35 protein-coding genes and 1 tRNA gene (1 of these 36 cut by a window edge) are annotated in these 41,600 nt (G+C 37.0%); 17 read left to right on the top strand and 19 right to left on the bottom strand.

Annotated features, from left to right (window positions below; genetic code table 11):
• Nucleotides 1-1,376, bottom strand: a 1,376-nt coding sequence (locus BLS38_RS06955; protein ID WP_280137753.1) for an ESPR-type extended signal peptide-containing protein, incomplete at its 3' end; no start/stop codon positions are given.
• A 556-nt stretch (nt 1,377-1,932) separates the two neighbouring features.
• Nucleotides 1,933-3,348, bottom strand: a complete 1,416-nt coding sequence (gene sthA / locus BLS38_RS06950) for a Si-specific NAD(P)(+) transhydrogenase (protein ID WP_092748012.1) — start codon at nt 3,346-3,348, stop codon at nt 1,933-1,935.
• A 507-nt stretch (nt 3,349-3,855) separates the two neighbouring features.
• Here sthA and lipA point away from each other — a divergent pair.
• Complete coding sequence (gene lipA, locus BLS38_RS06945) at nt 3,856-4,869, top strand: lipoyl synthase (RefSeq protein WP_092748048.1); 1,014 nt, start codon at nt 3,856-3,858, stop codon at nt 4,867-4,869.
• A gap of 66 nt (nt 4,870-4,935) precedes the next feature.
• Here lipA and ahr read toward each other — a convergent pair whose 3' ends face one another.
• The 4 genes from ahr to BLS38_RS06925 all read right to left on the bottom strand — a co-directional run bounded on the left by ahr (nt 4,936) and on the right by BLS38_RS06925 (nt 7,853).
• Complete coding sequence (ahr, locus tag BLS38_RS06940) at nt 4,936-5,958, bottom strand: NADPH-dependent aldehyde reductase Ahr (RefSeq protein ID WP_092748010.1); 1,023 nt, start codon at nt 5,956-5,958, stop codon at nt 4,936-4,938.
• A 425-nt stretch (nt 5,959-6,383) separates the two neighbouring features.
• Complete coding sequence (locus tag BLS38_RS06935) at nt 6,384-7,148, bottom strand: SDR family oxidoreductase (protein ID WP_092748008.1); 765 nt, start codon at nt 7,146-7,148, stop codon at nt 6,384-6,386.
• Nucleotides 7,149-7,164: 16 nt separating this feature from the next.
• Nucleotides 7,165-7,539 (bottom strand): heme-binding protein, encoded by a 375-nt coding sequence (locus tag BLS38_RS06930; RefSeq protein ID WP_092748006.1) that lies wholly within the window; start codon nt 7,537-7,539, stop codon nt 7,165-7,167.
• Nucleotides 7,536-7,853 (bottom strand): ArsR/SmtB family transcription factor, encoded by a 318-nt coding sequence (locus BLS38_RS06925; RefSeq protein ID WP_092748004.1) that lies wholly within the window; start codon nt 7,851-7,853, stop codon nt 7,536-7,538. The genes BLS38_RS06930 and BLS38_RS06925 overlap by 4 nt, the downstream gene beginning before the upstream one ends.
• Before the next feature lie 233 nt (nt 7,854-8,086).
• Here BLS38_RS06925 and BLS38_RS06920 point away from each other — a divergent pair, with 233 nt between their 5' ends.
• The 3 genes from BLS38_RS06920 (at nt 8,087) to BLS38_RS06910 (ending at nt 11,534) form a co-directional block, all read left to right on the top strand.
• Nucleotides 8,087-8,689, top strand: coding sequence for a hypothetical protein (locus BLS38_RS06920; RefSeq protein WP_092748046.1), 603 nt, complete (start codon nt 8,087-8,089; stop codon nt 8,687-8,689).
• Nucleotides 8,690-8,832: 143 nt separating this feature from the next.
• Nucleotides 8,833-9,984: an acetyltransferase domain-containing protein gene (locus tag BLS38_RS06915; protein WP_092748002.1), complete on the top strand. Its 1,152-nt coding sequence runs from the start codon at nt 8,833-8,835 to the stop codon at nt 9,982-9,984.
• Between the two features lie 398 nt (nt 9,985-10,382).
• A complete protein-coding gene (locus BLS38_RS06910; RefSeq protein ID WP_092748044.1) occupies nt 10,383-11,534 on the top strand; it encodes an MFS transporter in 1,152 nt (383 codons plus the stop codon).
• 6 nt (nt 11,535-11,540) lie between these two features.
• On the opposite strand, the gene BLS38_RS06905 is transcribed toward BLS38_RS06910, so the two are convergent.
• The gene (locus tag BLS38_RS06905; protein ID WP_092748000.1) at nt 11,541-12,452 is read right to left on the bottom strand and encodes a LysR family transcriptional regulator; all 912 of its coding nucleotides are present in this window, start codon (nt 12,450-12,452) and stop codon (nt 11,541-11,543) included.
• A gap of 355 nt (nt 12,453-12,807) precedes the next feature.
• On the opposite strand from BLS38_RS06905, the gene BLS38_RS06900 reads away from it, so the two are divergent.
• The 4 genes from BLS38_RS06900 to BLS38_RS06885 all read left to right on the top strand — a co-directional run bounded on the left by BLS38_RS06900 (nt 12,808) and on the right by BLS38_RS06885 (nt 20,138).
• Nucleotides 12,808-13,524: a 16S rRNA (uracil(1498)-N(3))-methyltransferase gene (locus BLS38_RS06900; protein ID WP_092747998.1), complete on the top strand. Its 717-nt coding sequence runs from the start codon at nt 12,808-12,810 to the stop codon at nt 13,522-13,524.
• Nucleotides 13,525-13,586: 62 nt separating this feature from the next.
• Complete coding sequence (locus tag BLS38_RS06895; protein ID WP_092747996.1) at nt 13,587-16,409, top strand: bifunctional diguanylate cyclase/phosphodiesterase; 2,823 nt, start codon at nt 13,587-13,589, stop codon at nt 16,407-16,409.
• A 129-nt stretch (nt 16,410-16,538) separates the two neighbouring features.
• Nucleotides 16,539-18,809, top strand: a complete 2,271-nt coding sequence (locus BLS38_RS06890) for an NADP-dependent malic enzyme (protein ID WP_092747994.1) — start codon at nt 16,539-16,541, stop codon at nt 18,807-18,809.
• A gap of 87 nt (nt 18,810-18,896) precedes the next feature.
• A complete protein-coding gene (locus BLS38_RS06885) occupies nt 18,897-20,138 on the top strand; it encodes a multifunctional CCA addition/repair protein (protein ID WP_092747992.1) in 1,242 nt (413 codons plus the stop codon).
• A gap of 2 nt (nt 20,139-20,140) precedes the next feature.
• Here the strand turns inward: BLS38_RS06885 and epmA are convergent, their stop codons facing one another.
• Together epmA and BLS38_RS06875 are read right to left on the bottom strand one after the other, a co-directional pair.
• Nucleotides 20,141-21,118, bottom strand: a complete 978-nt coding sequence (gene epmA / locus BLS38_RS06880; RefSeq protein WP_092747990.1) for an EF-P lysine aminoacylase EpmA — start codon at nt 21,116-21,118, stop codon at nt 20,141-20,143.
• Complete coding sequence (locus BLS38_RS06875; protein WP_092747987.1) at nt 21,111-22,175, bottom strand: 4-phosphoerythronate dehydrogenase; 1,065 nt, start codon at nt 22,173-22,175, stop codon at nt 21,111-21,113. Before BLS38_RS06875 ends, epmA begins: the two co-directional genes overlap by 8 nt.
• A gap of 320 nt (nt 22,176-22,495) precedes the next feature.
• Here BLS38_RS06875 and BLS38_RS06870 point away from each other — a divergent pair, with 320 nt between their 5' ends.
• The gene (locus BLS38_RS06870) at nt 22,496-23,323 is read left to right on the top strand and encodes an SDR family oxidoreductase (RefSeq protein WP_092747985.1); all 828 of its coding nucleotides are present in this window, start codon (nt 22,496-22,498) and stop codon (nt 23,321-23,323) included.
• 58 nt (nt 23,324-23,381) lie between these two features.
• On the opposite strand, the gene BLS38_RS06865 is transcribed toward BLS38_RS06870, so the two are convergent.
• Entirely contained in the window at nt 23,382-24,344 is a 963-nt protein-coding gene (locus BLS38_RS06865) for a helix-turn-helix domain-containing protein (protein WP_092747983.1), read from the bottom strand.
• A gap of 189 nt (nt 24,345-24,533) precedes the next feature.
• Here BLS38_RS06865 and BLS38_RS06860 point away from each other — a divergent pair, with 189 nt between their 5' ends.
• The 3 genes from BLS38_RS06860 to BLS38_RS06850 are packed head-to-tail and all read left to right on the top strand — an operon-like array spanning nt 24,534 to nt 27,475.
• Nucleotides 24,534-25,541, top strand: coding sequence for a carbon-nitrogen hydrolase family protein (locus tag BLS38_RS06860; protein ID WP_092747981.1), 1,008 nt, complete (start codon nt 24,534-24,536; stop codon nt 25,539-25,541).
• A 5-nt stretch (nt 25,542-25,546) separates the two neighbouring features.
• Nucleotides 25,547-26,593 carry a phenylacetaldoxime dehydratase family protein gene (locus BLS38_RS06855; RefSeq protein WP_092747979.1) on the top strand — a complete coding sequence of 349 codons (1,047 nt, stop codon included), beginning with the start codon at nt 25,547-25,549 and terminating at the stop codon, nt 26,591-26,593.
• A 15-nt stretch (nt 26,594-26,608) separates the two neighbouring features.
• Nucleotides 26,609-27,475: a transporter gene (locus tag BLS38_RS06850; protein WP_092747977.1), complete on the top strand. Its 867-nt coding sequence runs from the start codon at nt 26,609-26,611 to the stop codon at nt 27,473-27,475.
• Between the two features lie 41 nt (nt 27,476-27,516).
• Here BLS38_RS06850 and BLS38_RS06845 read toward each other — a convergent pair.
• The 3 genes from BLS38_RS06845 to BLS38_RS06835 all read right to left on the bottom strand — a co-directional run bounded on the left by BLS38_RS06845 (nt 27,517) and on the right by BLS38_RS06835 (nt 30,066).
• A tRNA-Ser gene (locus tag BLS38_RS06845) sits at nt 27,517-27,606 on the bottom strand.
• Nucleotides 27,607-27,746: 140 nt separating this feature from the next.
• Nucleotides 27,747-29,030, bottom strand: a complete 1,284-nt coding sequence (gene tcuC, locus BLS38_RS06840) for an MFS transporter (RefSeq protein ID WP_092747975.1) — start codon at nt 29,028-29,030, stop codon at nt 27,747-27,749.
• Between the two features lie 130 nt (nt 29,031-29,160).
• The gene (locus BLS38_RS06835; RefSeq protein ID WP_092747973.1) at nt 29,161-30,066 is read right to left on the bottom strand and encodes a LysR family transcriptional regulator; all 906 of its coding nucleotides are present in this window, start codon (nt 30,064-30,066) and stop codon (nt 29,161-29,163) included.
• Between the two features lie 117 nt (nt 30,067-30,183).
• Here BLS38_RS06835 and BLS38_RS06830 point away from each other — a divergent pair, with 117 nt between their 5' ends.
• Nucleotides 30,184-31,227 (top strand): aromatic ring-hydroxylating oxygenase subunit alpha, encoded by a 1,044-nt coding sequence (locus BLS38_RS06830; protein WP_092747971.1) that lies wholly within the window; start codon nt 30,184-30,186, stop codon nt 31,225-31,227.
• 40 nt (nt 31,228-31,267) lie between these two features.
• On the opposite strand, the gene BLS38_RS06825 is transcribed toward BLS38_RS06830, so the two are convergent.
• Nucleotides 31,268-31,690: a DoxX family protein gene (locus BLS38_RS06825; RefSeq protein WP_092747969.1), complete on the bottom strand. Its 423-nt coding sequence runs from the start codon at nt 31,688-31,690 to the stop codon at nt 31,268-31,270.
• 311 nt (nt 31,691-32,001) lie between these two features.
• Here BLS38_RS06825 and BLS38_RS06820 point away from each other — a divergent pair, with 311 nt between their 5' ends.
• Together BLS38_RS06820 and BLS38_RS06815 are read left to right on the top strand one after the other, a co-directional pair.
• Nucleotides 32,002-32,973: a PDR/VanB family oxidoreductase gene (locus BLS38_RS06820; RefSeq protein ID WP_092747967.1), complete on the top strand. Its 972-nt coding sequence runs from the start codon at nt 32,002-32,004 to the stop codon at nt 32,971-32,973.
• 50 nt (nt 32,974-33,023) lie between these two features.
• Entirely contained in the window at nt 33,024-34,079 is a 1,056-nt protein-coding gene (locus BLS38_RS06815) for an aromatic ring-hydroxylating oxygenase subunit alpha (protein WP_092747965.1), read from the top strand.
• A gap of 59 nt (nt 34,080-34,138) precedes the next feature.
• Here BLS38_RS06815 and kdsA read toward each other — a convergent pair whose 3' ends face one another.
• Nucleotides 34,139-34,975, bottom strand: coding sequence for a 3-deoxy-8-phosphooctulonate synthase (kdsA, locus tag BLS38_RS06810; protein WP_092747963.1), 837 nt, complete (start codon nt 34,973-34,975; stop codon nt 34,139-34,141).
• A gap of 183 nt (nt 34,976-35,158) precedes the next feature.
• A complete protein-coding gene (locus tag BLS38_RS06805; RefSeq protein WP_092747962.1) occupies nt 35,159-35,668 on the bottom strand; it encodes a GNAT family N-acetyltransferase in 510 nt (169 codons plus the stop codon).
• 325 nt (nt 35,669-35,993) lie between these two features.
• Here BLS38_RS06805 and BLS38_RS06800 point away from each other — a divergent pair, with 325 nt between their 5' ends.
• Nucleotides 35,994-36,437, top strand: a complete 444-nt coding sequence (locus BLS38_RS06800; RefSeq protein ID WP_092747960.1) for a PDZ domain-containing protein — start codon at nt 35,994-35,996, stop codon at nt 36,435-36,437.
• 139 nt (nt 36,438-36,576) lie between these two features.
• Here BLS38_RS06800 and BLS38_RS06795 read toward each other — a convergent pair whose 3' ends face one another.
• The 3 genes from BLS38_RS06795 to betT all read right to left on the bottom strand — a co-directional run bounded on the left by BLS38_RS06795 (nt 36,577) and on the right by betT (nt 40,801).
• A complete protein-coding gene (locus BLS38_RS06795; protein ID WP_092747958.1) occupies nt 36,577-37,770 on the bottom strand; it encodes an aldose 1-epimerase family protein in 1,194 nt (397 codons plus the stop codon).
• A 313-nt stretch (nt 37,771-38,083) separates the two neighbouring features.
• On the bottom strand, nt 38,084-38,707 hold the full coding sequence (locus BLS38_RS06790; protein WP_092747956.1) for a MarC family protein: 624 nt from the start codon (nt 38,705-38,707) through the stop codon (nt 38,084-38,086).
• A gap of 12 nt (nt 38,708-38,719) precedes the next feature.
• On the bottom strand, nt 38,720-40,801 hold the full coding sequence (gene betT / locus BLS38_RS06785; RefSeq protein ID WP_092747954.1) for a choline BCCT transporter BetT: 2,082 nt from the start codon (nt 40,799-40,801) through the stop codon (nt 38,720-38,722).
• A 694-nt stretch (nt 40,802-41,495) separates the two neighbouring features.
• Between betT and betI the strand changes: the two genes are divergently transcribed.
• Nucleotides 41,496-41,600 carry the beginning of a transcriptional regulator BetI gene (betI, locus tag BLS38_RS06780; protein WP_092748042.1) on the top strand. Its footprint extends 534 nt past the window's final position, so the window shows 105 of its 639 coding nt (coding positions 1-105); the start codon lies at nt 41,496-41,498; its stop codon lies beyond the right edge, outside the window.

Below are 41,600 nucleotides of genomic sequence, written 5' to 3'. Positions count from 1 at the left end.
TCGGCTGTACCATTATTTGCCGAGAAGTTTAAACCTTTATCGGCTGTTGCTTGTGCATTATTAGCTGCAGTCTGTGCTGTTGCAGTCGACGATTTCACCGATGAAATTGCGCCATCTACCGTATTCGAACCCGTACCACCAATGTTCGAGGTACTTACAGTACCGTCTGTACCTACAGTAGCACTCCCACCCAACACAGTTTTTGTGCCATTTGCAACATTGGAGCTGTATGTTTGGGCATTTTTTAACTGTGCGATATTCACTGCATCTGTGTCTGCAGTACCTGCGGCAAGACCAGTAATTTGGCGAGTTGTTGTCGTTCCATTACCTACAGCAACTGCGCCAGTGTTAGATTGCCACGTTGTTGTGTTCGAAGTTGTTGTTGCATTGGTTAATGGATCATAACCTTGTACACCAGAAGCGACAGAAGCAACTGATCCACTACCAATTGCAACACCATCTGCTACAGTAGCGGAAGAATTTGTACCCAGCGCAGTCGAATTTGCACCTGTTGCCGCAGATTGGTAACCAAGAGCACTAGATGATGCCCCTGATGCTTTTGCACCTAATCCACTTTGATTCGTACTATTTCCCGCACCTACAGCAACAGAATTACTACCTGTTGCTAATGTATCATTACCTAGGGCGGTAGATGCTCTACCAGTAGCCTGAGCCCCTGAACCAAAAGCTGATGCAGCATCAATATTAGCTACAGTATTATTACCCACTGCCGTGGCATAAGACCCAGTTGCAGCAGCTCCAAGCCCTACGGCTATTGCTTTTTCTTTAGAAGCTATAGCAGAACTACCCAAGGCAGTCGAATTAAGGCCACTAGAAATAGAGTTAATACCTATCGCTATTGCATTTGTATTAGATGAACTAGAGTCTGCACCTATTGCCATAGAACCCAAACTTGATGCATTTGCACCTGCCCCCATGGCAACAGACTGTTGCCCTGTTGCTGTCGCTTCTACTCCAAACGCACTTGCCCATTTTGCAGCAACTGCATATACACCTGTAGCAGTACCACCATCACCTGTCACACTACTTTTGGTACCGAAAGCTGTTGCTCCTAAAGTATTATTTCCACTTGCATCACAACCAGCTACCGTAGAGAAAGTTCCACTCCCATCCGTTGCTTGTGCACTAGTGCCATTTAATACTTTTTTGTAAACTGTTCCCACAGAACCTGTAGAGCAGCTAGTGGAAGTATTTATTATGTTAGCTTGAGTAGCCAAACTAAATGTACAACCAATAATTGTAATGAATCCAGTTATAGCAACAGATTTAGATTTAGATTTAGATTTAGCTGTCTCAGATACAGCAATCCATGTACTTAATGTGGCATTCCAAACAACTTTATAGACTTTATTCATATACACAACCTTTTATAATATTTACTTAATTTTTATCAACCCAACTGACTTAACACGGTTTTTATTCGTTAATTATTTTCCTTTTTTATATAGTGTTGTTTTTTTCTCATACAAAAATGTAAAAGTAAACCACTAAAAGATACATAGATAGAGTACATAAAATTACATTTTTATAATTAGTTGTTTTTAATAGTATATGTACAAAAAAAATCACATATTATTTTTCAATAATAATTTAATTATAGATTATAAAAACCAATAACACTCTAAATTTTGTGAGTTATAAAAAAATTAAAATATAAAATTAAATTTATTCATATAGTTATTTTTAAAAAAGAATAAAAAAATAGTATTTCGATTAAAACATTTGATAAAAATAAAGTATTTTTTATTAAAAAAAACAATCCTATCCATTGTGTATAAACGATCAATAAAACAAACGAATAAATATATTTTTATGTTAATACAAACATATAATCACCAAAAAAATCAGGCTTATTCAAATACCACATAGAATAAGCCTTCATTTAAGTCTTTATATAATATAATGTTAAATCTAAAACAGTCGATTTAAACCATTAAGCGCAGCGACACGATAAGCTTCTGCCATGGTTGGATAATTAAATGTTGCCTCTACAAAATACCTTAATGAGTTATTTTGACTTTGCATAATCGCTTGCCCAATATGAATAATCTCAGAAGCGTTATTTCCAAAACAATGAATACCCAAAATTTCTAAAGTATCGCGGTGGAATAATAGTTTTAATTCGCCTACGGTATCACCCGTAATTTGAGCACGTGCTAGATGTCGGAATGAAGATTGTCCAACTTCATAGGGGATTTTTTCTTCAGTTAACTGTTGCTCAGTTTTCCCAAAACACGAAATTTCTGGAATAGTATAAATACCTGTAGGTATATCTGTTACAGGTTTAACATTTTCCTCACCACTCATATTTGAACCTGCACAGCGCCCTTGATCATAAGCAGCAGATGCTAAAGAAGGCCAACCTACCACATCGCCCGCCGCATAAATATGTGGTACTTCTGTTTGGTAACGCTCATTCACCATCACCTGACCACGACTGTTCGGTGTTAAACCAACATTATCAAGGCCTAAACCATCTGTATTTCCAGAACGGCCGTTACACCATAAAATTGCATCTGCTTTAATTTTTTTACCACTTTTTAAATGTAATACGACATGGTCATCATGGGTGTCTAAACCATCAATCTGTTCATCATGCCGAATTAAAACGCCTTGCTCTCGTAAGTGATACGATAAAGCATCTGATATTTCTGCATCTAAATAGCTCAACAACTTAGTTTGCGTATTAATTAAGTCAACTTTATGATTAAGCCCAATAAAAATAGATGCATACTCACAACCAATAACACCAGCACCATAAATAATAATTTTTCGAATGCTATAATCTAAATTCAAAATTGTGTCTGAATCAAAAACTCTTGGATGACTAAAATCTAAATTTTGTGGGCGATATGGGCGGCTTCCCGTAGCAATCACCAACTCATCAAACTGAATTTGTCTTTTAATTCCTTCGGGAGTAAATACTTCAATATGATGTTGGTCTTTAACATATGCTCGACCACAAAACACATCAATATGATTACGATCATAAAAGCGAGTATGTGTAGCAACTTGTGTTTGAATCACACGATGCGCATGCGTAAGCACCTGATTCATTGTAAACTTTTTCCAGTCACCTATTTTTTGTAACAACGGATCACGCTGACAACGAATAATACTAGACACTGTTTGTCGCAATGCCTTACTCGGAATTGTACCTACATGGGTACAATTACCGCCCAGCTGTTCTCGCAAATCGACCACAGCCACCGTTTTACCAGATTTACTCAGCTTCATGGCAGCACCTTCACCTGCTGGCCCTGCCCCAACTACAACGGCATCATACTTACTAAAGTGACCTATTATCACATCCTTTTTCCGAGGCATTTCGCATACTCCTTGTGCGTAAAAATTGTTTTTTTTCTATTGTCACTATGCCATGAATACCGTATTTAATACAGCCTGAAATCGCTGACTAAATGTTAAATGTATATAAAGTTTAATAAAATCTTATGAGCAGACATTAATACGATTAAAAATAATTTTTATGCACCAGTAGTCACTCTATTCACTGATCAGATTTTTACTTTATATTTTACCTCCTACTTAAATAAAGTAATCACACAAGTCTAGACCTTATGCCAATAAACATTATTTTTTATATAAAAATACACATAAATGATTAAAAAATTTCGCACAATAAGCTTTATTATTAGAGTTCATACAAACATCATATGCAAAGGCACTGCAAAAGCCTATCATTCAAGAAAGCATGCCAAACGACCATCATGACTTTACAACAATATGTTTTTCACACCTAAAAACATTATTTTTGGTTATACTAGTGAAGTAGAAGATCGCTTTTTAAATTGTCAAAACAGTGGAAAGTTGCCCATGACAAAGTATCAAAAACCAGAACAAGGCGTAAAACTGCGTGGTGCAGAAAAAGTTGCCAGAATTCCAGTCAAAGTGATTCCTACCGTTGATGTATTGCGTAAGCCTGATTGGATTCGTGTAAAGATGACTGCACCAGAAGAAGTGCAAAGAATCAAAACCACATTACGCGCACAGAAATTACATACTGTTTGTGAAGAAGCTGCTTGTCCTAATCTCACCGAATGTTTTGGTGGAGGTACAGCAACATTCATGATCATGGGTGATATTTGTACACGGCGTTGCCCATTTTGTGACGTAGCACACGGTAGACCCAATGCACTAGATGCAGACGAGCCCTTACACATGGCAGAAACTATTGCCAATTTAAAGCTCAAATATGCAGTCATTACCTCAGTAGACCGAGATGATTTACTTGATGGTGGTGCACAACACTTCGTTGATTGTATTAAAAAATCAAGAGAGCTAAGCCCAACTACGTTGCTTGAGATTTTAGTACCAGACTTCCGTGGTCGTATGGATGTTGCTTTACGTATTATGACAGAGTGCCCACCAGACGTGTTTAACCACAATATTGAAACCGTTCCACGCCTCTATAAGGCCATGCGTCCTGGTTCAGATTACCAGCACTCACTCACCTTATTAGAAAAATTTAAAGAATATTGCCCAGATATACCAACAAAGTGTGGGCTTATGGTGGGTATAGGTGAAACTGAAGAAGAAGTTATTTCTTTACTAAATGATTTACGTGCACATGGTGTAGATTATGTCACGATTGGACAGTACCTACAGCCGTCTAAAGAACATGCCGCTCTAGACCGGTTTGTAACGCCAGAAGAGTTTGAACGTTATGCAGAACATGGCCGAAAACTCGGCTTTAAAAATATATGGTCTGCACCTATGGTGCGTTCAAGCTACTTTGCAGATCGTCAGTATCGTGGCGAACCTGTACCACAAGTACGCCGTAAAACCCCGCCTGCACGAAAAATTGCGATACAAGCGGTAGAGGCCTAACAATAAAATGACTAAATGCAAAGTAATCAAGCCTTGCATTTAGTCTATTTTAAATATTTAGACTAACTAGAAATCTGCTTTTAAAACAACACGATATCTTGCTTTACCTGACTCTAAGTGCGCCAAAGCATCATTGACCTTAGACATTGGAAATAATTCAATCTGTGGCGCAATGTTTTTACGTGCTGCAAATTTAAGTAATTGACGTAAAGTTGCAGGAGACCCTGTGATTGAACCACGAATTGATTTCACACCAGTCACTAACAATGGTGCAGGCACTTGAATTGGTTCTAAAGGAATGCCTACCAAGTGTATTGTTCCTTTAGGTGCAAGCGCATTAATATAACTTGACCAATCTAAGGTCACATTTACTGTACTTAAAATTAAATCAAATTTACCTTGCTGTGCCTTAAGTGCTTCCGGATCACGGCTATTTACGACATGATCTGCACCCATTGCTTTTAATTCATCCGTTTTATCTAAACTTGATGAAAAAGCTGTAATTTCACAACCCCATGCTTTGAGTAGTTTTAGGGCCATATGACCTAAACCACCAATACCGACAACCCCAACATGATGTAATGCTGTAATATTATTTTGTAACATTGGCGTAAATACAGTCACACCACCACATAACAATGGCCCTGCACTTTCTGGTGATAAATCATCTGGTAAAGGAATAACCCATTGCCAATCTGCGCGTACTTTATTTGCAAAACCGCCCTCACGACCGACAATTGTTCCCTTTTGATCATGACATAAAACTTGCTCTCCACCAATACATGGGTCACATGCACCACAACTCTCTGCAGTCCAACCAATACCAACACGTTGTCCTAATTTCAGGCCTTTCGCATCACTGCCTAAACGGACCACTTTGCCAATCACTTCATGACCTGCAACCACAGGATAAGAAGATACACCCCAATCATTATTCAGAATAGATATGTCTGAATGACATAAACCACAATATTCTACTTCAACCTCAACCTGTGAATTTGCAAGCTCACCCGCATCAAAACTATAAGGAACGAGTGGCTCATGTGCCGCTTTGGCAGCGTAAGCTTGAATTGTATTTTGTTGCGACATACCATACTCCCTGCTCTATCATGAAAATAGATTTATTTATCTTTAATTTAGCATCGCTATTATAACTATAAGATCTTAAGGTCATTTATATCATTACAAATCATAGCATTTTAATTTTATGCACTTCCTACAAAGCATTAATGTAAACCTTTGTTATACTAATTTTATTTACAAGTTATATGACAATACAGATAAAACTACAGTCTTAAACGCTTATAATTTTATTTCTAACATTAAAAAAATAAATATAAAATAAAAACAATGAGATATGTCATTATATCAATTCATCTATATTTATTTGATTAAGTGATCAAACATAGATATTTGACTCTAATTTATATTACTTTAAAATAACAGAAAGCCACCTTGCTGTAACAAAGTGGCTTTTTATATTTTAGTAATTTTTTGTCACTAAAATATTAAAACTATGCTTTCCACAATTTAGCTTGATACTCTTGAACGAAGGGTATCAAGTCTTTAGGAAAGACGTTTCTAAATGAAGCATTGTCATTCTCAATCACATCAACCATCGCCTGTAAATCTTGTTCAGGTGGATATTGGTCCATTGGGAAACTTAAATCATCGTGATTCACTAAAGAATTTTCAGGGTCATACCACATTTTAGCAGCTTCGCTTAGTCTATCATTAAAGCCTGTTAAGTATGGACCTGGATTAATGGTAGATACTGTAATTCCATACGATTTAACTTCTTCTTTAATTGCCCCAACAGCTGCTTCTAGTGCATGCTTTGATGCACAGTACGCACCTGATTTAGACCCCGTAAGTAATCCAGCAATAGATGATATAAAGACTAAACGGCCTTGTTTTTTCTTAACTAAAGAACGAAGAATTTGATTTGTGATTTCAATGGTAGCAAAAAAGTTTACTTCGAATTGGTTATGTAATACACGACTTGGCATATCTACAATGGCACCGCCTTGCCCAACACCTGCATTATTAACCAAAATATCAATATCTAAATGAGATGCATAATTGCGATCATACTCATTGCAAATATCTAATTTAAATACATTCGCTTTTAAACCCAGTGCACTAAGCTCTTCTCTGAGCTGTGTAATTTGACTTGTTATTTCAACACCAGCATGAACAGCGTGCCCTCTTTTAGCAAGTTCTATTGTATAGAGTTTACCAAAACCTGTACCTGCACCAGTAACCAAAATATTTTTCATGTTTTCCTCTCTAAAATTAATTGAAGTACTGACTAATTTGATTCGCTAAAAGCGAGTCTTTACTTGGATCGTCAGATGACACACCAAGATAATAGGTTCCTTTTTCTAAAGAAATATATTTACCTCCCGGAATAAAACAGTATTCACCCATAATGAGCGGGGTTGGCGCCATACCCTGTAATACTGTATGGATATCATGGTTATCTTTTCGAAAATGATAACTCGTAAGCGCCTTTTTCTCACTCAACTCAGTGCTACAAGGTAATGTGTCACCTACTTTAATGAAAAACTCTTTGTGACCATAGGCATTCAATAAAGTAATACAAGCATTTACTTTTTGCTCGTGTATAACTTTATCAATCCCATCTACCAAGTTAACAAAATTTATCATCCGTCTTTATCCTCATAGGCTTTTTTTAATGCATAAATAATATCTTTGGTGGTTTCATGTTTGACATAATATCTAGATTTCTGCCCTTCTTTTTCTTTATATAAAATTTGGTCTTCACACATTTTTGTCAAATGTTGTGATGCAGCGGAAATACTCAAACCACATTTCTGTGCCATTTCACCATTGGTCACTCCTGGTGACTCCATCGCTGCACAAATCATCAGTAAACGATGAGGACTACTGATCGACTTCAGAAATTTAGTTGCTTCAACTGCACCATGAAATGTATTTTCTAGACTTTCGCCGTAGAACATCGTTTTCTCTCATCTGATTTTTATATTAGAAATATCTTACATTAGAAAAAACTAATTAAAAAGCAAAGTCTGCTTAAAAATAAAAAAAGTTACATTCTCACATTTTGTAACGGCTTAGTTTTTGTTTTATTAAACTTTGTATGGCTTAGAAAAATGTGATGTTATACCATTGCAGGCTGCCAAGACCGCTAAGTTATAGCTGTTCGTCATGTGTTAACGAGATTTTTAAGATGATTGACCACTCCCACCACCACGTAGAACACCATGTTAATGTACACAGTCACACGATTGCTCAGAAAAAACAGTCTATAAAAAAGTCATCAGCGCCTAAGCATGCAACCAACATACACTCAAGGCACAAAGAAAAGGTCAATACGAAAAATAAAGTAACAACGCCTAAACATAAGTCAACAATTGCTCATAAAAAAATCAAAACGACAAAATACACATACCACGCTGCGGCACAAAAACATAAAAAAGCCATTAACGTGAGTAAGTTTGCCCATACACTGACCCATAACGCATATAATCGCAGTACAGAAAAATGTGCTAAGCACGTACGCTTAGCATTAGAGTCTGCAGGTGCACGTGTTGAATCTCATCCTATTGCAGCTGCTGACTGGGGACAAACACTCGAGAAAATTGGCTACAAACGTATTTCACCCGCTTTTGATAAGCCTCAAGAAGGGGATATATATATTATTTCTCGTACAAAAACACACGGCTATGGTCACATTGCAGGCTATACTGGTAAAAGTTGGGTTTCTGATTTTAGACAAAATAGCTATGCTGTCTATGGTGGTAATGCATCATACAAATATTATCGACTCATTTAATTCCAAAATGAATATCGATGAGTAGATGATGATTAATATAAAATTAGACCAATAATTATCTACTCATCTATACATTATTTTAAATCTTATGATTATAATTATGTTACCTTATAACATACCAATATTTATTTTTTTATTTTCTCATGTCAGCCCAACTTTCACAGCGTCTTTTAGCGATTGATGCTCTACGTGGTCTTATCATTTTAATCATGATGCTCGACCACGTCAGAGATACTTTTTATGTTCACCACCAAGTTGCAGACCCCATGGTCATTGCAGACACATCACCTTCTTTATATTTTGGACGTGTTTTAGCCCATTTATGTGCACCAATGTTTGTATTTCTAACAGGTTTATCTGCCTACCTATACCAAGCAAAAAACAACAATCTGGCTATGACACGTACTTTTTTGTTTAAACGAGGCATATTTCTAATACTGCTTGAAATTACTGTGATTAATTTTGCATGGACAGGACAACTTATCCCTCAAGTCATGTACTTACAAGTCATTTGGGCTATTGGTATTAGCATGATTGCTTTAGCAGCTCTTATTGCTTTACCCAAAAATATACGCTGGGGTTTGGCATTACTCATTATTTTTGCACACAACCTACTTGATCCAATTTCTTTTAAAAACATACCAAGCATTCAACCCTTATGGAATATTTTGCATGAACGAGGCTGGATCATCATTCATGAGCAATTTAAACTGCGTACCTCTTACCCTGTACTGCCGTGGATTGGTGTAATTTTACTGGGTTATTGCTTTGGTGAAGCTTGGTTTGGCCAACATATAATGGCAAAACAACGCCAGCGAACCCTCACTCGAATCGGTATCACATTTATTGCTGTCTTTTTTGTATTACGAGGCATAAATATCTATGGCGATCATGCTTGGCTGATTATGCCAACTTCCCTTGAAACAGCCATGAGTTTTTTTAATCTGACTAAATACCCACCATCATTACTTTTTATCTTATTTAATGTTGGCATTGGACTACTATTACTTATTTTTTTAGAAAAAAAACAAAACCAGTCATGGGTTAAGCCATTGGTTGTTTTTGGTTCTGTACCTATGTTTTTCTATATATTACATCTATTTGTGCTTAAAATTTTATATAGTATTGCTGTGATGTATTATGGGCTAAACCAAGGCCAATATTTTGGTTTAAACAATGTATTAAGCTTATGGATCACTGCGGTTATTTTATCAGTTTTGCTTTACCCGATCGTTGCTCGCTTTGCAAAATTTAAACACAATAACAAACACATTCGAATTTTAAAGTATTTCTAAACCCTATGGGGTAGGTACTCTCTAGACCTGCCCCATTACTTATATAAACTTACGTTAGTTGGTCATTTTAAAGACCCAAATAGATAATAAAATCATCATTTAGAAAAATAAAAAGCATGTACCAGTAACAATGTTTAAAAAACCAAAGCACTAATTTATGAAATAAAATTTCAATAGTTTTAATAATTTTTTGTCTACACATCCCTTATTTTTTAGATCGAATTCAAATTGTTTTTTTAGAAAATTTACAATCAAGGGTGAATTCATCTCTACGATAAGAATCCTATATGGGTATTTCCGAATTTATCAAAGTCATAGATGATTACCTCTTTCAAATAACGCTTGATATATCCATTAAAAGAGATAGGAATTTATTATGTATAACTTTAGGTATGTTTATGAACAGTAAAAACTCATTACTTATCTTGGCTTTAGTCGTTGCAGTTTTTGGCGTAATTACAACAGAAATGGGAATCATCGGATTATTGCCAAAACTCACCTCCCAACTCAATGTTTCAGCATCTCAAGTCGGGTTGTTGGTTAGCCTTTATGCATTAATCGTTGCAGTTACCGGGCCATTTATTACACTTGGATTGTCTAAGTTTAATAAAAAAATAGTATTACTCGGTATTTTATTGGTTTTCATTCTATCTAATATTATATATGCTCTGACAGAAACATATGACCTTATGTTGGCTTTCCGTGTATTGCCCGCATTAGGTCACGCCGTATTCTTTTCTGTTGCGCTTGTGGTCGCTACATCTTCTGTACCTGAATCTCAAAAAACAGCTGCAGCTGCAAAAGTATTTGGTGGTGTTGCATTGGGTTTAGTTTTGGGAGTACCTTTAAGTACTCTATTAGCAGAGCATATTTCATTATCGGTCGCATTTTATTTTGCAGCACTCGCATGCTTCATCGCCTTTCTAGGCGTGTTGTTTTTAATGCCGTCTATGCCATCAAAAGAGAATGTTTCCTTCTCTAGTCAACTTGTTATTTTACGAAAAATGAAATTATGGATGGCTATTATTACAGTAACCATGATTTTCTCTGCGATGTTTTCAAGTTTTAGCTATATTGCAGATTATCTTTCTAAAATTACGCATTTAAATAATAATTACATTAGTATTTTACTGGTTATATTTGGTATTTTTGGATTGGTTGGAAACTTTATCTTTAGTTATTTTCTACAAAAAAACGCCGTAAAAACGACAATGTATTACCCTTTGCTTTTTATTGTTGTTTTTATTCTTGTATGGCTATTTGGCTTCTCCATGCTCGCAATGGTTTTATTAACTACGTTTTGGGGCATATTTCACTCTTCTGGGCTGGTCATTAGTCAGAATTGGTTACTTCTTGAAGCGAAAGAAGCACCCGAATTTGCTAATAGCCTCTATATGTCCTTTGCTAACCTCGGAATAACAATTGGTTCCATTGTTGGAGGCTGGTTTATTACTTCTTTTGGTACTCACTCAGTTATTTTAAGTAGTATCTTATTTGCACTAATCGCATTTCTGAGTATTTATATAAAGAAGCGGAGTGATAAAATTTAAAAAATTTTAGTCAAATACACTATGCTCTGCTGCCTTCAAAAGTTGATCAACAACATATCGACATCTAGGTAGCAGTTGCTGACCTTTAGGCCACAATACATTAATTGGTATTTCTGCATTAGAATATTTAGCCAGTACTTCTATTAGCTCTCCCGAAGCAATATATTTAGAAACTAGCCATTTAGGCAGTTGCGATATACCAACTCCAGCAAGAACGCTTGCTAACATTGCATCCCCATCTCCAAACTCGTGTATAAGTGGTGGTACAAAGCGTTTAGTTTGAAAATCTTCAGTTTTTAACAACCATACCTTGGGTTTGTTGTCATTAAAACCGACAATACATTTATGGTTTTTTATATCCTCTAATTTTTTTGGTTCACCATGAAGTGCAATGTATTGTGGAGAAGCGCAAAGTATCAATTTCTGTGTCGTCAGTTGACGAGCAACTAACCCACTACTATCAACCAGTTCGCCAATACGAATAAACAAATCAATGCCTTCCTCAATCGGATCTATAAACCTTTCACTAAAAGTCACTGTCAAAAAAAGTTCAGGATAGCTAGAACTCATTTCTAACAACAAAGGAAGGATTTTTTTTCGACCAAAAGCTGCAGGTAAATCTATTCTTAAACGACCTGATGGTTTAGTGGTATGAGATTTTAACTCCACTTCAGCATTTTCTAAAATATCGAGTGCAGTTTGACAGCTTTTGAGAAATTTCTCTCCATCAGACGTTAAACTGAGCCTGCGAGATGAGCGATGAAAAAGATTAAGCTCTAACCTATCCTCTAGTCGCTTTACGCTTTTTCCTACTGCAGATTTCGTTAAACCCAAACGTTCTGCTGCAGCCGTAAAACTGCCTAACTGGGATGTCGTAACAAAAGCAATAATTCCACCTAAATGATCTGTTTTTCGCATAGTTGACTTAAATCGACCTACTTTTCTTGACTAAAAATATTTAGACTCATTATTTCATCAATTTTTTAAATGTGCTTTTTGAAATAAAACGCAGTCTTATTCATGAGCTTTTATCACATCGTTAATATAACATTGAAGTAAGTGTACATATGCACTCACTTCAAGTGACTGAGCGATTTATATTTTAATATAAAATATAGTGGTTGAAGTTGTATTAAAACTGTTCGAACGATAACTAGACAGTAGCATAGCTGTGCTAGATTTTTATAATATGAGCGCAACAGACCCAACACGCTAACCCGTGAAGTGGGTCTAAATGATAAACAACTTAATCAAAATAAAGAGTCTTGTAGCCATGAGTAACCGTTTTTATATAGATACGACCTTGGCATGTCATACACAAGTTGAACTTACAGAAACTGTATTCCATCACTGGATCAAAGTGTTACGTGCGAAAGTAGGTGACAGTGCTATTTTATTTAATGGCTTAGGTGGAGAATACCATGCACGAATTATTGATATTCAAAAGAAAAATGCAACGGTTGAAATTACCACACATCATACCTTAAACCGTACACCAAATTTCCAAGCGACTTTAGGCCAAGTCATGTCTAAAGGCGACCGTATGGATTATGCGATACAAAAAGCAGTTGAGCTAGGTGTTAAAGAAATTCAACTGTTAACCAGCGAGCGCTGTGAAATGCGCCTCAAGTACGAACGGGACCAAAAAAAAATTGAGCACTGGCAAAGTATTGCTATTGCAGCTTGTGAGCAATGTGGATTAAACATTGTCCCTAAAATTCATCCACCACAGCGTTTAGATGAGTGGTTAACATCAAACCTACCCAGCACAAAATTGGTACTTGCACCCAATAATCACAATGAAAATCCATTAGGTCATGCATCGCATGATTTGGCATTACTCATTGGCCCTGAAGGTGGTTTATCCGATGCAGAAATTGAACAAGCAAAACAAAATGGTTTTATACCGTGGTGTATCGGTGAACGTGTTTTACGTACAGAAACAGCCCCTATTGTGGCGCTTTCTATATTAAATTTTGTATTTAAATGATATAAGTTGATCTATCTCTTTAAATCTTCTTCAAGACATCAAGTATTTGTTAAGGTCGCTACATGCTCTTTTCAACTCAAGAATTAGACGCTAGTACACTTTCTAGCTATAAAAACTCTGTAGCAACAAAACACTTACAACCATTTTTGCTAAGTGTGTTTTTTGTCTGCTTATTTATTTGTATTAACTTTAACTTGAGCTTTCCAGCCTATACTAAAATTATTAATCTATTTTTTGTGATTAATAATTGCTTACTTTTGGCTTTTTTTATTCTTGTACAGTACTACACTAAAAAATCAGTCCATTTAGATTATCTCAATTATATTTGTAATGTTATTTGTTTATTGGTGGGCTTGAGCCTTGCCTGTGCAGTCTATCTATTACATATTTATTTACCTGTTCATTATCCAAAAATTTCATTTTCCGACACTTTTTATATCACGATTATTTTAGTCACAACGTCGTTATTTTCTGCTTTATGTTACCTCAGTTTCAGGTTGAGTTGCTTCTTTTTCGTTGCAATTCCAATGGCATTTCCGACACTTTTATTACAACCCGTCACACAAGAAAATATTGTAGGCTTTCTTCCGCTGTCATTTAACTTTATTTTTTTATCGGTTTATATCAGCGCATTTGTTCTTAATCGAAACTACAACAAGCATGTCACACAAATTTTAGTCAGCGTACAAACCCTTAAACAACAACAAGATAAAATGATACAGAGACAAAAACACACAGATAAACAAAAGCATTATTTAAGCACAATTATTAACCAACAAAAGCAATTAAAGAAAAGTTTCTTTCATATCAGTCAAAATATAAATGAACAGAACGAACTCATTCATAAACAAAAAATACTTCTTCAACTTGCTCAAAATGAGTCATACAACCATATTTGGCAATGGGATATTGAAAAAAGTGCATTTTATGTCGATGAGGATTTTTTTGCCTTTTTACGTAATGATGCACTGATTGCTGAATATACCGAAGGCGTTATTCATCCAGATGATACGGAACACTTTTTAGCACAGCTCAAAAAACACTTTAACCATACGCATAAAATTTTTGAGTGTGAGTGTCGAATTAGGCATCAAAATGTTTGGACATGGTTTTCAGGTATTGGACAAGTCGTAAAGTCAGATCCGATCACTCGTGAACCAATTCTTATGATGGGGTTATTTAAAAACATTGAAGAAGAAAAGCAACGTCAAAATCAAATTCAACTGTCTGCCAATATCATTGAAAATTTAAACGTAGGCATTATTACCTTAGATAAAAACTTACACTTTATCAATGCTAATCCTTTCTTTTGTCAACTTTCATGTTTGAAAGAAACAGAGATTATTGGCAAACACCTATTTGATTTAACAGACAAATATACACCTCAGCAAAGAAGCTTACACTTTTCTATTACTGAACAACTGCGAAATACAGGCAAATATATTGGTGAGTTTGAAGAAAAGTTTGTGTCAAGTAAGCTACTCAACATTGCTTATCATATTCAAGCCGTGACGGACCAACAGCATAATGTTTCGCATTATATTGGTATAATTTCAGACTTAACAGCACAAAAAAAACAAGAAGAACACTTATCTTTTTTGAAAAATTATGACGATATTACGCAACTACCTAACCGTTTTTACTACAACTTTAAACTCTATGAACTCATGCTCACCGAGCGTAAAAACTTATCTCGCCTGGCTGTTATTCATTTATCTATAGACCGTTTTAATGCACTACATGAGTTTCTAGGGAATGATGCGATTCATCAATTACTAAAAAGTGTTGCTGATCGCTTAAATATTAATAATCACGATGCATTTATCGTTGCTTGTATTAATCGAGGTGATTTCGCTTTAATTTATGAACTCAACCAATTACACAAAAGCGTTGAAGAAATTTGTGGCCGCATTATTCAAGACTTTAATGATGCCTTTACAGTCAGCAAACAAGATCTGATTTTAACTGTTTCAATCGGTGTCTCAATTTACCCAGACCATGCGCTTAATGCCGAACAACTCAATAACTATGCGCATCAAACCTTATTACAAGCACAACGACTCGGCGGCAATACTGTACAATATTATTCACAATATAGTACTAGCTATATACAAGATGTTAATTTAGAGAATGAACTTAGATATGCAATAAAAAATGATGGTCTAGAAGTTTTTTACCAACCCAAAACTCAAACAGATAATAAAAAAGTTGTTGGTTTTGAAGCCCTTATTCGCTGGAACCACCCTACAAAAGGCCTTATTCCTCCATCACAATTTTTATCTTATGCAAAACAAACCAGTATGGTCTCTGAAATTGGCCAATATGTTTTAGAAACATCTGCGCAACAAGTCAAAGCATGGCAAGATTTAGGTTATAAAGATATTAGTATTTCTATCAATATTGATCCTCAACAACTGTATAGAGGTCAACTATTAGAACTACTCGATGAAATTTTAGCAAAACATCAAATAGAAGGTAGAAGTTTAGAGTTTGAACTCACAGAGTCTGCACTCATAGAAAAGACAGATCATATCAAATCACTGCTTGACTCCCTTAAACAACGTGGTGTGACATTATCATTAGATGACTTTGGTACAGGCTACTCTTCTCTTGCCTATTTGACTAATTTTCCATTTGATGCCATTAAAATTGATCAACATTTCGTACAAAATATTGCCGATAAAACTCAAATTGCCGTACTCAACGCGATTATTGCCATGGGTAAAGCGATTGGATTAACCATTATTGCTGAAGGTGTAGAAACCCAAGAACAACTTGAGTTTTTACAACAGAAAAAATGCGACATTATACAAGGCTATATTTATGCAAGACCCTTACCTGCAGCAGATGCAACCCATTATTTAAAAACACACTATCGTGCGTAAAGTGAATAATTCAGCAAAGATATAAATGCATTTTGGTAGTTTTTAAACTGTGCGAGTATACTAAAGTAGTGATATATTCAGAAAATTCTACTAGCAAATGCTAGATTAACCGCAGTAAATGAGATAAAAATGGACGATCAAACACTGAAACAGCAAGCGTTAATGTACCATGAGTTTCCAAAGCCGGGGAAAATTAGCGTAACGCCAAGTAAGCAACTGAGCAATCAACGCGACTTGGCTTTAGCATATTCTCCCGGTGTGGCAGAGCCTTGTTTAGAAATTGCACGTGACCCAGCAACTGCCGCTCGATATACAGCGCGTGGCAACCTTGTCGCTGTGATCACCAATGGTACTGCTGTACTTGGCCTTGGAAACATTGGACCGTTAGCATCTAAGCCTGTCATGGAAGGTAAAGGCGTTTTATTTAAAAAATTTGCAGGTATTGATGTTTTTGATATTGAAATTGCTGAAAATGACCCAGACAAAATTGTAGATATTGTTGCAGCACTTGAGCCAACGTTCGGTGGTATCAATTTAGAAGATATTAAAGCTCCAGAATGTTTCTATATCGAACAAAAACTGCGTGAACGCATGGGTATACCTGTATTTCATGATGACCAACATGGTACAAGTATTATTGTTGGCGCAGCATTAATGAATGCGCTCCAACTCAACGGCAAAAAATTAGAAGACATTAAAATTGTAGCTTCAGGTGCAGGCGCAGCTGCTTTGTCTTGTTTAGACTTGCTGTGTGCTTTAGGTGCACGTAAAGAAAACATTATTGTTGCTGACTCTCGTGGCTTAATTACAACAAGTCGTAGTCATTTAGACGCATCAAAACAGCGTTATATGCAAGATATTACCCAAACGCAACTGCATGAAGTCATGCAAGATGCTGACATGTTCTTAGGACTCTCTGCAGCAGGCATTTTAACCAAAGATATGGTTAAACACATGGCTGAGCAACCTATTATTTTTGCACTTGCAAATCCTAACCCTGAAATTTTACCAGAAGATGCTCATGCCGTTCGTGATGATGTGATTATGGCAACAGGTCGCTCTGACTATCCAAACCAAGTCAATAATGCACTGTGTTTTCCATATATTTTCCGTGGTGCATTAGATGTGGGTGCAAGTACCATCAATGAAGAAATGAAAGTCGCTTGCGTTCATGCCATAGCTCGCATGGCCCATGTTGAACCAGACGCTGCAAGCTACGGTGAAAAACAATCTGCATTTGGTCGTGAATACCTCATTCCGGGACCGCTTGACCCACGCTTAATTTTAGAGATTGCACCTGCTGTTGCAAAAGCAGCTATGGATTCAGGTGTAGCGACTCGTCCAATTCAAGACATGAATACCTACAACCAACAACTGTCTGAGTTTGTTTATAATACAGCGTTTATTATGAAACCTGTATTTGCTCAAGCAAAAGCAGCACCAAAACGCATTGCTTATGCTGAAGGTGAAGACGTACGTATTTTACGTGCTGCTCAAGTTGTTGTAGATGAAGGTATTGCTCGTCCAGTTTTAGTGGGTCGTACAGCAGTGATTGAAGCCAATATTAAAAAACTTGGCTTACGTTTACATCATGGTATTAATGTTGAAATTGTAGACCAAGACAATAACCCTGACTACGAAGCAACGTGGAAAGACTACCACGACATCATGAAGCGTAAAGGTGTCACTGTTGCATTTGCACAACGTGAAGCACGTCGCCGCTCTACCCTTGTTGCGACCATGTTATTAAAGTCTGGGAAAGTCGATGGCATACTATGCGGTACTTACGGTAGCTATGACATGCATCTAGATCTTGTACGTAACGTGATTGGTATGAAAGAAGGTTCTAACCATTTCTTTAGCTTAAATACTCTTATGCTTGAAGGGCGTAACCTATTTATTGCAGATACGTATGTGAATGCAAATCCAACTGCAGAGCAACTTGCAGAAATGACTGTTTTGGCTGCAGAAGAAGTACGTCGCTTTGGTATTGAACCACGTATTGCACTACTTTCACATTCAAGCTTTGGCAGTGACCAGTTAGACCCAAGTGCTAAAAAAATGCGTGAAGTATATCGCTTAGTGACTGAGCGTGCACCTGATTTAAAAATCGAAGGTGAAATGCATGGTGATGCAGCGATTGACGAAAACATTCGTAACTTTGCATTTCCTGAATCTCGCTACAGCGGTTCGGCAAACTTACTCATTATGCCAAACCTAGATGCAGCAAACATTTCATTTAATTTACTTAAATCAACTTCTGGCAACAATGTGACTGTAGGCCCAATTTTATTGGGTGCTGCGAAACCTGCACATATTCTAACACCAACAGCAACAACTCGCCGTGTGGTTAATATGACAGCACTTACTGTTGCAGAAGTGATTCATCAAGGAAAATAAGCATTTAAGATACAAAATGCTGTAAATTCCTTACTTGTAGAAACCTCTATTCTCATGCATGATAATGCTAAGAATAGAGGTTTTTTCATGCGTGTTTATTTAGTCGGTGGTGCTGTTAGAGATCAGTTGCTTGGCCACCCGTATCAAGAAAAAGATTATGTTGTGGTTGGAGCATCTCCACAACAGCTCATTACCTTAGGTTACCAACCTGTAGGTAAAGACTTTCCTGTGTTTCTACATCCTGAAAGCAAAGAAGAATATGCACTTGCTCGTATGGAAAGAAAAAAAGGGCAAGGTTACCATGGCTTTGAATTTTCAACATCGCCAGACATTTCTTTAGAACAAGATTTATTACGGCGTGACCTGACCATTAATGCCATTGCACAAGACCAAAATACAGGGGAAATTTTTGACCCCTACAATGGTTCGTTAGACCTTGAGCATAAAGTTTTACGTCATGTCTCTGATGCCTTTATTGAAGACCCGTTACGAGTACTGCGTGTTGCTCGCTTTGCTGCTCGCTATGCCACATACGGTTTTAGCATTGCACCTGAAACATTACAACTCATGCAAACACTCAGCGACTCTGGTGAACTTAACCACCTAACGCCTGAAAGAGTATGGAAAGAAACTGCTCGTGCACTCATGGAACCCCATGCAGATGTTTATTTTAGTGTACTGCGTGATTGTGGTGCGCTCAAAGTCCTCTTTCCTGAAATAGATGCATTATTTGGCATACCTCAACGTCCAGAATTTCACCCTGAAATTGACTGTGGTATTCATACACTCATGTCATTACAACAAGCATGCCGTCAAAACTATAGTTTAGATGTGCGTTTTTCGGTACTGCTACATGATTTAGGTAAAGCACTTACACCCAAAGATATTTTACCTAGACACACCATGCATGAAGCACGTGGCATTGAACCTGTAACTGCCATTTGTGAACGTTTAAAAGTACCAACAAATACAAAAAAACTGGCTATTTCTGTATGCAAAGAACATTTAAAATGCCATCAGGCACTGCAACTTAAACCCGGTACATTGTGGCGTTTATTACAGCGCTTAGATGTTTTGCGTCGTCCGGAAAAAGTGGTTGAATTTATTCAAGCCTGTGAAAGTGATGCTAAAGGGCGTTTAGGCCTAGAAGATCGTGCCTACCCTCAAGCAGATTATATGCAAGCAGCTATTCAATGTGTACGCAGTATTAAAGCACAAGATTTACCCGCAGAAATTAAAGGCCCCGATATTGGTGAAATGCTGATTACCAAACGCATCGAAGCCCTTGCGACACTTAAAGCAGATTTCTTAGCCAAACAAAGCCAATAACACTATGCCAAATGAGCAGGAAACGTAATCACCTGCTCTAAACGCATACGGCGTTGAATAACCATGAGCAAACGGTCCACACCAAGCGCAATGCCTGCACATGCAGGCATTTGTGGCAAAGCTGCCAATAAATGTTCATCAATCGGCATAGCCTTTAAACCCAGCTGCTCACGTGCTTGATTATCTGCATTAAAACGCATACGTAATACATTGGCATCAATGAGCTCATCATATGCATTGGCAAGTTCTAAACCATCAATATACAACTCAAACCGTGCAGCAACCTCTTGACCATCATCATCAATTCTCGTTTTAGCCAATGATGCCATTTCTGGTGGAAAATCTGTTAAAAATACAGGCGTATCAAAGCCTAAACTCGGCTCAACCATATGTGAAAACAGCAAGTCTATATAACCCAAACGGTCATCGCCTAAATCGAGCGTCAAACCAACACGCTGAGCCGTGTTTTTTAGCTGTACAAGTGTTGCAGTAATGGGATTAATATCTAAACGGTCGAAAAAAGCATGTTTATAGCTCAGTACCATTGGGCGAATATCTGCAAAGCGTGTTGCACAACACTGCTGTAGTAGCTCTGTGGTTTCATGCATAAGCTGGCGTAATGAAAAATTAGGGCGATACCATTCAAGCATAGTGAATTCACTATTATGCTTACGGCCATGCTCATCATCACGAAAGACTTTACAGATTTGATAAATAGGCCCACTACCACTGGCCAATAAACGTTTCATGGCAAATTCAGGTGAGGTTTGCAAATAGTGTTGCTGTACTTTTCCTTGTACGTGGCGAGCCGTTGCCACAGAGGCCAAATGCACATCTGTAACCCCTGCCGCAGAAAGAATAGGTGTTTCCACCTCTAACACCTCCCGCTCAGCAAAAAAACCGCGTATCTGTTGATACAACACGGCACGTGCTTTGATCGCATCAAGGTCACACGTTGGTTGGTAGTTTAAATCATGCATGAATATCAATTCCGTGTGATGCCCACTCTCGGCGTAGTGGATAATTTTTTCGCAGTGCATCAAATGCTTGTTGTGAGACTATGCCGTCTTGCACGCAGGCACGTAAATTTTGATCGTCTTGCAAAATATTATAAATTTGACCCATATGCTGTGCGATAGCTGTAGTTAAGGGCTGGTTAAATTGCTCACAATCGGGTAACTGTGTTCTAAAATCTTTATTCGGATGATGTGAAATATGATGACAAAAGGCCTCATAAATCATTTGTGTGCCTCTAGCCTTGCCCTCTAAGCTATAACCTGCAATATGTGGCGTGACCAATTTAACCGCATCAAGCACTGCTTGACTAATTTTTGGTTCGTGCTCAAATACATCTAATACCACATCACGCTGTGTTTTTTGAATGTCTGCCAAAAGTGCTTGCTCAGAAATGACTGCTCCTCGTGCACTATTGATTAAAATAGCATGTGGTCTAAGCTGTGCAAGGGTACATTCATTAAACAAGTGATGCGTAGCATGATCACCTGTCTGTGTGAGTGGCACGTGTATAGACACGGCATCGGCTTGTTGTAGTAACTCATCAAAAGTTACCTGTTTAATCTCTTGATGTGACACAAACGGGTCATAGCCAATCACTTGCCATCCCATAGCCTGTGCTACCCGTGCCAAACACTGCCCAACATTACCTAAACCAATAACACCTAAAGTAAAGGTTTTTTCTGCATGTAATAACTGTGGCTTTAAATACAATAATGCAGTGATTACATATTCGGCGACTGCTTGGGCATTACAGCCTGCAGCATTGGCCCAATCAATATGATTTTGCTGTAAATAATCAATATCTAAATGATCTGTACCAATGGTTGCACTGCCTACAAACTGAACTTTACTTTCTTGTAATAATTGTTGATTTACCTTGGTTACCGAACGTACCAGTAAAGCATCTGCGTTTTCTACTTCTGCATGGGTTAATGTACGACCAGCTAAAGAAACTACTTGTGCAAACTCAGAAAAAAAATAGTCTGTTAGTGCAAGGTTTTCATCTGCAATAATTTTCATAAACTTAACGCCAACAAATAATTTGCGTCTATGATACCACTTCACTCACTTAACGCGATTACTCCACTGCATACATTTACGTAGAAATGCAAAACGTTTTATTTCAATTTAAACAAATAGTTCCAAAATATTAAAGTATTGTATCTTTTTATTAAAATTGAAGTTTTATCTTAAATTATATGCATATAATCAAAGTAGATCAGACATAAATCATAAGATCTATGTCAGTACAACATAGAGCTATACCAAATATAGTACTGTTATTTCTATTATTTTTTTAAACCTTTCAGCTTAAAATACAATGCAAATGGAGATACTTGATGTCTAATTATGACTTAACTAGTGTAGAACAAGTAAAAAACTTTCTTCGTGAAGACTATCAAGGCACAGGTAAACTTGCAGGAAAAGTAGTTCTAGTAACAGGCGGCGGCACAGGTATTGGTCGTTCAGTTTCTATGCATGCAGCAACTGAAGGTGCTGATATTGCCATTACCAGCCATACTTCATCGGGCGAACAAGCACTTTCTGTGAAAAAATGGGTCGAAGATTTAGGACGTACATGCCGTGTATATGAAGTCGACTTAAGTGATAAAGACGCATGCTACAAATTTGCAGACGATGTGCTTAAAGATTTTGGACGTGTAAACGTATTGGTCAGTAATGCGGGCATGCAATCACCAAAAGACGATCTGACTAAAGTGTCAGATGAACAATGGGAAAAGGTTTTTGATGTAAATGTAGACGCAATGTTTTACTTGAGTAAAGCACTGCTACCACAATTTGAATCCGGCGACTCAATCATCAACATGTCATCTGTAAATGCCTATGTTGGATTAAAAGAACTTGTTGACTATTCAGCAACAAAAGGTGCAATGAACAGCTTTACCCGTGCACTGTCTAACCAAGTTGCACACAAAGGTATTCGTGTAAATAGTATCGCACCTGGGCCAATTTGGACACCTATTCAAAATACATGGGGACAAATTGACAAATCTAAAATTGATGATTTAGGTAAAGATACGCCAATGCAACGTGCGGGCTTACCATGTGAAATTGGACCAAGCTTTGTATTTTTAGCGAGTAAAGATGGTTCTTACATTACAGGCCAAACACTGCATATTAATGGCGGTATTATGGTCAACGGCTAAATACTAAGTCGCAAACCTAAAAATAGGGTGTTTATATGAACACCCTATTTTTTTTAACCTAGAGACAATCAAGCCTAATTTCTGAGGGTTTTACTAAAAATACTTTTTTAAACTCTCTTGAAAAATAAGACATATCTGTAAACCCAAAACTATATGCAATTTGCTGTATGCTATACATTTTGTGTGATGTACTTTGTAGCGCTTGTTTACTTTTTTGCAGTCGACTAAACAAAATAAACTGCCCAAATGTCGTTTCTTGAGCTTGAAATAATTTACTTACATAACGTGTACTAATCTGAAATTGGTAAGCAACATGGCGAATATTAAATGTAGAATCATGTAAGTTTGCTAAAATAAAGTTCTGAATTTGCTCAAATAAAAATATTTTTTTGCGAGGTTTAGCCTCTTGATAGCAATCATCAACAATACAGCTCATCATATTTAACACATGATCACTAATTAAATCTTGTTGCGGATAAGACAGCCCATCTACACTAAAAAACTCTTTCAAATAACTATATGTAAATGGATATAGTGCATGATTTGTACTAAAGGCAACACCACAAATATCTTTTACTCGTCCTAAACGCCGAGTAAATTCCACCCTAGGAATTGAAATCACAATTTGATCAAATGCTTGAGCTAAATTTAAATCATATTCTTGAGTTGTATCATAAAAAGTAAATTGCCCCTGCGTAATATTTAACTCTTGTTTGTTATATACAAGACCCATACTGCCTTTAAGCATTAGACTGAGTAAAACCACGTCCTGTTGGTTATTATTCATATTATTTTTTCGTCGTTCGACATGCTGAGACTCACCTTGTACACGTACAATACCCAATTGAGAGCATGATCTCGCATCTAAACTCCCCCAAAACTGCGGCGACTGAGTGGCACAATCTAACGGTACAAAAGCTTGGCTAATTGCATACTGCCAATAATCACCTTGTTGCTTCGTATCAATACTACGCGTATCAAAACACTGAGAAGCTGTTTTTGGTAAAAGAGTTGATCGCATTGTTCAGTCTCTTTGATCTATAACTTATATAAAATAAAAGCAAATCTCATACCAAAAATCATGATATTACAGTCTTTTGCATACCTTGTTCTCTCTCATAACATCTCCTGTTCTTTGTGAGCATACCACCATAACAAATGATTGGTTTATAAAAATTACTCCAGAGCATTTATCGTAAAAGAGTAAAACATGTCTAACTTAATTAAAGTCGCTTGCGTACAAGCAGCCCCTGTTTTTATGGACCTACAAGGTACAGTGAACAAAACGATTCAACTGATTGAAGAAGCGGCACAAAATGGTGCACAACTGATTGCTTTTCCTGAAACGTGGATTCCAGGCTACCCGTGGTTCTTGTGGTTAGACACGCCAATGGCAAATGTACCTAAAGTATACCAATACCATCAAAACTCACTTGAGTTAGACAGTGATGCAGCGCAAAGCATTCAAGATGCTGCAAAAAAGAATAATATTTTTGTTGTACTCGGTTTCAGTGAACGTGACCACGGCAGTTTATATATTTCTCAGTGGACCATTAACAACTTGGGAGAAACTGTATCTACTCGTCGTAAACTCAAAGCCACCCATGTCGAGCGTACGTTATTTGGTGAAAGTGACGGTAGCTCAATTCGTGTAGATGAAACCAGTTTAGGCCGCATTGGTGCACTATGCTGTTGGGAGCACTTACAACCCCTTGCTCGCTATGCAATGTATTCACAGCATGAACAAATTCACATTGCAGCATGGCCAAGTTTTTCTTTGTATCAACCACAAATGGCTTCAATTGGGCCAGATGTAAACATTGCTGCAGCACGTCTTTATGCAGCCGAAGGTCAATGCTTTGTCATTTCCCCTTGTGCGACAGTGTCACAAGAAATGCAAGACTTTATGTGTGAAACAGAAGAACAGAAAAAACTTCTTGCTCTAGGTGGTGGTCATGCCCGTATTTTTGGGCCAGACGGCCGTGACTTGGTTACACCACTGGCTGAAGATGAAGAAGGTTTACTGTATGCAGATTTAGACCTAAGCCACATTACTATGGCTAAAACAGCAGCTGACCCTGTGGGTCATTACTCTCGCCCAGATGTTTTTCAATTGGTCTTTAATAAAAGTGCAGCCAAAAAGGTCATCACCAAACAAGACTACGAACAAGAACACACCGAAAAATCTGTATGCACAGAAGACAATGCTGAGGGTTAAACAAGATGGAATCTGCTATCCCTAAACACTTGGAGCAGAAACGAACTTGTCCACGAAACTTGGTAGATAACACTTATCTACCGCCGTTTCCCGCATGGACAACTCGCTTTGAAACCAATGCCAAACAGTTTACTGTGGCTTATTTTGCAATTCAGTCGACAGCTGAAATTGAGTATAGCGAACACCACATATTTACACAGTACTTTGAAGGTCAAGATCAACCACAATATTGGGTTCCTTCAACATTTGTAGATGCCCAAAACTATCATCATTTGGTCATTACAGCCTATTGGTCAGATGTCGAACCTTTCGATAGATGGTGTACTCAGTCAGGCTTTCAAATCTGGTGGCATGATGACAAACGAGAAAATGAACAATACGGTTATTTTTTAGAAATTTACTATCCTAAAATTACTGAATTTGAAACTATTTTTTCTAATCCCAACACACCTGAAGGTATCGCTCATCTTGCTCAAGGCATGAGTGATGAAATGCAAGAACATGCGTACTACGGCAGTATGCGAGATCGCTTACCTATCGCGCAAACTGAAAACTTACACGGCGAAAATGGCAATTTTTCAGTCCTAGGCACCTCTACTCATGGCCAACGCATAAGGCTTAAAGGTAAAGAACATTTAAGCCTTATTCGTTCAGGCCAAGATTGGGAAGGCACCAAAGGTAAAGAAAGAGATTTATATTTAAATGATGTAGAACCTATTTTACGACAAGGTATGGACTTTTTAGCCAGTGAGGGCTTAGCAGAAGGCTGTTTTAACTGTCGCTACATGACTGTACTTGATGCTAACACAGGAAAACCTCTCAATAAAACCTTTGGACTGGCTTACTTTCGTGATTTAGAGCACCTTGAACGATGGGCAAAATCACACCCAACGCATGTACAGATCTTTGGCAGTTTTATGAAATACGTACAAGAAATGAATTTTCAGGTCAATCTAAAACTCTTTCATGAAGTGATGAGCATTCCGTCACAGTCGCAATACTTTGAATATATTCGTTGCCATAACAAAACTGGGCTTTTAAATACATTGTAATTGGGGAAATCATAGATGAAAAAAAAATTGTTTTTTGCTTTACTCACTGCAGTGGCTGCAAGTCACGTACATGCACTTGAAGTACAACCGGGGGATTTTGAGGCGCTCCCTAACGGAACTGCCATGGGGTTAGTTTATTACAACTATACATCGAGCAAAGATCTGTATGCCAATGATCGTAAAGTTTCAAGCAATGCCAAGCTCAAAGCCAATGCTGGACTCGCACGTTTCATTTATGCTATTCACCCAATCCCCAATGTGAGTATTGAGCCACAAGTGATTCTTCCCTTTGGTCGTATTACTACAGATGGAGATATTTCCGTATTAGGTAAAACCACTGCAATTGGTGATATTGTTTATGGTATGCCCATTAAATATATTCCCGATGCTGCACCAAAACACACATTTGGTATAGCACCATTTGTCACACTACCTACAGGGAAGTATGACAATAATCGTGGACTGAACTTAGGTGAAAACCGTTGGAATACGATTGTGCAGTTGGCATGGTTGTATCATATACACCCACAATTTACTTTAGAAAATATTGTAGACGGTACAATTTACGGTAAAAATTCAGACTACCAAGGCCACTCAACGCTAAAGCAAAAAACGAAATATGAATACCAAAGTTACTTACGTTACAACGTTTCGCCTGCAACAGCTTTTGGAATTGGTGGGGGTTGGATTTGGGGTGGTGAAACCAAAGTGAATGAAATAAACCAAGATAATCGCAGCAATACCATTTATGGCAAACTAATTGCAACACACTTTATAACACCAAGGTTTCAGGTCAACATGAGTATCGGTAAAGACTTTAAAGCTGAAAATGGATTTAAACAAGATATAGATACATATTTACGTTTTGCATATTTATTTTAAAATAAAAAAGCCACTTTATATTAAAGTGGCTTTTTTGAATTTGGCGGAAGCGGTGAGATTCGAACTCACGGAGGGGGTAAACCCTCGTCGGTTTTCAAGACCGGTGCATTAAACCGCTCTGCCACGCTTCCATGTGCGGTATCATATAAATCTTCTGTACATTGATCAAGTGTTTTTATTAAAAAAACACCTGAGTGACCATTTTTTCAGCAAAAACAAATATATGGACTAAAATAACATCAGTGAGATGCCATTTTTAAGTTGTTTTACTCTATATCATTACCGAGTGTTTTTGCTTCGATAAGAAAAATACATAGCAGATCGAAATTAAACTTAAAGTTGCAGCAGTCATTAACCAAAATGCAGGTGTACTTTGACTGCCTGTATGCTCAATAATAAATGTTGAGATCACTGGCGTTAACCCACCAAATAATGATGTTGCCAAACTATAAGCAATTGAGAAGCCTGCGGTCTTTACCGAACTTGGCATAATTTCAGTCAAAGTTACAACTAAAGCTCCATTGTAAAAACTATACATCATAGAAAAACCACACAGTACTTCTAGCATATGTGTCAATGAAATATTTTGTGTTAACCAATTCAATAACGGAAATGCGGACACCAAAATCAAAATACTCATACTCAACAACATGATTTTTCGACCCAATTTATCTGCAAGTAATCCGCCAATTGGCAATAAAATAAAATTACTTATTCCCACAACCAATGTCGCAATTAAACTTTCTTTATTACTTAAATGTAGCACTTCCCGACCATACGTCGGAGTATATACAGTAATAAAATAGAACATTGTCGTGGTCGTTGCGACCATAAACATGCCTGCAAGTACAATCTTCCAATGACTAAGCAATGTCATTAAAATTTGTTTCATACTTGGATGCTCTTTACGCTGATTAAAAGCATCTGTTTCTTTTAAATTTCCTCTCAAGTAGAAAATTGCAGGAATAATAAGGCATCCAACAATAAATGGAATACGCCAAGCCCAATCAGACACTTGCTGTACGGTAAAAATAACACTAATCATATAACCTAAAAAAGCAGCAAACACCACAGCCACTTGTTGGCTAGCTGACTGCCAACTGGTCATAAACCCTTTATTATGCTCGTCTGCAATCTCAGATAAATAAACAGATACACCCCCAAGCTCTACCCCTGCAGAGAATCCTTGAGCTAACCGACCAATTAAAATAAGTAAAGATGCGGCAATACCTAGCGTTTGATAGCCGGGTGTAAAGGCAATAATTAATGACCCAAAAGCCATAATTGATAAAGTAATCATCAACCCTTTTCTTCGACCAACGCTATCGACATAAGGCCCAAGAACCAAAGCGCCAATTGGACGCATAAAAAAGCTAACCGCAAAAATTAAAAATGTTTTGATAAGTGCGGCATATGCACTATCTGAATGAAAGAATGTTTCTCCAATAAATTTGGCATATAAACCAAATAAAAAGAAATCGTATTGTTCTAAAAAATTTCCGCTCGTGACGTTTAAAATATCTTGTACACGAGATTGCTGACTTCCTGCTGGCATCTCGATTCTCCATAATCAAATAAGACCACAAAAATAATATGGCACAATTTTTTTATAGATACTTTAAATACAGATTATCAAGTGACACTTTTCACACAAAGATAGACTAAAGTATAACCAATTTAGCCCATTATTTTAGCTTTTCTATTTCAGCAATGAGCAATTGAATTAATATTTGTGATGCTCTAGAAAGCTGGCGTCTAGGTGCAATACACAAGGCAACAGTTAAAGGTTGTACTCCTTTTTCTCGTAAAGGAATAAATACCAACTCACCTCGCTGAATTTCAGAATATGCATCTAAATAACTTAAAATAGAAATACCCATATTCTTTTTCAACAATGACAACATTAAACGAATATCTGTACACGTTGTGACTTGTTTTGGGTTCAATTGATTACGTTTATAAATTGCACTGACACGATCATGAATAACTAAAGGTTGATCTGCCACAATATGTCGTTCATGGTAGGTCATCGACAAGGATATTTTTTCTTCGCTTGCAAGTTCATGTTGTGGTGACATAATAAAGCCTAAAGGCATTTCTACAAATGATAATACATCTAAATTTGTGCGTTGAATTGGATCTAAAATTAGCCCAAAATCAATATCAGCATCCACAATTTTTTTGGCAATTGCATCGCTATTATCAACTTTAATATTAAAATTCAACCACGGGTAACTTTGGCGCATGTCATCAATGGCATCGATAATCAGCCCATCACTTAATGCTGTAATTAAGCCAAAATCAATAGAGCCTCGCTTTAAACCCTGTATTTCATCAAAGCGTACACAAGTTTGCTGAAAATCCTTTTGCCATTTTAATAAATCGGCATATAACATTTCGCCTGCCAAAGTCAGTTTTAGCCCCGTGGGCAAACGCTCAAACAGTTGCACACCCAAACTTTCTTCCGCCAGTGCAATTTGCCGATGCACAGCAGATACTGAAATAAAAAGTAAATCAGCTGCACGGCGTAAGTTGCCAGTACGGGCAACGGCCATAAAATATTCAGAAAACCGAGAAAATGGAATAGTCATTTGATTCTAAAAATTAGAACAGATTGTTGAAATCATTGTAATAGACGAAATGATTTTTTAACACCATATTATCTGTAGAAATAGAACTCACGCACTTCACACATAGGCAAGTTTCAAATGAATCTACCCATTACAACTAAAAATATTCAGCTTCCTGCACATTGCTCATTTATGCCAAATGATTGGTTACTGCTATCACAGTACTGGTACCCTGTAGCCCGATGTGCAGATATCACACAAAAACCCATGAAAGCCGTGTTATTAGACGAACAACTCGTCATCTACCGTGTTAAAGGTGAAGTGGTGGTAGCGAAAGACGTATGCCCGCACCGAGGTGTACCATTAACTTTAGGTACACATGATGATGAAGGCGTGATCTGTCCGTATCATGGTTTACGTTTTGGTGAGAAAGGCCACTGTAACCGTGTACCCTCTAGCCCAAATCAAAATATTCCCAATAAACTCAATTTACTCACATTCCGCAGTATTGAAAAATATGGTCTGATTTGGACCTGCTTACAAGCAGACAGTCAAACCAAAGTACCTGATATGCCACTATGGTTTGACAGCAATGTGCAACACGTGGTTTGCCCGCCTGTAGATGTGGCAGGCTTTGCAGGTCGTCAAGTCGAAGGGTTTTTAGATGTTGCCCATTTTGCATGGGTACATAGTAGCACATTTGCCGATGCCAATAATCAAGAAGTTCCCGATTATTCACCTATAGAAACAGATTATGGATTTGAAGCAGATTATTGGAGTACTGTGGGTGACTACCCCGCAAGCCATGCGTTTAAAGGCAATCTTGGCTTTAAATGGCTCAGACATTTTAAATTACACGTACCATTTACCGCTACACTAACGATTCATTTTCGTAATCAAGGCAAAATGGTCATAATGAATGCTGCTTGTCCTATCTCAGCCAAACAAACTCGACTTTTTGCACCCGTGGTGAAAAACTTCGATTTAGACGACAATGAACAAGACATCATCGACTACAATATTAAAATTTTTGAAGAAGACCGCATGATGGTAGAAAATCAAAAACCTGAACGCCTACCACTCGATTTAACTTTAGAAGCACATATTCCCGCAGATCGGAGTTCAATTATGTTTCGACGCTGTCTGAAAAAAGCAGGTTTTGGAGATTTCTTTTTGGTATAAATATAAAAAGCACTGCGATTTAACGCAGTGCTTTTAAGGTTTAGCGCTTATCGAGTGAAATTTTACCAGGACCAGTAACCATCAGTACAAGAAGACCACCAATAATACTGATATTTTTATAAAAATTAATTGTATTTGGCATCACTTTATCACCTGTCATCGTCCAATATGGATGACCAATAATAGCTGTACCTAGTGTAAAGATAGCAAGCGCTAAAGCCAATGGGCGCGTATAAAAACCCAGTAGTATTAAACCCGAAACAAAAACTTCCATTAAAACAGCCACGCCTGTCGCGAGAGTTGGAAATGGAACGTTTAACGATGCCATGTAACCCACAGTACCACTAAAGCCAAGAAGTTTTGGTATGCCAAATTTTAGAAACAAGAAAACCAATAAAAAACGTGCAAGTAAAAGTACCACAGATTTCATTGAGCCGAATTCAAAATAACGTAATGTGTTCATAAAAGAGTGCCTCTATTTGTATAATATATTTAATATTTTCAAGTGTATCTTTTTAATATTTAATTTAAATATAAAAAACAAAACACAGTGTTCCATATCTATAACAACATATGTACATTACATAGAAACGATAAATTCAAGCTTAAATGAAAGAAACTCTATGTTCTATTTTTTAGAACAACTTATACAAAACATTGAAATAGACAGAACATAACAAACACCACATAATTTAATACAGAAAGCAGCCATGATGCTTGTAAAAACATGGTCAGCCATCTTATTTCAATAATTATGTATAGAAAGGTCAAGCTATGGAAAATATCCATGTGATTGTTGACAGCATGTCTCGTCAGGGTAGCAACAATATTGCAATAACCCTTGTACCTGTAGATGAACATACCCCGCTACCGTTATGGGAAGCAGGTTCACACATAGACCTTCACCTACCAAACAACCTTATTCGTCAATACTCACTCACAGGCAACCCACACCAGACTGACCACTATCAGTTATGCATAAAAAAAGAAGATAATTCTCGTGGTGGTTCTCAATACGTACATAAACAATTGCGTGTAGGCCAAACGATTCAAATTTCAGCACCACGCCAAGCCTTTGCCATGCAAGAAGCAGAGAACTACTTACTTATTGCTGCAGGTATTGGTATTACACCCATTTTATCTATGGCAGAAGCTTTAGACGCAAAAAAACAGCCATTCACTCTACTCTATTATGTAAAAAATCATACATTTGCTGCCATGTTCCGCCGTTTAAACACGGGCTTTCAATATGGTTCAGTACAAATTTTAAGCAGTGATGACGGCCAAGGCTTACGCTCAATTACACCAGAACTATTACAAAAACCACAAGCCAATACGCAGATTTATATGTGTGGTCCTGAAGGCTTTATGGCACATTTCACAGATGTTGCAACAACACACGGCTGGCTGAATGAGCAAATTTTTATAGAAGCTTTTCATCCACCTGCACTCAATAAAGCCAATGAACTCGATGCAGATACCTTTATTGTGACGCTCAGATCGACTGGGCAAAGTTATACCGTACCTGCAGAGAAAACCATTGCCAATGTTTTACAAGAAAATGATATTTATGTCCCTCTATCTTGTGAGATGGGCATGTGCGGTGCTTGTTTGACTAAAGTTCATTGTGGGGAAGTAGACCACCAAGATACTGTACAAAGCGATGAAGAAAAATGTGCGACAGAACAATATATTGCCCTATGTTGTTCACGCGCCAAGTCAGCCACGATTGAAATAGACCTGTAACTATTTCAGCAGCCAACACTAAAACCTCTTTAATTTTGCTAGGTGCCTTTATGAATGCCATACCTACAACCAATTTACTCAGTCGCCCATGCTATAGCCAATTTGACCCAAAAGACTGGGATATCTTGGCACAACATTGGTATCCTGTCGCTCGGATTCAAGACATCAGCACCAAACCACACCAAGTGACTTTATTGGATGTAAAACTTGCAGCCTACCAAACAGAAAGTGGGGAAATTCATCTGGTAAGAGATATTTGCCCTCATCGTGGTGTACCTTTAAGTAAAGGTTGGGTTGAGGGTGAAGAAATTATTTGTCCATATCATGGCTTACGTTATGATGGATCTGGTAAATGTACCAAAATTCCTGCACAACCCGATTTAGTTAAAATTTCAGATCGTTTTACCTTGTCACAATTTCCTGTTATTTTAAAATATGGCCTTGTCTGGACAAGCCTACTCAACAGAGATATTGCAGAAGCCAACTTACCTGTACTTGACACATGGGAATGTGAAGGCCACCAACCCATTTTACCGCCATTTTTAGACATTAGTGGTTCATCGGGCAGACAACTAGAAGGCTTCATTGATGTTGCTCACTTTGCGTGGGTACACCATGAAGCGTTTGCAAGTAGAGAAAACCAAGTCGTACCTAAATACAAAACGGTAAAAACGCCTTACGGATTACAAACGGAATATATTAGCGATGTAAGTAACTATCCTCATGGTATGCAACACCTTGCACCCGAAGGCTTTTTATGGAAACGTACTTTTGATGTATATCCACCATTTTCAGCAGTACTCACTGTAGATTTTCCAAAAGATGGCGTATTAAAAATTTTAAATGCATGTTGTCCAATATCACACAACAAAACACGTTTGTTTGTACCACTTACACGTAACTTTGATACCACAGGTGACTTGCAAGCCGTTTATGATTTCAATGCACAAATTTTTGAAGAAGATCAAGACATGGTCGAGTCACAAAAACCTGAAGAGCTTCCGCTAGATCTGACAGCAGAAGCACATTTTGAAGCGGACCGCTCATCCACCATGTATCGCAGAATTTTAGCAGATTGGGGGCTAAGCCGTAGATATACCGTATAAAACAACAAGGCGAAATATTATATTTCGCCTTGTTTCACTTCAATAAAAGTGATTGTTTTTTAAAGTTTATTAATTAATGCATGTATATCTTTAAGGTCTTTCACCAACTCAAGCATATCTGCTAAAGGAATCATATTTGGTCCATCACTCAGTGCAACGGATGGGTTGGGATGTGTTTCCATAAATATACCATTGGCACCGACAGCCAGTGCAGCTTTTGCTAATTTAGGCGCATACTGAGAATCACCTCCCGAAGCACCGCCAAGTGCGCCAGGTCGTTGGACTGAATGCGTTGCATCAAATACCAATGGCTCATCTAAAGTTAATAACTCTTGTATGCCTCTAAAATCGTTAATTAAATAGTTATAACCAAACGATGTCCCACGTTCACAAACCAAAAGGTCATGGTTACCAAAAGATTTTACTTTATTTACGACAGCGATCATTTCTTGTGGGCTCAAAAACTGTCCCTTTTTAATATTAATTGGCTTACCAGCGGCTGCGACTCTTCTTAAAAACTCAGTTTGTCTCACCAAAAAAGCAGGGGTTTGAAAAATATCAACCACCTCGCCAACTTCATTAAAATCTGTGTATTCGTGTACATCACTTAGAATTTTAAAATTAAATTGCTTTTTAACGGTATCTAAAATTTGTAGTGACTCTTCCAAAGGCAAACCGGTAAAACTATTAATAGATGTTCGATTGGCTTTGACAAAACTGGCTTTAAAAGCAATATCCACCCCTGTAACATCTTGAATGTTCGCTAATGTTTCAGCAATTTGCATGGTTACATCATAATTTTCTACAACACATGGGCCAGAAAATATAAATAATCCATTTTTATTGGTATCATTATTTCGTTTAGGAAAGATTTTCTTTAAAACATTAGGGTTCATACCGCTCTCTTCACACAATGATATTGAATACATGACTATACAACATTCTTTGCATTTTATTTTTAATACCTAAAACAACTCGCTACACACATAGTTTTCCTTAGATTTTATGCCATGTAAAGTCTTAGCAATTCATTGTCATATTCAGCAGTAATCACTTTTCTAACCGTCTAAATTTATTGATTAAATCTCTAAATAATACATAACTTCTTCTAGACTTTCGCCTCCAATCTTGAAGTACTTAATTTCTTGCGTATTTTGAATCATACCCATTTTTTTATAAAAGGCAGTTGCATTTAAATTAGCAGACAATGCCCATAAATATACTTTTGTATAACCCGCGTCTTTAAGTTCGGTAATGACTTTTTTATATAAATTCTTACCGTAACCACATCTGAAATGGCTTGGATCAATATAAAAAGCTTCAATTTCTGCAACTGTTTCTTCATCATGAATATTACGTGATGGTCCATATACAACCCACCCCACAATTCCTTTTAATGCTTCATCGTAAACCATTAATTTTTTATTATTTTCTTCAATTATTTTTGTCCACATGGCTGTTTTTTCAGGAACAGAAAGACTATCTAATATATTCTGAGGCATGATATTGGTATATGCAGCTCTCCAACTCTTTACGTGTATTTCTGCAATGTGCACAGCGTCTTTAATGCCTGCAATTCTTATTGTCATTGAAAGTTATCCTATCGTTTTTATTGCGTATTTTTTATTATTACACGTTTTTTATAATAACAATCGTTCAAAACTTACTTTTCAAAGAATCTTACATCGTAGTATCAATTAAATTCCGATTTAAATATCAAGCCATTTAAATTTTCTTATATCATTCCCCCATAATTTTAAGATCTACACAACCAATATACTAACTTTAGTTATTTACACACTAGTATTTTAAATTTTACATAAAGTATTGTAATAATATAATTTCATCAGTTTTTAATGCTAGAATTACAATGTTTTCTTTAAAGAATAAATTAAAAAAATAGGATGTTAAAATATGTCTACACGAACAATAATCAACGCTAACTCAATGTTTTATTGCATTTCTATTGGTCTTTTTCTTTTTACAACATCTGTTGAAGCACAATCACCGACGACTCAAACTGGCACTGTGTCTGTAAATAATGCTTCAGAAAAACTTGTACTTCAAAGTACTAAAAATGGCGTACTCGTTGCGACATTTTCTCAGAAAAAAATGGACTTAGATTTAAAGACAAAAGATATTATTATTACGGCGAATGAGCATAAAGTGTCTACACCTGAAGACTTAATGCGCTTAGTCAGAAATACACCCACCTCTCACGAAATACGGCTTAAAGTAATCAGAGAAAATAAAGTATTCATAGTTAAAACACATAAGTACATGTGGCAGAAATTTGAAACCCCTAAGCCCCCTGAATTAAATAAAAATACAGTACAGCCGCCTATTCCACCCAAATAGTAATGAACTTTAAAAAGCGCTCATTAAATAATAAGCAGGATTACTCCTGCTTATTAAATCAAACATACATGCTCAAACCTAACCTAAAACGATTTTTGTAAATACGTTTATCAAATTAAGCTTAAGCAATGACAGAACACTACTCTTTAGCGATTGGGGTTTCAACTTGCTTTACCGCTGTTGTACCTTGAATTTTTTGAATCTGATTTTCCACTGATTGGACTTGTGAACGGTCACTTAACAATGAATAGGTCAAATCAAAACTGACACTTTGACCGGGTTCAATTTGTTTCACTCTTTTTTGTGCTTTTTCAATGTTTACTGGATACGCATAACTGGTTCCAGGCTCAATACCTGTAACATAGCCTTGTTTTAAGGTATCTGTATTTTTCCATAAAGTCAGAACAGGAAGTTGTTGCGTATTGAATGCAATCGCAACCCCTTTGTTGTTGTCTTTATTAACTAATGCGGCGATTGTATTCCCTTTAGAGTCTGCCAATGGTTTTAAGTTAAAAACCATTTCATCGAAGCCTTTTGTTGGGCCTAAATAGGTTGTCCAATCTTTAAGGCCTTTTTTTGCATAATCATTAAAAGGACTGACTTCACTCACAGGGGCTAAAAATTTTGCGCCTTCTTCTAAAATAGGCTGTGAAAAATTACTGTGGTAAATAATTTGATAGTCATGTGCGTAATCTGCATGATTTGTTAGCACATCATGGAGTTTAAATGATGTTTCTCCTGGTACATAACTTAATTGCGTCATCGTTTGAAGGTCTGCTTTTTTAAAGGTGCTTTCTTTAATTAAACCTTTAATATGTATCGCAAAAGGTGGTTTCTCATCAATTTCAACGGCAACATAAGATGCAGGTGTATTTTGTGCTTTACCATGGAGTGAATAGATTTGACCATCTATTGTAGTTGGGTGACCTGTCCACTCGTATCCACAACGGACTAGCATTTCATTAAAACCTTCAAGCCAACCTAACCCATTTCGACTATCCAATTGAATATATGCAGGATTGACAACCTCTGTGACAGGAGATTTCCAACCCAGATGAATTCCCTTACCTTCTGCATGTAACAGCCCCATGCCTCTGGTCGGCGACAGCGTAATAGTTAACCCCGTTGGGCTAGTAATGGTAATAATTTTACTGCCTTCTTGCTTACCACCATGTAAAACTTGCTGTTCCACCGTATAGTTTTGACCTGTTGTTTTCCAATTCCCAACTTCAATGCCATTTTGAATATCAGTGAGAACGTAGGTTTTTGCATGAATACTCATCGCACTTAGTCCAATTATGGTGCTTAAAGCCATAGTGTAATATTTTTTCATTTCATATTCCTTATGATTTTTACCAGTGTTGACCTAACACCTTTTTATATATTATTTGATCTTGTTGAATTAAGATATATCACTTGCTCATTTATATTTTAAAAATAAAAACGTCATAATTAGACGCAAAAAAGAATCATTTGAATTGATTTCATTTAACGTAAAATTCAAATAATATTTAGTATCCAAATAAATTTAAAGCTTAAAGGTATTTAAATTTCGGCGCATAAATATCATGAATATTTTGCAAAATTCACCTTACCCTAGCACCCGTAATTTTTATTGTTTGGGTCACATGTAAATATTTCTTAAACTATAGAGGTGCAGTATGTTGAATTAAACGTGTTACACCTGTAATAATCATATCTATGGCAATCGTACCAATCAGAAGTGCAGATAAACGACCAACAATATCAAAATAATAGTCGACAAATTTAGCATGCTTATAACGCAAATTATCGTGCATATATTTCATCAACATTAAAATAGTGGATGTCAAAAACAATGTAACTGCCAATACACAAATAGCACCAAGAGTCTTAATCTCCATGCCCATGACCACCGAAGCACTAATGGTCCCCGGCCCGATCATGAATGGCATAGCCACAGTCCCCGCCAAATTTTCGGTCGCACCGCGTGTATCTCCTATTGTATCGGCACCTTGAAACACATAACGATAACCAATGACTAAAAAGATAATGCCACCAAAAATTTGAAAGGACTCAAAACGTACGTTTAGATACTCGGTAAAAACCGTTTCTCCACCCCATGCAAAAAACACAAACACCACGTAAGAGATCAAGCTCCCTTGAATCAGTGCTTTATTAAATATTTTTGCATCTGTATTTCGAATCATTCCTGCCATGTAAATACTCATGAGGAATGGATTCATCAATGCAAAAAGTAGTGCAAAAGAATGGATATAAGCGCTAAACATACTATTTACTCTTTAGGAGTCATTCGGGTCTGGAAAACTTAAACTTTTACCCGTAGTTTTTTCTCGGTTCAAATGCAAGAAAGTCAAATGACGCTCGTATTTATCTAACACGTCATTAATCACTTGCTCTTTGTTATACCCCATTAAATCATTACCTTGGCTGCCTTCAAACAAGAATGTTTCCAAACGATAATAAAATGTATTGCCAAGTTTACTACGGCGACTAAATTCAGGTGCATGATACCGCTGTGGCCAAATTTGGTAAATAAAATTCTGTTCATCATTTAATCCAACACTTAAGTCGATATGATATAGCCCATAATCCCACTCTTCTGTCATCGAATTGAAAATGACCGATGCTTGTACACCTTTACTTTCTAACTCACGCATGACTTCTTCGAGTGCAGGTTTACACACCGTATCTAGCATCTGTAATGTAGCTTTGCGACCTGGGTGATGCATCACACGAGATAAACGCTGTTTCCAGTTTAAAATATCAACATTACCCACAACAGGCGCTGCATTGAGTGATGTACTTTGGTTTCGATAATCTTCTAAACGAAGCGATTTAAATAAACCAATCATTACCAGAATCATCACAAAACTAAAAGGCAAGCCCATAATCACAGTGGCTTTTTGTAATGTTGTAATCCCGTTTGACATCATCATTGCGATTGTTAATACACCAATCACGATAGACCAAAAGATACGAATCCAATTTGGTGCATCACTGTTTACATCTTTTAAACGGTAGCAGAAACTCCCAAGTACAATTGCACCCGAGTCTGCCGAAGTCACATAAAACAGAAGTCCTGTAATAAAAGCCAATACTGCTGTAAATGAAAACCACGGATAAAATGACAGTAATTTATAAAAACCAAGCTCAGGTTTAGCTAAAATTTCTTGTGCAAACTGTAAATTGCCATGAATAACTTCATACAGTGCACTATTACCCATAATAGACAACCAAGCTATGGTAAACAGTAAGGGAATAACTAAAGTGCCTAGTACAAACTCACGAATAGTACGGCCTCTTGAAATACGGGCTAAAAACAGCCCAACAAATGGTGACCATGCCACCCACCATGCCCAGAAAAACAGTGTCCAATCTTTAACCCACTGCCCTGTTTGCGGATTTGAATCTTGATGATATGCAAATGTATCCAGCGTCATTGCAGGAAAACGGCTAATGTAATCGCCAATATTAAGTACTAAGCTATTGAGTAAAAAGGTACTATTGCCTAAAAATAAAATAAACAACAATAAACCAATGGCAAAATAAACATTCATTTCTGCCAAGAATTTAACGCCCTTATCTACCCCAGTCGTAGCTGAAATAATACTAATGGTCACGGCAAAAACCACAAGCCAAGCTTGTACGGTTAAACCTTCTTGCACACCAAATAATAGGCTTAAACCATAGTTAAGTTGGACTACACCAATACCGCATGTCGTGGCTAAACCGAAGATTGCCCCTAAAATCGCTGCGACATCAACCAAATGACCAATCCAACCATTCACTTTATCACCAAAAATTGGGTACAAAGCAGAACGTACAGTCAGTGGTAAATTATAACGGTATGAGAAATACCCTAAGGCAATACCCAATAGCGCATACATACACCAACCCGTGAGACCATAGTGGAAAATGGTTAACGTAATGGCTTGACGAGCTGCATCAATGGTTTGTCCTTGGCCAACAGGAGGTTGCATATATTGTGCAATTGGTTCTGCCACCGAAAAGAACATGAGGTCAATACCAATACCTGCAGCAAACAGCATGGATGCCCAACTCACCATACTAAACTCAGGTTTAGAATGTTTAGGACCCAGTTTAATATCGCCATAGCGTGAAGATGCTAAGAAAATCACAAATACAATATATACTGAAGCAATTGCAAAATAGTACCAGCCAAACGTAGATGCAACCCAATCTAAGGTTGTGTCTAACGCAACGGTAGCTTGCGCTTTAAAAAAAATGGTAAATAAGGCAAATGCCAATACTAGACCGGCAGAAAGGAAAAATACTTTTCCATTTAAGCGATCTTCATTGGCCGTTGCTTTCAGACCCTCGGAGGAGTTATCTTGATTCATACAATCCTCTTTTTATAAAATATAAAAGATAAAGGCTTTTTTACCTGACTGAGGTAAATTCACCGAATCAACGCCATCACGGCGTAGGAAGTATTCTTATGGCAAAAATTGTGATGTATCTGCGATTTTTGCCGTAAAAATATGAAAAATAGCCATATAAAAGATTCAACATAAAGCAGATTGAACCATTGGTATTTATCAAGAAATGACTGTTTTAAAAGCTTTTATATCATGCTATTTCTATACTGAAATCAAAAGAAAACAGCATGTATAACTGCTCAAAGCTCACTCACTATAAAAGTACAGTAAAATCACTTAAAAGCGCAAAAAACAAACAAAAATAGACAAAATAAAATCTTGGGAAAATGGCTAAACTTGTAATGCATCATGCAAAATGATCATGCACAAGTGCGCCGAGTATAAGTGCTGAAAAAAAAATGTACAAATATATACGCCAAAATATCAATATTAATCTGCATATAAAAACCATATAAAAATAAATAAATTCAAATAAAACAAAATTTTAAATAAATAATATAAATATCTAATTATTTTTAGTGACTGTACAAATAATCACAATTATTTTTTCAAGATATTTTGATAGTCAATAAATCCACTTTAAACACCCATTGATTGAACGATCAATCAATGGGTGTTACACTGTGTGTCAATCGCATCTATTCTTATGTATGATATGAGTATAAACGAAGCCAAAAATAGTCGCATACAACCCGAACATGTTCGGCGTGAGCAAATCATTCAAGCTGCTTTTGAAGTGATTTCTAGCCTTGGACTCACC

It is taken from the genome of Acinetobacter boissieri (assembly GCF_900096955.1).
GTDB lineage: Bacteria > Pseudomonadota > Gammaproteobacteria > Pseudomonadales > Moraxellaceae > Acinetobacter > Acinetobacter boissieri.
This window is presented reverse-complemented; position numbering and strand designations above follow the sequence as displayed.

Excerpts from the sequence above, each read along its gene's own strand:
- sthA (WP_092748012.1), bottom strand. The coding sequence starts at position 3,348 with ATGCCTCGGAAAAAGGATGTGATAATAGGTCACTTTAGTAAGTATGAT.
- lipA (WP_092748048.1), top strand. The coding sequence starts at position 3,856 with ATGACAAAGTATCAAAAACCAGAACAAGGCGTAAAACTGCGTGGTGCA.
- ahr (WP_092748010.1), bottom strand. The coding sequence starts at position 5,958 with ATGTCGCAACAAAATACAATTCAAGCTTACGCTGCCAAAGCGGCACAT.
- BLS38_RS06935 (WP_092748008.1), bottom strand. The coding sequence starts at position 7,148 with ATGAAAAATATTTTGGTTACTGGTGCAGGTACAGGTTTTGGTAAACTC.
- BLS38_RS06930 (WP_092748006.1), bottom strand. The coding sequence starts at position 7,539 with ATGATAAATTTTGTTAACTTGGTAGATGGGATTGATAAAGTTATACAC.
- BLS38_RS06925 (WP_092748004.1), bottom strand. The coding sequence starts at position 7,853 with ATGTTCTACGGCGAAAGTCTAGAAAATACATTTCATGGTGCAGTTGAA.
- BLS38_RS06915 (WP_092748002.1), top strand. The coding sequence starts at position 8,833 with ATGTCAGCCCAACTTTCACAGCGTCTTTTAGCGATTGATGCTCTACGT.
- BLS38_RS06910 (WP_092748044.1), top strand. The coding sequence starts at position 10,383 with ATGAACAGTAAAAACTCATTACTTATCTTGGCTTTAGTCGTTGCAGTT.
- BLS38_RS06905 (WP_092748000.1), bottom strand. The coding sequence starts at position 12,452 with ATGCGAAAAACAGATCATTTAGGTGGAATTATTGCTTTTGTTACGACA.
- BLS38_RS06900 (WP_092747998.1), top strand. The coding sequence starts at position 12,808 with ATGAGTAACCGTTTTTATATAGATACGACCTTGGCATGTCATACACAA.
- BLS38_RS06895 (WP_092747996.1), top strand. The coding sequence starts at position 13,587 with ATGCTCTTTTCAACTCAAGAATTAGACGCTAGTACACTTTCTAGCTAT.
- BLS38_RS06890 (WP_092747994.1), top strand. The coding sequence starts at position 16,539 with ATGGACGATCAAACACTGAAACAGCAAGCGTTAATGTACCATGAGTTT.
- BLS38_RS06885 (WP_092747992.1), top strand. The coding sequence starts at position 18,897 with ATGCGTGTTTATTTAGTCGGTGGTGCTGTTAGAGATCAGTTGCTTGGC.
- epmA (WP_092747990.1), bottom strand. The coding sequence starts at position 21,118 with ATGCATGATTTAAACTACCAACCAACGTGTGACCTTGATGCGATCAAA.
- BLS38_RS06875 (WP_092747987.1), bottom strand. The coding sequence starts at position 22,175 with ATGAAAATTATTGCAGATGAAAACCTTGCACTAACAGACTATTTTTTT.
- BLS38_RS06870 (WP_092747985.1), top strand. The coding sequence starts at position 22,496 with ATGTCTAATTATGACTTAACTAGTGTAGAACAAGTAAAAAACTTTCTT.
- BLS38_RS06865 (WP_092747983.1), bottom strand. The coding sequence starts at position 24,344 with ATGCGATCAACTCTTTTACCAAAAACAGCTTCTCAGTGTTTTGATACG.
- BLS38_RS06860 (WP_092747981.1), top strand. The coding sequence starts at position 24,534 with ATGTCTAACTTAATTAAAGTCGCTTGCGTACAAGCAGCCCCTGTTTTT.
- BLS38_RS06855 (WP_092747979.1), top strand. The coding sequence starts at position 25,547 with ATGGAATCTGCTATCCCTAAACACTTGGAGCAGAAACGAACTTGTCCA.
- BLS38_RS06850 (WP_092747977.1), top strand. The coding sequence starts at position 26,609 with ATGAAAAAAAAATTGTTTTTTGCTTTACTCACTGCAGTGGCTGCAAGT.
- tcuC (WP_092747975.1), bottom strand. The coding sequence starts at position 29,030 with ATGCCAGCAGGAAGTCAGCAATCTCGTGTACAAGATATTTTAAACGTC.
- BLS38_RS06835 (WP_092747973.1), bottom strand. The coding sequence starts at position 30,066 with ATGACTATTCCATTTTCTCGGTTTTCTGAATATTTTATGGCCGTTGCC.
- BLS38_RS06830 (WP_092747971.1), top strand. The coding sequence starts at position 30,184 with ATGAATCTACCCATTACAACTAAAAATATTCAGCTTCCTGCACATTGC.
- BLS38_RS06825 (WP_092747969.1), bottom strand. The coding sequence starts at position 31,690 with ATGAACACATTACGTTATTTTGAATTCGGCTCAATGAAATCTGTGGTA.
- BLS38_RS06820 (WP_092747967.1), top strand. The coding sequence starts at position 32,002 with ATGGAAAATATCCATGTGATTGTTGACAGCATGTCTCGTCAGGGTAGC.
- BLS38_RS06815 (WP_092747965.1), top strand. The coding sequence starts at position 33,024 with ATGAATGCCATACCTACAACCAATTTACTCAGTCGCCCATGCTATAGC.
- kdsA (WP_092747963.1), bottom strand. The coding sequence starts at position 34,975 with ATGAACCCTAATGTTTTAAAGAAAATCTTTCCTAAACGAAATAATGAT.
- BLS38_RS06805 (WP_092747962.1), bottom strand. The coding sequence starts at position 35,668 with ATGACAATAAGAATTGCAGGCATTAAAGACGCTGTGCACATTGCAGAA.
- BLS38_RS06800 (WP_092747960.1), top strand. The coding sequence starts at position 35,994 with ATGTCTACACGAACAATAATCAACGCTAACTCAATGTTTTATTGCATT.
- BLS38_RS06795 (WP_092747958.1), bottom strand. The coding sequence starts at position 37,770 with ATGAAAAAATATTACACTATGGCTTTAAGCACCATAATTGGACTAAGT.
- BLS38_RS06790 (WP_092747956.1), bottom strand. The coding sequence starts at position 38,707 with ATGTTTAGCGCTTATATCCATTCTTTTGCACTACTTTTTGCATTGATG.
- betT (WP_092747954.1), bottom strand. The coding sequence starts at position 40,801 with ATGAATCAAGATAACTCCTCCGAGGGTCTGAAAGCAACGGCCAATGAA.